This is a genomic window from Flagellimonas okinawensis (assembly GCF_029194005.1).
Classification (GTDB): Bacteria; Bacteroidota; Bacteroidia; order Flavobacteriales; family Flavobacteriaceae; genus Flagellimonas; species Flagellimonas okinawensis.
Genome location: NZ_JARFVA010000006.1, coordinates 1 through 57,025 on the forward strand (window position 1 = coordinate 1; position 57,025 = coordinate 57,025).

60 protein-coding genes and 2 pseudogenes (1 of these 62 cut by a window edge) are annotated in these 57,025 nt (G+C 38.9%); 29 read left to right on the forward strand and 33 right to left on the reverse strand.

Features of this window, described 5'->3' with window-relative positions; genetic code table 11:
- Positions 1-32 precede the first annotated feature (32 nt).
- Both istA and istB read left to right on the forward strand, forming a co-directional pair.
- Positions 33-1,577, forward strand: a complete 1,545-nt coding sequence (gene istA / locus PY091_RS14845) for an IS21 family transposase (protein WP_275650442.1) — start codon at positions 33-35, stop codon at positions 1,575-1,577.
- A gap of 24 nt (positions 1,578-1,601) precedes the next feature.
- Positions 1,602-2,339 carry an IS21-like element helper ATPase IstB gene (istB, locus tag PY091_RS14850; RefSeq protein WP_275650443.1) on the forward strand — a complete coding sequence of 246 codons (738 nt, stop codon included), beginning with the start codon at positions 1,602-1,604 and terminating at the stop codon, positions 2,337-2,339.
- A gap of 340 nt (positions 2,340-2,679) precedes the next feature.
- Here the strand turns inward: istB and PY091_RS14855 are convergent, their stop codons facing one another.
- Positions 2,680-2,901 carry a DUF2188 domain-containing protein gene (locus PY091_RS14855; protein WP_275650444.1) on the reverse strand — a complete coding sequence of 74 codons (222 nt, stop codon included), beginning with the start codon at positions 2,899-2,901 and terminating at the stop codon, positions 2,680-2,682.
- Positions 2,902-2,912: 11 nt separating this feature from the next.
- Entirely contained in the window at positions 2,913-3,302 is a 390-nt protein-coding gene (gene lexA, locus PY091_RS14860) for a transcriptional repressor LexA (RefSeq protein ID WP_275650445.1), read from the reverse strand.
- A 72-nt stretch (positions 3,303-3,374) separates the two neighbouring features.
- Between lexA and PY091_RS14865 the strand changes: the two genes are divergently transcribed.
- From PY091_RS14865 to PY091_RS14925, 13 genes are all read left to right on the forward strand, one after another.
- Positions 3,375-3,647 carry a hypothetical protein gene (locus tag PY091_RS14865; RefSeq protein WP_275650446.1) on the forward strand — a complete coding sequence of 91 codons (273 nt, stop codon included), beginning with the start codon at positions 3,375-3,377 and terminating at the stop codon, positions 3,645-3,647.
- Positions 3,647-4,675, forward strand: a complete 1,029-nt coding sequence (gene mobB, locus PY091_RS14870) for a MobB family relaxase (protein WP_008992775.1) — start codon at positions 3,647-3,649, stop codon at positions 4,673-4,675. Before PY091_RS14865 ends, mobB (PY091_RS14870) begins: the two co-directional genes overlap by 1 nt.
- Positions 4,672-6,117, forward strand: coding sequence for a type IV secretory system conjugative DNA transfer family protein (locus PY091_RS14875; RefSeq protein ID WP_028281656.1), 1,446 nt, complete (start codon positions 4,672-4,674; stop codon positions 6,115-6,117). The genes mobB (PY091_RS14870) and PY091_RS14875 overlap by 4 nt, the downstream gene beginning before the upstream one ends.
- A 74-nt stretch (positions 6,118-6,191) precedes the next feature.
- Positions 6,192-6,587: a hypothetical protein gene (locus PY091_RS14880; RefSeq protein WP_244745226.1), complete on the forward strand. Its 396-nt coding sequence runs from the start codon at positions 6,192-6,194 to the stop codon at positions 6,585-6,587.
- Positions 6,588-6,706: 119 nt separating this feature from the next.
- Entirely contained in the window at positions 6,707-11,122 is a 4,416-nt protein-coding gene (locus PY091_RS14885; protein WP_275650447.1) for a CusA/CzcA family heavy metal efflux RND transporter, read from the forward strand.
- 16 nt (positions 11,123-11,138) lie between these two features.
- Positions 11,139-12,395, forward strand: a complete 1,257-nt coding sequence (locus PY091_RS14890; protein WP_275650448.1) for an efflux RND transporter periplasmic adaptor subunit — start codon at positions 11,139-11,141, stop codon at positions 12,393-12,395.
- Positions 12,396-12,510: 115 nt separating this feature from the next.
- A complete protein-coding gene (locus PY091_RS14895; protein WP_025743384.1) occupies positions 12,511-12,849 on the forward strand; it encodes a P-II family nitrogen regulator in 339 nt (112 codons plus the stop codon).
- 15 nt (positions 12,850-12,864) lie between these two features.
- Entirely contained in the window at positions 12,865-13,287 is a 423-nt protein-coding gene (locus PY091_RS14900) for a Fur family transcriptional regulator (RefSeq protein ID WP_275650449.1), read from the forward strand.
- A gap of 44 nt (positions 13,288-13,331) precedes the next feature.
- Complete coding sequence (locus PY091_RS14905; protein WP_008992769.1) at positions 13,332-13,679, forward strand: SpoIIAA family protein; 348 nt, start codon at positions 13,332-13,334, stop codon at positions 13,677-13,679.
- Positions 13,680-13,688: 9 nt separating this feature from the next.
- Positions 13,689-16,214: a heavy metal translocating P-type ATPase gene (locus tag PY091_RS14910; RefSeq protein WP_275650450.1), complete on the forward strand. Its 2,526-nt coding sequence runs from the start codon at positions 13,689-13,691 to the stop codon at positions 16,212-16,214.
- A 37-nt stretch (positions 16,215-16,251) separates the two neighbouring features.
- Positions 16,252-16,689: a Fur family transcriptional regulator gene (locus PY091_RS14915; RefSeq protein ID WP_275650451.1), complete on the forward strand. Its 438-nt coding sequence runs from the start codon at positions 16,252-16,254 to the stop codon at positions 16,687-16,689.
- 2 nt (positions 16,690-16,691) lie between these two features.
- On the forward strand, positions 16,692-16,940 hold the full coding sequence (locus tag PY091_RS14920; RefSeq protein WP_040460583.1) for a hypothetical protein: 249 nt from the start codon (positions 16,692-16,694) through the stop codon (positions 16,938-16,940).
- Positions 16,937-17,728, forward strand: coding sequence for a cation efflux transmembrane domain-containing protein (locus PY091_RS14925; protein WP_040460578.1), 792 nt, complete (start codon positions 16,937-16,939; stop codon positions 17,726-17,728). The genes PY091_RS14920 and PY091_RS14925 overlap by 4 nt, the downstream gene beginning before the upstream one ends.
- A gap of 84 nt (positions 17,729-17,812) precedes the next feature.
- On the opposite strand, the gene PY091_RS14930 is transcribed toward PY091_RS14925, so the two are convergent.
- Both PY091_RS14930 and PY091_RS14935 read right to left on the reverse strand, forming a co-directional pair.
- A complete protein-coding gene (locus PY091_RS14930; protein WP_275650452.1) occupies positions 17,813-18,427 on the reverse strand; it encodes a helix-turn-helix transcriptional regulator in 615 nt (204 codons plus the stop codon).
- Entirely contained in the window at positions 18,427-20,385 is a 1,959-nt protein-coding gene (locus tag PY091_RS14935) for a DUF2779 domain-containing protein (protein ID WP_275650453.1), read from the reverse strand. Before PY091_RS14935 ends, PY091_RS14930 begins: the two co-directional genes overlap by 1 nt.
- Positions 20,386-20,739: 354 nt before the next feature.
- Here PY091_RS14935 and tnpA point away from each other — a divergent pair, with 354 nt between their 5' ends.
- Genes tnpA through PY091_RS14955 form a run of 4 tightly spaced genes read left to right on the forward strand, consistent with a single transcriptional unit; the run spans position 20,740 to position 23,395 of the window.
- Positions 20,740-21,009 (forward strand): IS66 family insertion sequence element accessory protein TnpA, encoded by a 270-nt coding sequence (gene tnpA, locus PY091_RS14940; RefSeq protein ID WP_275650454.1) that lies wholly within the window; start codon positions 20,740-20,742, stop codon positions 21,007-21,009.
- Positions 21,009-21,362, forward strand: coding sequence for an IS66 family insertion sequence element accessory protein TnpB (tnpB, locus tag PY091_RS14945; protein ID WP_275650455.1), 354 nt, complete (start codon positions 21,009-21,011; stop codon positions 21,360-21,362). Before tnpA ends, tnpB begins: the two co-directional genes overlap by 1 nt.
- Positions 21,363-21,404: 42 nt before the next feature.
- Positions 21,405-22,880 (forward strand): IS66 family transposase, encoded by a 1,476-nt coding sequence (tnpC, locus tag PY091_RS14950; RefSeq protein ID WP_275650456.1) that lies wholly within the window; start codon positions 21,405-21,407, stop codon positions 22,878-22,880.
- Between the two features lie 11 nt (positions 22,881-22,891).
- Positions 22,892-23,395, forward strand: coding sequence for a DUF6398 domain-containing protein (locus PY091_RS14955; RefSeq protein ID WP_275650457.1), 504 nt, complete (start codon positions 22,892-22,894; stop codon positions 23,393-23,395).
- 361 nt (positions 23,396-23,756) lie between these two features.
- Here the strand turns inward: PY091_RS14955 and PY091_RS14960 are convergent, their stop codons facing one another.
- Positions 23,757-24,062 (reverse strand): HNH endonuclease, encoded by a 306-nt coding sequence (locus tag PY091_RS14960; RefSeq protein WP_313790393.1) that lies wholly within the window; start codon positions 24,060-24,062, stop codon positions 23,757-23,759.
- Between the two features lie 138 nt (positions 24,063-24,200).
- Positions 24,201-24,536 (reverse strand): annotated as a pseudogene (locus PY091_RS14965) (hypothetical protein); the annotation flags it as partial.
- Between the two features lie 53 nt (positions 24,537-24,589).
- Between PY091_RS14965 and PY091_RS14970 the strand changes: the two are divergent.
- Positions 24,590-25,645, forward strand: coding sequence for a hypothetical protein (locus PY091_RS14970; protein ID WP_275650458.1), 1,056 nt, complete (start codon positions 24,590-24,592; stop codon positions 25,643-25,645).
- A 161-nt stretch (positions 25,646-25,806) separates the two neighbouring features.
- On the opposite strand, the gene mobB (PY091_RS14975) is transcribed toward PY091_RS14970, so the two are convergent.
- On the reverse strand, positions 25,807-26,829 hold the full coding sequence (gene mobB, locus PY091_RS14975; protein ID WP_275650459.1) for a MobB family relaxase: 1,023 nt from the start codon (positions 26,827-26,829) through the stop codon (positions 25,807-25,809).
- Positions 26,830-26,834: 5 nt separating this feature from the next.
- The gene (locus PY091_RS14980; protein WP_275650460.1) at positions 26,835-27,419 is read right to left on the reverse strand and encodes a BfmA/BtgA family mobilization protein; all 585 of its coding nucleotides are present in this window, start codon (positions 27,417-27,419) and stop codon (positions 26,835-26,837) included.
- Between the two features lie 463 nt (positions 27,420-27,882).
- On the opposite strand from PY091_RS14980, the gene PY091_RS14985 reads away from it, so the two are divergent.
- The 3 genes from PY091_RS14985 (at position 27,883) to PY091_RS14995 (ending at position 30,065) form a co-directional block, all read left to right on the forward strand.
- The gene (locus PY091_RS14985) at positions 27,883-28,272 is read left to right on the forward strand and encodes a hypothetical protein (RefSeq protein ID WP_275650461.1); all 390 of its coding nucleotides are present in this window, start codon (positions 27,883-27,885) and stop codon (positions 28,270-28,272) included.
- 217 nt (positions 28,273-28,489) lie between these two features.
- The gene (locus PY091_RS14990; protein WP_275650462.1) at positions 28,490-29,347 is read left to right on the forward strand and encodes a hypothetical protein; all 858 of its coding nucleotides are present in this window, start codon (positions 28,490-28,492) and stop codon (positions 29,345-29,347) included.
- 40 nt (positions 29,348-29,387) lie between these two features.
- A complete protein-coding gene (locus PY091_RS14995; protein ID WP_275650463.1) occupies positions 29,388-30,065 on the forward strand; it encodes an ankyrin repeat domain-containing protein in 678 nt (225 codons plus the stop codon).
- 205 nt (positions 30,066-30,270) lie between these two features.
- On the opposite strand, the gene PY091_RS15000 is transcribed toward PY091_RS14995, so the two are convergent.
- The 5 genes from PY091_RS15000 to PY091_RS15020 all read right to left on the reverse strand — a co-directional run bounded on the left by PY091_RS15000 (position 30,271) and on the right by PY091_RS15020 (position 34,115).
- Positions 30,271-30,933 (reverse strand): hypothetical protein, encoded by a 663-nt coding sequence (locus PY091_RS15000; protein WP_275650464.1) that lies wholly within the window; start codon positions 30,931-30,933, stop codon positions 30,271-30,273.
- Positions 30,934-31,054: 121 nt separating this feature from the next.
- Positions 31,055-31,657: a DUF6882 domain-containing protein gene (locus PY091_RS15005; RefSeq protein ID WP_275650465.1), complete on the reverse strand. Its 603-nt coding sequence runs from the start codon at positions 31,655-31,657 to the stop codon at positions 31,055-31,057.
- A gap of 128 nt (positions 31,658-31,785) precedes the next feature.
- Positions 31,786-32,514: a hypothetical protein gene (locus PY091_RS15010; protein WP_275650466.1), complete on the reverse strand. Its 729-nt coding sequence runs from the start codon at positions 32,512-32,514 to the stop codon at positions 31,786-31,788.
- 206 nt (positions 32,515-32,720) lie between these two features.
- Positions 32,721-33,767 carry a HEPN domain-containing protein gene (locus PY091_RS15015; RefSeq protein WP_275650467.1) on the reverse strand — a complete coding sequence of 349 codons (1,047 nt, stop codon included), beginning with the start codon at positions 33,765-33,767 and terminating at the stop codon, positions 32,721-32,723.
- 30 nt (positions 33,768-33,797) lie between these two features.
- Positions 33,798-34,115: a hypothetical protein gene (locus PY091_RS15020; protein ID WP_275650468.1), complete on the reverse strand. Its 318-nt coding sequence runs from the start codon at positions 34,113-34,115 to the stop codon at positions 33,798-33,800.
- A gap of 131 nt (positions 34,116-34,246) precedes the next feature.
- On the opposite strand from PY091_RS15020, the gene PY091_RS15025 reads away from it, so the two are divergent.
- Positions 34,247-34,630, forward strand: a complete 384-nt coding sequence (locus PY091_RS15025) for a helix-turn-helix domain-containing protein (protein WP_127138076.1) — start codon at positions 34,247-34,249, stop codon at positions 34,628-34,630.
- 66 nt (positions 34,631-34,696) lie between these two features.
- On the opposite strand, the gene PY091_RS15030 is transcribed toward PY091_RS15025, so the two are convergent.
- The 10 genes and pseudogenes from PY091_RS15030 to PY091_RS15075 form a co-directional block, all read right to left on the reverse strand.
- The gene (locus PY091_RS15030; RefSeq protein ID WP_275650469.1) at positions 34,697-35,947 is read right to left on the reverse strand and encodes a site-specific integrase; all 1,251 of its coding nucleotides are present in this window, start codon (positions 35,945-35,947) and stop codon (positions 34,697-34,699) included.
- A gap of 563 nt (positions 35,948-36,510) precedes the next feature.
- Positions 36,511-37,884 (reverse strand): annotated as a pseudogene (locus PY091_RS15035) (Fic family protein); the annotation flags it as partial.
- Between the two features lie 313 nt (positions 37,885-38,197).
- Positions 38,198-38,992, reverse strand: coding sequence for a DUF4138 domain-containing protein (locus PY091_RS15040; protein WP_207036916.1), 795 nt, complete (start codon positions 38,990-38,992; stop codon positions 38,198-38,200).
- A gap of 10 nt (positions 38,993-39,002) precedes the next feature.
- The gene (gene traM / locus PY091_RS15045) at positions 39,003-39,980 is read right to left on the reverse strand and encodes a conjugative transposon protein TraM (RefSeq protein WP_207036914.1); all 978 of its coding nucleotides are present in this window, start codon (positions 39,978-39,980) and stop codon (positions 39,003-39,005) included.
- A 12-nt stretch (positions 39,981-39,992) separates the two neighbouring features.
- Positions 39,993-40,607, reverse strand: a complete 615-nt coding sequence (locus PY091_RS15050) for a conjugal transfer protein TraK (RefSeq protein ID WP_207036911.1) — start codon at positions 40,605-40,607, stop codon at positions 39,993-39,995.
- Positions 40,608-40,647: 40 nt separating this feature from the next.
- Positions 40,648-41,490 (reverse strand): hypothetical protein, encoded by an 843-nt coding sequence (locus PY091_RS15055; RefSeq protein WP_417947768.1) that lies wholly within the window; start codon positions 41,488-41,490, stop codon positions 40,648-40,650.
- Positions 41,490-42,080, reverse strand: a complete 591-nt coding sequence (locus PY091_RS15060; RefSeq protein ID WP_207036908.1) for a TrbJ/VirB5 family protein — start codon at positions 42,078-42,080, stop codon at positions 41,490-41,492. The genes PY091_RS15055 and PY091_RS15060 overlap by 1 nt, the downstream gene beginning before the upstream one ends.
- 24 nt (positions 42,081-42,104) lie before the next feature.
- Positions 42,105-44,531, reverse strand: a complete 2,427-nt coding sequence (locus tag PY091_RS15065) for a TraG family conjugative transposon ATPase (RefSeq protein WP_207036906.1) — start codon at positions 44,529-44,531, stop codon at positions 42,105-42,107.
- On the reverse strand, positions 44,518-44,802 hold the full coding sequence (locus PY091_RS15070; RefSeq protein WP_207036904.1) for a hypothetical protein: 285 nt from the start codon (positions 44,800-44,802) through the stop codon (positions 44,518-44,520). The genes PY091_RS15065 and PY091_RS15070 overlap by 14 nt, the downstream gene beginning before the upstream one ends.
- On the reverse strand, positions 44,802-45,089 hold the full coding sequence (locus tag PY091_RS15075) for a hypothetical protein (protein ID WP_207036592.1): 288 nt from the start codon (positions 45,087-45,089) through the stop codon (positions 44,802-44,804). Before PY091_RS15075 ends, PY091_RS15070 begins: the two co-directional genes overlap by 1 nt.
- A 225-nt stretch (positions 45,090-45,314) precedes the next feature.
- On the opposite strand from PY091_RS15075, the gene PY091_RS15080 reads away from it, so the two are divergent.
- Positions 45,315-45,917, forward strand: coding sequence for an N-acetylmuramoyl-L-alanine amidase family protein (locus PY091_RS15080; protein ID WP_237688999.1), 603 nt, complete (start codon positions 45,315-45,317; stop codon positions 45,915-45,917).
- Positions 45,918-46,006: 89 nt separating this feature from the next.
- Here the strand turns inward: PY091_RS15080 and PY091_RS15085 are convergent, their stop codons facing one another.
- From PY091_RS15085 to PY091_RS15100, 4 genes are read right to left on the reverse strand one after another with little or no spacing between them, the layout of a single operon-like run.
- A complete protein-coding gene (locus tag PY091_RS15085; RefSeq protein ID WP_207036899.1) occupies positions 46,007-46,468 on the reverse strand; it encodes a Mov34/MPN/PAD-1 family protein in 462 nt (153 codons plus the stop codon).
- Positions 46,465-48,261: an E2/UBC family protein gene (locus tag PY091_RS15090; protein WP_207036890.1), complete on the reverse strand. Its 1,797-nt coding sequence runs from the start codon at positions 48,259-48,261 to the stop codon at positions 46,465-46,467. The genes PY091_RS15085 and PY091_RS15090 overlap by 4 nt, the downstream gene beginning before the upstream one ends.
- Complete coding sequence (locus tag PY091_RS15095; RefSeq protein WP_207036881.1) at positions 48,261-49,259, reverse strand: CBASS cGAMP synthase; 999 nt, start codon at positions 49,257-49,259, stop codon at positions 48,261-48,263. The genes PY091_RS15090 and PY091_RS15095 overlap by 1 nt, the downstream gene beginning before the upstream one ends.
- A 1-nt stretch (position 49,260) precedes the next feature.
- Positions 49,261-49,914 (reverse strand): Cap15 family cyclic dinucleotide receptor domain-containing protein, encoded by a 654-nt coding sequence (locus PY091_RS15100; protein ID WP_207036879.1) that lies wholly within the window; start codon positions 49,912-49,914, stop codon positions 49,261-49,263.
- A gap of 504 nt (positions 49,915-50,418) precedes the next feature.
- Between PY091_RS15100 and PY091_RS15105 the strand changes: the two genes are divergently transcribed.
- The 4 genes from PY091_RS15105 to PY091_RS15120 all read left to right on the forward strand — a co-directional run bounded on the left by PY091_RS15105 (position 50,419) and on the right by PY091_RS15120 (position 52,742).
- Positions 50,419-51,012 (forward strand): hypothetical protein, encoded by a 594-nt coding sequence (locus tag PY091_RS15105; protein WP_207036877.1) that lies wholly within the window; start codon positions 50,419-50,421, stop codon positions 51,010-51,012.
- Complete coding sequence (locus PY091_RS15110; protein WP_207036875.1) at positions 51,009-51,410, forward strand: hypothetical protein; 402 nt, start codon at positions 51,009-51,011, stop codon at positions 51,408-51,410. The genes PY091_RS15105 and PY091_RS15110 overlap by 4 nt, the downstream gene beginning before the upstream one ends.
- On the forward strand, positions 51,397-52,206 hold the full coding sequence (locus PY091_RS15115; RefSeq protein ID WP_207036873.1) for an ImmA/IrrE family metallo-endopeptidase: 810 nt from the start codon (positions 51,397-51,399) through the stop codon (positions 52,204-52,206). The genes PY091_RS15110 and PY091_RS15115 overlap by 14 nt, the downstream gene beginning before the upstream one ends.
- Positions 52,207-52,502: 296 nt before the next feature.
- On the forward strand, positions 52,503-52,742 hold the full coding sequence (locus PY091_RS15120; RefSeq protein ID WP_275650470.1) for an exodeoxyribonuclease X C-terminal domain-containing protein: 240 nt from the start codon (positions 52,503-52,505) through the stop codon (positions 52,740-52,742).
- Here PY091_RS15120 and PY091_RS15125 read toward each other — a convergent pair whose 3' ends face one another.
- The 6 genes from PY091_RS15125 to PY091_RS15150 form a co-directional block, all read right to left on the reverse strand.
- The gene (locus tag PY091_RS15125) at positions 52,743-53,405 is read right to left on the reverse strand and encodes a P-loop NTPase family protein (protein WP_207036862.1); all 663 of its coding nucleotides are present in this window, start codon (positions 53,403-53,405) and stop codon (positions 52,743-52,745) included. It lies immediately after the preceding gene.
- Complete coding sequence (locus PY091_RS15130; RefSeq protein ID WP_207036860.1) at positions 53,402-54,088, reverse strand: hypothetical protein; 687 nt, start codon at positions 54,086-54,088, stop codon at positions 53,402-53,404. Before PY091_RS15130 ends, PY091_RS15125 begins: the two co-directional genes overlap by 4 nt.
- A 110-nt stretch (positions 54,089-54,198) precedes the next feature.
- Entirely contained in the window at positions 54,199-54,477 is a 279-nt protein-coding gene (locus PY091_RS15135) for a helix-turn-helix domain-containing protein (RefSeq protein ID WP_207036857.1), read from the reverse strand.
- Positions 54,478-54,744: 267 nt separating this feature from the next.
- Positions 54,745-55,578 (reverse strand): RteC domain-containing protein, encoded by an 834-nt coding sequence (locus PY091_RS15140; RefSeq protein WP_262897087.1) that lies wholly within the window; start codon positions 55,576-55,578, stop codon positions 54,745-54,747.
- Positions 55,579-55,623: 45 nt separating this feature from the next.
- On the reverse strand, positions 55,624-56,823 hold the full coding sequence (locus tag PY091_RS15145) for a proline dehydrogenase family protein (RefSeq protein WP_207036853.1): 1,200 nt from the start codon (positions 56,821-56,823) through the stop codon (positions 55,624-55,626).
- Positions 56,824-57,025, reverse strand: the 3' end of a protein-coding gene (locus PY091_RS15150; protein WP_207036851.1) for a cytosine permease. Its footprint extends 1,025 nt past the window's final position; only the last 202 of its 1,227 coding nucleotides appear in the window; its start codon lies beyond the right edge, outside the window; the stop codon is at positions 56,824-56,826.

Consider the following 57,025-nt stretch of genomic DNA (forward strand, 5'->3'; position numbering starts at 1 on the left):
AAGTCTAAGTGCTTTTTTTGTTAAAAAGCACCATGGCGAACAAGCAGATAGACATGCGAAAAACAAAACTGATTTACAAACTGTACACCTCCGGCACTAGCAAACGGAGGATAAGCCAGCAATTGGGCATATCCCGTGTCACAATCAGGAAGTACATCGAATTCTTCAAGCGCTACCGTTTTACGGCCTACGAGGTGGAGAAGATGACCTTGGAGGAACTCCACAACCTTTTTAAGGACGGGCAAAAGCGCAAGAGCCAACGGTTGCTGACCTTAAGGCAGTACTTTCCCTATTTTGACAAAGAGCTCCGCAAGACCGGGGTGACCAGGCAATTGTTGTGGGAGGAATATTATGCCAAGCACCCCGATGGCTTCAAGCTCTCACAGTTCAAGTATTGGTACGCCGAATGGCGCAAGGAAACCTCTCCGGTAATGCACATGGAGCACAAGGCCGGCGACAAGCTCTTTATAGACTTCACGGGAAAGAAACTCCATATCGTTGACAGGGAGACCGGTGAACTGAAGGAACTGGAGGTGTTCGTGTGTATACTCGGCAGCAGCCAATACACTTATGTAGAGGCCTGTGCAAGCCAAAAACTGGAGGACTTCATCCGCTGCACCGAGAACGCACTGTGGTTCTACGGCGGCGTACCAAAGGCCCTGGTGCCCGACAACCTTAAGTCGGCGGTCACCAAGAGCAGCCGTTACGAGCCCAAGGTCAACGAGGTCTTCGCCGACTTTGCCGAACACTACGAAACGGCAGTACTGCCCACACGTACCTATAGGCCAAGGGACAAGGCCATAGTGGAGAACGCCGTGAAGATAATCTACACCAGGGTGTTCGCCCCTTTACGGAACCAGGTCTTCCATGGCATAACCGATATCAACATCGCGATAAGGGAACTGTTGGAAAAACACAACGCAATGTCGTTCAGGGGAAGGGAATATTCCAGGCGTTCGCTTTTTATGGAAATCGAGAAGGGAGAACTGATGCCCCTGCCCGAGAAACGCTATGAGGTAAAACGATATGCCCAGGCCACCGTGCACAAGAACAGCCATATCTATTTTGGGAAGGACAAGCATTATTACAGCGTACCCTACAGACATATAGGCAAACAGGTCAAGCTGGTCTATACCGACAACATCGTCGAGATCTACCATAAGCACGAAAGGTTCGCCGTACATACAAGGAGCAGGAAAAAATACGGCTATACCACCTTGGCCGACCATATGCCATCGCACCATCGTTTCGTAAGCGAGTGGAGCAGCGAAAGGTTCATCGATTGGGCGGGCAATATCGGCGGACACTGTAAAGGGTACATCATTGCCATCCTGGAGAAGAAGCAACACCCGGAACAATCCTACAAATCCTGTCTGGGGGTACTCCACCTTGCCAAAAAGTACGGAAGAGAACGTCTTGAGAATGCGTGCAAACGTGCCTCGGAATATGGTGCGTACAACTACAATATGGTCGAGCGCATCCTGAAAAAGGGATGGGACCAGATCGATGAAGGTATCGACGGGGATATGGAAATGCCCGAGCACAACAACATAAGAGGGGGGAAATACTACGAATAGGAACAATACTTAAAAACAGGACATATGAACGAAAAAACAATGCAATTGATGAAAGAAATGAGGCTCTATGGAATGCACAGGGCCTTTGCAACAACAATGGAAACCGGAGGTGCCGATACCGACTATACCAATGACGAACTCATTGCCTATCTCGTCCAGAACGAATGGGACGACCGCCATAACCGTAGGATAGAGCGATTGACCAAGTCCGCAAGGTTCAGGTATACGGCCGTCATGGAGGCCATCGACTACCGACCGTCGCGCCAACTGGACAAGAACCTGGTCCGGCGGCTCGGTTCCTGCGGGTTCATCCAAAAAAGGGAGAACATACTTATTACCGGTAGTACCGGCGTGGGCAAAAGTTACCTGGCATCGGCCATCGGCCACCAGGCCTGTACCATGGGATCAAAAACAATGTACTTCAATACCGCAAAGCTCTTTACCCTGCTCAAGACATCAAAGGCCGACGGTTCCTATCCAAAGCAGATAAGCAAACTTGAAAAACAGGACCTGCTCATCTTGGATGACTTCGGCCTTAAGCCATTGGACAACATCAATAGGCATGCACTTATGGAGATCATCGAGGACAGGCACGGCAAAAAATCCACTATAATAGCATCACAATTGCCCGTATCAAAGTGGCACGACATTATCGGGGAGAGAACACTGGCCGATGCCATCCTCGACCGTTTGGTGCATACAGCTCACAGAATAGATATAAAAGGAGAATCGATGAGAAGAAAATTAAAAAATAAAAACTAAGTTTAACCCAAGGATAGATCAAATCTGGGCAGTTCGTTTGCTATGGTCAGTTTTATCCGGCGAAGGTGGGTCAGTTTACCCGGCTTATCCACTGGTAGGACATAGAAAACCTTATATATTTCCCAAAAAGGCCTAACCAATATGCGTGGAGTGTCAAGTTTAATCGATTCCAGTTCTTATAAAAAAAATCAAAACCATCAATAAGTAATACTGTTATGAGCAATATTAATCCCCCACCAACAAATTCAGATTGAAGCGATTCTCCAATGTTATTACCGATTATGATAAGCACAAATGCCAATAAAATTTTTAGGACAAATCGCATCATCTAATCTCAGATTTATCCTTTTGGTGGAAAATTGTCATTACCAAAACTATCCTTTTGTCTAATCTGACCTTTTGTGTTATGAACTAAAAGCTCTGATTTTTGATTAATTGCAATATCTCGTGCCACCTTGATTGCTTCCTTTTGAGTTGAAGTGACTTTGGTAGCTTTTTGATTTCCAGCTCCCTTGACCGCCCAACCATCACTGTGCGGGACAACATGTTGATTCTTTTTCATATTTATAATTATTAGATTTTTATTACGTTTTCTACAATACCTTGAATCTTAAAATCATTTGTCAACACGATGGGTTGATGAGTTGGGTTACTAGACTTTGGTTTTAAGGCAATCATACTTCCCAAATGATGAAACTCCTTTATAGTAGCTTCATCGTCAATGAGAGCAACTACCCGATCTCCATTTCTTGCTGTCTGTACCTGTCTTATCAACACAAGATCTCCATCATCGATATCAGCTAAATTCATCGAATCACCAGATGCTCTTAGAATGAAATAGTTTTCATCCTTTTTGATAAGCTTAGTAGAAACAGGAATTTCTGCTTCAACATTTTCCTCAGCAAAAAGAGGATGACCACAAGCAACATTTCCCAAAACAGGAATGTTAGTAGTAAGTTCCATTGATTCCTCGTTTTCACTTTTCCTAACCAGTTCTGGGATATTGAAAAAAACCAGACCAAACCCACCAATGCAATGTTGGAACTGCTCTTTCAGGAGAATCCAAAAGAGGAAGAAGCACAAGAAGAATTATTTGAATTTGAACAACAGGAATTGATTACAGAAAATGAGGAACTGAATCATTATCGAAATCGGTACGAAGAAGTTCAACAACAATTCCATTCCGTAAAATATGATTTAGAAAAAATCATTGATAAGACCACTTATGTTAAAAGCAGTTTTGGAGGTGGCTATTTAAAACTGGATTTAAGCAAAGATGAATTTGAAAACATTAAACAAAAATTATAATGTATATCACAGTAACCAAACAGACATTAGATGGCAATTATGCACAGAGCGTTTCCGATTTTGTCGCTTATCTCGAAAAAGAAAACGATGACAAATCCATTGATGAAATGGAACATTTTTTCAATCAGTATGGCGAAGAAATATCAGGTAAGGAAGTCATTAAAGAAATTGACGGAAATACGGCTAAACTCAAAAAGACCGAACCAAAGTTTTATTCCATTACAGTCAATCCGAGTGCTTATGAATTGAAGCGATTGCAAAATCATTCCGAGGAACTGAAAAAGTACACCCGAGAATTGATGAAAGAGTACGCTAAATCTTTTAATCGGGAAATAAACGGACGAGCTGTTACTGTAGATGACATTATATACTATGCCAAAATTGAGCATCAGCGTACGTATAAGGGAACGGATAGGAAAATTCAGGAGAACCAACCTTATGCCACCAAGATACTTCAAATTAAGAACGATATCCGGAAAATTAAAAGTGGCGAATTAGAAGGCAACATCAAAAAATTACAGCAAACGATGTCCCGATTGGAAAAAGAAGCACCACATCAACAAGATGGAAAACGCATTGTTAGAGGGATGCCTAAAGAAGGCTCTCAAAGCCATATCCATATTATTGTGAGCAGAAAGGATATGTCCAATAAATACAGTTTGTCCCCTGGTAGCAAGTACAAAGCTTCGGAAACCGTTTTTAATGGCAAACCTGTAAAACGTGGTTTTGATAGGGACAAATTCTTTAAGGCTTCTGAAAAAACGTTTGACACTCTATTTCAATACAAACGAAACTATGTTGAAACTTATAAGGCACGTAAAACATTCCTGAAAAATCCAAAGTTGTATTTCTCAATTCTTTCGGGATTGCCAACCAATGAAAAGGCAACTGCCTATAAAATACTTGCCAAATCTGGTGTACCCATAATGAATATTCCAACAAACAAAGTACAGTTGGCATTAAAGATAATCAACAAGTTTAAAAAAGGGATTGACCGAGCAATACAGTCGGGTTCTATTGGGATATGAGTATGTCAATACCACATATCATCCTTTTTATTGTTGTTCCGGTATTGTTTGTCAGTACAGTTTTATATGTGTTTCTTCATCAAGAAGAGCCCAAAAACGGAGATAAGAAATATCAGGTACGCTTTAAACTTCGTCGTGGAAAATTTCAAATCGAAAATATCAAGCGAGGTGCATCGATTATTGGCTCTGCGGGAAGCGGTAAAACAGAAAGTGTTATCTATAATTTTTTACAGCATTTTAGTACCCATCAATTTTGTGGTATCATACACGATTACAAGGATTTTGAACTTACCGAAATTGCCTACCCATTATTTAAAGAAAAGGATATTAAATTCTATACCATAGCTTTTGACCAAATCCATTATTGTGTAAACCCAATTACCCCAAGATATTTGCCCAATGAGGAAAGTGTGAATGAATTATCCAAGGTACTCATTGAAAATCTTTTGGAGTTCAACGAATCCAGTACAAACAGTACCACAAAATTCTTCAGTGATGCTGTTGAAGGTTTGATGGGTGGAATGATTTGGAAACTAAAAACGTCCTATCCTCAATATTGCACCCTGCCCCATTTGATTGCTATTTTTCAATCGATGACTACCAAACAGTTGGTTACTTTTGTGAGCTCAAATATCACTTCCCGAAGTATGGCAAGTGCTTTTATCAACGGAATGGATTCTGACAAACAAACGGCAGGTGTGAAAAGCACATTGGCCAATGCCTTTAAAAAGATAGGTTCACAACAGTTGTTTATGGCTTTGTCAAAAGATGAAGTACCATTGAATATCAACAGCAAGGACAATCCTGCTGTTATCTGCATCGTGAACCATCCCAAATATGAATCAGCTTACTCGCCTATCATCGCTGCAATTATGCACACAGTCATCAAGCAAATGAGCGTGAGAGGTCAACAGTCGTCATTTTTAATGATGGAAGAAGCCCCAACCATAAAGCTGCTTAATATGCACCGCATTCCCGCAACTTTAAGAAGCTATGATATTGCCACAATTTACGTGATGCAGGATAAAATTCAGAATGATATGCTATATGGAGACAAAGCGAGTAAGGCTATTTTGAGCAATCTTTCCTATCAGTTTTTCGGCAAAGTTAATGACCCAGATACTGCAAAATATTATGAGCGTTTCTTTGAGATTGTTCGTAAGGAAACCACAAGTATAAATCGTGGACACAATCTAAATTTTGATACGAGAATTACCACAGGCGAAAAAGAAGTTTCTAAACGTAGAGCAGATGTTTTTTTCCGTTTGAAACAAGGCGAGTTTATAACTTTTGCTGATGGCAAAGATAAAAGAGTTCAATTTAAACTACAAACGATTAAAAGAGAAATACCAAATCCTCATCAACATTTTACAACCGATGAATTAAAGCTCAATTTTGAACGGATTTATAGAGAGGCAAAATCTATATTTAAGGTTAACTAAAATTAGTAAATAAAGAACAACCATAGTTTTTGCACAACCTGTGCATCGATTAATTTGTATCTTTGTCAAACTTTATGAAAATATTCTTTTCCATATCAATGTCTATTTTATTCTTTTTTCAGGGAATCAGCATTGATATGGACTTTTGTGGGCCAATTAAAGAAATTTCAAGCATTATTACCCATTATCAAGACCATAAAGTTTATGGAGACTCTTTCCTTGAATACGTAGTCGAAGATTACATTGACAATGGTGCAAAAAATGAAGGGCATCATCATAACCCTGATAAGGAGAATACACCAATCCATTCCCATCAGCAATGTTGTCACCCTTTAGTGTTAATGATTGAGAACAACAATTTGGCTTTAATTAATCAATTAAAGTTTGAAGGAAAAAAACAGGTTAACTTACATAAAGTAAACTTCTCTTCCAGATATTTGGAATCGCTTTTCCAACCCCCTAAAGTATAATTCAGTTTTTTTTAAGGATAGCTATATCCTAACGTGATGCTTCTCAAGATAGGCATTGCTATATAAATGCGTTGCACCTATTCGCATCGTAAGTTTTAAACTGAATTAATACTTTTTCTATGATTAACAAAATCATTTCATTTTCCATTAATAATAAATTTATTATTGGCTTATTTATAGTGGCACTTGTTGGTACGGGCATTTGGTCTATGGCCACTATAAACTTGGGTTCTGTACCCGATATAACAAACAACCAAGTACAGGTAATAACCGTGGCCCCAAACTTGGGGACAGAAGATATAGAACAATTTGTTACCTATCCCGTAGAATTGGCAATGGCCAATCTTCCTGACGTCATCGAGCTGCGTTCAGTATCCCGTTTTGGGCTGTCCGTGGTTACCATTGTTTTTAAGGACGAGGCAGGCACTTATCTGCCACGGCAATTGGTACAGGAGAAATTAACCGAAGTTGCCGGAGAAATCCCCGAAGGTTTTGGCACACCTTTTATGGCTCCCATAACAACAGGTCTGGGCGAAATTTTTCAATATACCTTAAAAGTAAAAGAAGGCTATGAAGACAAATATGATGCAATGGAGCTTCGCACCATCCAAGATTGGATTGTAAAACGCCAAATGGCTTTAGTGCCAGGCGTAGTCGAGGTCAATGCCTTTGGAGGTTATGTAAAACAATACGAAGTTGCCATTAATCCTGATAAACTAAAAAGTTTTGGCATTACAATGAATCAGGTATTTGAAGCTCTTAAAGTGAACAATGCCAATACCGGTGGTGCTTACATTGAAAAAAACCACCAAGCCAATTTTATCCGTGGCGAAGGGCTGGCTCGAAGTATCGCCGATTTGGAAAACACGGTTGTGACCACTCAAAATGGAAGCCCTGTCTTGGTAAGGGACGTTGCCGAAAAAGTGGGCTACGGAAACCAAGTGCGTTATGGTGCATTTACCCAAGACGGTCACGAATCTGTAGGCGGACAGATTTTGATGCTTAAAGGCGAAAGCCCTGGTACTGTGATAGAAAATGTACAAAACCGTATTGATGAAATACAAAAATCCTTGCCGGAAGGTGTTTATATAGCACCGTTTTTAAGTCGAAGTGAATTGATAGGAAGAACCACAAGTACAGTCGAGAAAAACCTTATTGAAGGTTCGCTGATTGTGATTTTTGTTTTGGTGCTATTGTTGGGAAGCTTCCGTGGTGGTTTGATTACAGCTTCGGTAATCCCATTATCACTGCTCTTCGCATTTATTTTGATGAAACAATTTGGGGTGTGGGCAAATTTAATGTCCTTGGGTGCAATCGACTTTGGAATCATCGTGGATGGTGCGGTAATCATTGTTGAAGGAATGGTTTTTCATATCCATCAACGGATGAAAAAAACCACAACTGCCATAGGTCAGCCCGAAATGGATGAAATAGCCTACGAATCGGCAAGTACGATGATGAATTCGGCATTTTTCGGACAATTGATTATCCTTATTGTATTTACACCGATTCTCTTTTTGACTGGTGTGGAAGGAAAAATGTTCCGTCCAATGGCTTTTACCTTTGGATTTGCCGTTTTAGGAGCGATTATCCTTTGTCTTACTTACGTCCCAATGATTTCGTCGATGTTCTTGAAACCAGCAAAGAACCAAAACGGTTGGTTTGCCAAGTTTGAAAATAAAATTGATAGGTTCAGTGATAAAATAATGTCTGGGCTAAATAGAGGATATGTACCGTTGCTCAATTTTGCACTTCGTTTTCGGGCTGGTGTCGTTATAGGCGCAGTTACCCTACTATTAATCGCAGGATTTATCTTCAGCAACATGGGCGGCGAATTTATCCCAAAATTTGATGAGGGCGATATTGCGTTTCAAGCGTTGATAAAACCAGGTAGCAGTCTTACCGAGTCCATCGAGGCTTCAAAAAAACTTCAAAATTTAATCAATGAATTTCCAGAAGTAAAAACAGTAATTTCAAGAATTGGGGTTGCCGAAATCCCAACCGACCCAATGCCTATGGACATTGCGGATAGTTATATCATTCTTGAAAAAGATAAGAGCAAATGGACTTCAGCAGACAGCAAAGAAGAACTTATCGAAAAAATACAGGAAAAAATTTCAGTTGTTCCAGGCGTAAATTTCGTGTTTACCCAACCTGTAGAACTTCGTTTTAATGAATTATTGACGGGTGTCCGAGAAGATGTTGCCATTAAACTATATGGGGAAGATTTGGGCGTTTTGGCAGACAAGGTACAGGAAATCGCTGCGGTCATTAGAACTGTACCCGGAGCGGCTGACCTCAATGTGGAAGCTACAAGTGGCTTACCTCAAATGACGGTGGAATACAATCGCGCAAAAATGGCACAATACGGTGTAACCGTGGATAAATTGAATGATTATGTAAGTGCCGCCTTTGCAGGAGAAGAGGCAGGTGTAATTTTTGAAGGCGAAAAACGGTTCGATGTGGTTATCCGATTGGCAAAGGAATTTAGACAAGACATCAACAACCTTAAAAATCTTTATATCGATTTGCCAAATGGAGCGCAAGTACCATTAAAGGAAGTGGCGGAAATCAGTTATAAACCCGGACCAATGCAAATTTCAAGGGACAACACGTCTCGTCGTATTTCGGTAGGTGTCAATGTCCGTGGACGCGATGTAAAATCGATGGTCGAGGAAATACAGCAAAAATTGGAAACACAAGTAAAATTGCCACCTGGTTATTTTGTAACCTATGGAGGTTCGTTCGAAAACCTACAACGTGCTTCTGACCGATTGATGATTGTAGTGCCTATTGCACTTTTCTTAATATTCATATTGCTTTATTTTGCCTTGAGTTCGTTCTCACAATCGGTAATGATTTATATGGCAGTGCCTTTGGCGGCCATTGGTGGCGTATTTGCTTTGTGGGTTCGTGGAATGCCATTTAGTATTTCCGCAGGCGTTGGTTTTATCGTGCTCTTTGGAGTTGCGGTTTTAAACGGATTGGTACTGATAAACAAATTCAATGAACTAAAAGAAAGTGGAATGACAGACTTAAAAAAACGAATATACGAAGCAACGCACGAACGCTTACGTCCAATTTTGCTGACGGCAACCGCGGCCATTATGGGCTTTATCCCTATGGCGGTTTCTACCTCTGGTGGTGCGGAAGTGCAAAGGCCTTTGGCAACAGTGGTTATCGGTGGTTTGATTACCGCAACGTTTTTGACGCTTGTGGTCCTTCCCGTATTATACTATTGGCTGGAATCCCGAAAAGAAAAGAAGGACAATGGTGGAGATGTAAGCTATATTAAAACATCACCCAGTATCGTAACCGTATTATTGATGGTTGGAGGTTTGATGGCTTCCGGGACTTCATTTGCCCAAGACACCAATCAAGATGGTACAATTCCAAAGACATTGACCGTTGATGAGGCAATTGCTATGGCTAAACAGAATTATCCATCACTTAAAGAGAGCCAAGCTTTTATTGAACGGGAAAAGGCACTAAAGGGAACGAGTTTTGACCTTGGTAGCACTCAAGTTTTCACTGGCAAAGAAGAATATGGAAATAATCTTCCTGGAGTGCAGACAACCGTTGGTGTGCAACAGGGCAACATTGATTTGCTTTCCGGGTTTTCAAAATCGAAGTTTTACAAAGAGCGTATTGCCTTGGGAGAAAAGTTTTATGTGGCCAGTGAACAACAATTGGTGCGTAATGTGATGCAGGCGTATGACCAAATTAATTATTACAAGGCACAGTTGCGTTTTGCAGACCAATTGGACAGTATTTATGCCAATTTTAGAACCGCTGCCCAACTTCGGTATGATACGGGAGAAACAGGTAAATTGGAATTTATTTCAGCCTCTTCCGAATTTCAACAGATTCAAGTATTAAGGCAACAGGCCTTTGATGATATTGAAATTGCCAAACGTGCCTTAAAACAGTATTTGGGAACGGATGAATCCATTGAAACGATTAGTGAACCATACAAAACATTGGATTTTATGGCGACATTGGATTCCACTTCGGTGGCCAATAACCCAATGTTGCAATATGCGTTGCAAAATGCCGAAGTAAGCAAGGCAAACGTAGGTGTTGAGAAATCACAATTCCTGCCGAAATTCAGCTTATCGTATGGCAGACAGGTTGTGGATGAAGTGTCAGGCTTCAACACCTATCAGGCAGGTATTAGCATTCCGTTATGGTTTTTTCCCCAGAAGTCAAGGGTAAAGGCGGCCAAGGCAGACGCAATGGTAGCAGAGAATCAATATTTGGAACAAAAGGCGGTCACGGAAAGTCGTGTGTCGCAATTGACTAAATCCCTTGAAAAAACAAAGAAGATTTTGCAATATTACGAAGAAGGCGCACTACTCTTGGCAGAAGAACAAATTACCACCGCGCAATTGGCATCTAAAGAAGGCGAAATAGATTACGTCAATTACATCACGATTCTCAACAGTGCCATCCGTATTAAACAAAACCATTTACAATACATCAATCAGTTTAACCAGCAGACCATTGATATGCAATATCAATTGGGCAATTTATAACCTTAAAAAAAGAGAAATGAAGAATATACTATTAGTAAGTACCGTATTATTTACACTTATGTTTATGAGTTGTAATGATGCCCCAAAATCTGAACTTGGCCACAACGAAGCCGAAGGCGTATCAAAAACCAATGAAGCTGGAGAAGATGCACACGGCGAGGAAGGTCACAATGAAGGAGAAGAAGAAGGTCACAGCGAGGAAGAGGGCGTTGTGGAACTCACAAAGCAACAGGCCGAAACCATTGGTTTGGAAATGAAACCTCTGGAGGAACGCAATTTAGGGAACAACATTAAGGTAACAGGAACTCTGGAACTTTTCCCACAGGACAAGGCGAACATAAGCCCTTTTGTTGGTGGAAATGTGAGTTCCATAAAGGTAATACCCGGAGATAACGTAAAGAAAGGTCAGGTGCTGGCATATATAGAACACCCGGATATCATTGCAATGCAACAGGACTATCAGGAAAAAAATGACGAACTGGTCTTTTTGAAACAGGATTTTGAACGCAAGCAGACCCTTTACGATAAAGGTGTGTCTTCGGGAAAGGAATTTCAGATGGCACAGTCAAAATTTCGTTCCACAACATCCAGTGTCAATGGTTTAAGGGCTCAATTGAGGTTGTTGGGGATTAATCCGGAAAAAGTGGCGGAAGGCCAAATATATTCCGCAGTTCCCATTACCACGCCCATAAGTGGTTACGTGGACGAAGTAATGATAAGTTTGGGAGATTATGTTGGTACACAATCCAAAATGTTCTCGATAAGTGATAATTCAAAAATTTATGTCAACTTCAAAGTCTATGAAAAGGACATAAAGCAAATCCAGAAAGGACAACAGATATATTTTTCCACGGCCTCTCACCCAGATGAACTGCTTAAGGCCACCGTTCGGTCTATAGGTAAAACCTTCAATACCGACCCAAAAGCTATAGAAGTTCTTGCCGATATAGAAAACAAGGATAAAAACCTTTTGCCAGGTATGTATGTGGAAGGGCGCATAGTGCAGGGCGAGAAAAAGGGTTTCGCCGTTCCGGAAGCCGCCATTATAAAGGAAGGCGAGCAATCCTTCATTTTCATATTGGATGAAGATGAGGAAATGGAAGTAGGCAAAATGAAATTCAAAATGATACCCGTAACGGTTGGTATTACTGATTTAGGCTTTGTTGAAGTCAATCTGCCTGCCGAAGTTTCAAAGGATGCCAAAGTTGTCATAAACGGAGCTTATAACCTGTCTTCCGAGATGGTTAAAGGCGAACTGGAACACGGACATTAATTCAATAATAATCAAAGATTTTGATTCCGAGTTTGTTTATCGTCTTAATTAGTTAGTTAAAAATTAGAAAACAGGCTCGGTTCAAAATCGATTAAAAATTTAAAAAATTCATAATATGAAGGAAATAAAAGCATTTATAAAACCGAACCGAATCCAAAGAGTCATTGAAGCACTTTCTGACAATGGATTTGAAAGTATGACCCTTTCAAATGGAGAAGGCACAGGAGCATTTAAGGCAAAAGGCGCAAGACCGTCGTTGGATTTTCGTATTACCGATAGTCCTGTAGTTAAGCTGGAATTGGTCTGTCAAAATGAGGAAGCCCAAGCTGCCATTGAAATAATTTTAAAAAATGGCAAAACGGAAGAACCTGGAGATGGTATTATCTATATAGCAAATATTGAGGATGCCTTTCAAATTAAAACTGGAGAATCCTTAAAACGGTACGACCTATAAAACACTTTGTTGTAAATGGAAAAATTAGTTCAACTTCTGGAAAGCAAAGGGATACGACCTACGGCTATGCGCTTGATGACTTATAAACGTTTGGCGGAATTAGAGGCGACCATAAGTCTTGGCGACTTGGAAAAGGATTTTAAGGTCAGTGAAAGAAGCACCCTATTTAGGACTATGAAAACATTTGAAGAAAAAGGTATTGTGCATCAAATTGAGGATGGTACGGGAATTATAAAATACGCCCTTTGCGAAGAAAATTGTGAATGCGAGGTCGGCAACGACCTTCATTTGCACTTTCATTGCAACAATTGTAATGAAACAGTCTGTTTAACAGAGCATAAAATCCCTCACATCAACTTGCCTGATGGCTATATCACGAAGGACATTAACTTGGTGGTAAAGGGTATCTGCGAAAAATGCAGTGGCAATTTGGATTAAACCTTTGGTTTTTAAATTCAATTATCATTTATAAATAATTAGCAATGATAACAATCTATAAAAAAGAAGCTACGGTATATATGGTAGCAGAAAACAAGCTGGATGCCAAGGATTATGAAAACTTGATACCGGTCTTAACAGAACACATAAATGCATATCAGGAAGTTTTCTGGTACATTGAAATGCAAAATTTTGAAGGCTGGACGGTAAGTGCCTATTGGAAGGGCATTGAATTAAACCTTCCGAATGAAAAGCATTTAAAGCGTGTTGCTTTGGTGGGTAGCGTTAAATGGCAAGAGCAATTTACCGAGGTATTGCTTCCTTTTTCAGAAGCCCATATAAAATTTTATAAGACCGAAGAAAAAGACGATGCCAAAGAGTGGATAAAATAAAAATAAAAAATGGAAAAACTACAACTAAAAATACCGGTCATCCTTCCGCAAGTTCCTAACGAAAAAGATTCTTGTGTTGAAAGGCTTATTCAAAAACTACAAGCTAAAGAGGGCATCGAAAAAGTGCACATTGCCGATGCAAACGGAGCTGATGTGCCACAGCTCTGTTTTCATTATGACCCAGATATCATTTCCATTGACCGCATTCAATCCCTCGCCGAAAGTACTGGTGCCAAGATTACCGAAAAATACGGGCATTTGCTCATTGAAGTTAAAGGAATTAGACACACAAGACAGGCTCGTTCCATAGAGAAAAGCCTTTTGGCAATCAATGGAGTTTTGGAAGCTTCCGTTTCAGGCTCTGGAATGGTACGACTTGAATTTGATAAAAAGCAAACAAATTTTGATGAAATAAGTAAACAAATTGAAAAAGAAGACCTTCAGATTCAAAGAAGTGCTTCAAACGAAAATGATTACACCAAAGCATCCAAAAAACAGGAGCGTTCAAAGAAGGAAGAGACTAAAGAGCAAACTTCCACAGAGGGACACGAGCACAAAGAAGGCGAGACCCACGAGGAAGGAGAAGAGCACGCCCACGGTGGTATTTTCGGTAAAAATACGGAGCTCATTTTTTCCATTATCTGTGGGGCACTTCTCGGAATAGGTTTCGGCCTTTCCTATGTGGAATCCATCCCAGATTGGGTCAGTCTTACTTTATACATTGGCGCTTACTTTTTCGGTGGTTTCTTTACGGCCAAGGAAGCAGTACAGACCGTTGCCAAAGGCGGTTTTGAAATTGACTTCTTAATGCTGGTTGCCGCCATTGGTGCAGCCATTCTGGGAGAATGGGCAGAAGGTGCATTGTTATTGTTCCTGTTTAGTTTGGGGCACGCCCTTGAACATTATGCAATGGAAAAGGCCCGAAAATCTATCGCAGCACTGGCAGATTTGGCACCAAAAACAGCCTTGCTGAAAAAAGATGACAAGACAGAAGAAGTCGGTATTGAAAAATTAATTATAGGCGATATCATTGTGGTCAAGCCCAACAGTAAAATATCTGCCGATGGTGTTGTGGTCAAAGGAAAAAGTAGTGTCAACCAAGCCCCTATTACCGGGGAAAGTGTACCGGTGGACAAAGTTCCCGTGGAGGATACTGCCAAGGACTATTCAGAGGATGATGAAATCAAAGACGAAAACCGCGTATTTTCTGGAACTATTAATGGCAACAACACCCTTGAAATAAAGGTAATCAAAGAAGCAAAGGACTCTACGCTGTCCCGATTGGTAAAATTGGTCAACGAGGCACAGACCCAAAAATCGCCCACCCAGTTGCTTACCGATAAATTTGAAAGATATTTTGTGCCTTCCGTACTGGTATTGGTCGTGCTACTGCTCTTCGCTTTCTTGGTCATCGATGAACCCTTTAGCGATAGTTTTTACCGTGCAATGGCAGTATTGGTAGCCGCCAGTCCCTGTGCACTCGCCATTTCAACACCAAGTGCGGTATTAAGCGGTGTGGCACGGGCAGCACGGGGCGGTGTTCTTATCAAAGGTGGGCGACCGCTTGAGGATTTAGGGGTCATTACCGCTTTGGCTTTTGATAAAACGGGCACGCTTACCGAAGGCAAGCCCAAACTTACCGAAGTAGTACCACTGGGGAATATTGAAGAAAATGAACTGTTAAAGATAGCCGTTGCCGTTGAAAACTTGAGCGACCACCCTTTGGCCAAAGCCGTCGTAAGGGATGGGAAAGAGCGTCTGAAAGGTACTGATATTACCGATGCGTCAGATTTGGAAGCGGTTCTCGGAAAAGGTATCAAAGCTTCTTTGGGCAAGGATAAAATCTATATTGGAAACCTTGACTTGTACGAAGACCTCGATGAAGCAAAACCATCCGAAGTTATATCGAATAAAGTAAAAGAACTTGAAGGTGGTGGAAATACCACAATGCTCATAAGAAGGAACAAAGAATATATAGGTATCATCGCCCTGATGGATACCCCACGGGAAGCGGCCAAGGAAACCCTTAAAAAATTAAAGGAAATCGGTATTAAGCGGATGATAATGCTAACTGGCGATAATCAAAAGGTTGCCGATGCCGTTGCTAAAGAAATTGGGTTGACCGATGCCTGGGGAAGCCTGTTGCCAGAGGAAAAGGTAGATGCCATTAAAAAATTAAAAGAACAGGAATCCAAAGTCGCAATGGTAGGCGACGGTGTGAACGATGCCCCTGCAATGGCAAACAGCACCGTAGGTATCGCAATGGGTGCAGCGGGCAGTGATGTGGCATTGGAAACAGCTGACATTGCCCTAATGGCCGATAAACTGGAAACCCTGCCCTTTGCCATAGGTTTGAGCAGGAAGGCAAAGACCATTATCAAGCAAAACCTTTGGGTCAGCCTCGGTATTGTGGCATTGCTTATCCCCTCAACCATTTTTGGGCTTGCCAATATCGGTATTGCGGTCGTCATCCACGAAGGCTCAACATTACTTGTGGTATTCAATGCCTTAAGGCTTTTGGCTTATAAAAAATAAATTTAATAAAAAGGGTTGCTTTTGAATCAAGGTTAAAATGACCAAAACGGAAAAAATATTATCAAATCACGGTATTCGCCCTACCCAAATGAGGTCGAAGATATACAAGTTCCTAAAAAGGAAACAAAGTGCCGTGTCCTTTTCCGATTTGAAAAAGGCCTTTGTTCAAAAGAGCGAAACCAATAAAACAGCAAACAGAACGACCTTTTATCGCAATCTCAAGATTTTTGAGGATAAAGGGTTGATTCATCAGATTAATGATGGGGTCGGAGTGGCAAAATATGCGATTTCTGATGAAAATGCCAAAGCTAAATATGGTATAGATTTACATATGCACTTTCATTGTGTGGTTTGTACGAAAACCATCTGTTTACCGAATAAAATATCGGAAGAGAGCTTGCCAAACGATTATGAAATAAACAATGTGAACCTTGTATTGAAAGGAGTATGTGAAAAATGCAGGAAAAAACAATAAGGATGAAAAAGCTTCAGCAATTGACCAAGGAAATTAACGAATTAACTTTGAGAATTGAACAGGACTATCCTGAACTATACCAATATCTCGATGAAAACCCTATTACCATTCCTGATTGCGAAACACCCGAGATTTCGGTCAACTCGTTCGTGGACTATTTGGATAACCTGAAGTCACTCTTGGAAAGGTATATAGAGTCGCATAAACAAATGAAGCACTTGAGGACAATTAATTCAGTAGTATATAAATGAACAAGAGCACTTTTAAAATCAGTAAAATGGACTGCCCTTCAGAAGAGCAGATGATTCGGATGAAGTTGGAGTCTTATGCCGAAGTAAAATATTTGGACTTTGATATTCCCAACAGAAAATTGGAAGTATATCACGTGGACGATATCAAGGCGATACAAATGTCTATAGCGAGCTTAAAACTTGGGGATTCCTTTGAGGGAACCACAGAAGCCGAACCACCCGTAATGGAAGACCAATCCAAACAAAAAAGAATCCTTTGGTGGGTCTTGGGCATCAACTTTGGCTTTTTCGTTATCGAAATGACCACTGGTTGGATATCTGGCTCAATGGGACTTATAGCAGATTCGTTGGATATGCTGGCAGATTCCATCGTATATGCGCTAAGCCTATTCGCGGTAGGCGGTGCCATTTCCAGAAAAAAGAAGGTCGCAAAATTCAGCGGATACTTTCAGATGGCATTGGCAACACTTGGGTTTGTAGAGGTTTTGCGAAGGTTTTTCAGCGATACCGAAACACCTTTGTTCCAATGGATGATTATCGTTTCGATTTTCGCATTGGTAGGTAATTTGATATCGCTCTGGCTTATCAACAAAACCAAGAGCAAAGAAGCCCATATGCAGGCAAGTGCCATTTTTACGTCCAATGATATCATTGTTAACGGTGGTGTTATAGCAGCAGGGATACTGGTTTATTTTCTGAATAGTAAATGGCCCGATTTAGTAATTGGCGGCATCGTTTTCACGTTTGTGATGCGTGGTGCAATAAGAATTTTAAAATTGTCGAAGTAGCTTAGATTGCAGAAGATGAATTGGAAATAGTATAAAAGAATGTCTCAAAATAGAAGAAATAGAAGAAAGAAAAAAAATCGGAAATCATCGAATACCGATCAAGTACCACATCAATTTATCTTCTTTCAGAAGTAACGGTTTCACTTTATGCATTTTGGGCTTATTCCCAAACCTCCCGTATTCAACTTCGATGATTTTTTTGGCTGAAATGGCCTTTAACAGATCTATTATAAATTCTATTCCTGCGATAGGGGGATGTATTTCTGGTTCAAGTAAGTTTTTTAATCGAAACAGTTCTTTTCTTTCATGAGATATGTTCGAGCTGTCGATTACTTTTTTCATCGCCTGTGATATATCTTTAAAAATAGGGTAATCCCTATATTGATTGATTGTTTTCACATAAAATAATAGTGCGTCAATTTCACCATCCTTCAATTCTAGTGTAGCAAAAATCTCTTTCGGAATACCTGTACTAAACCATTTTTTCACTTTTTCGTCCTTTTCAATCCCAAGACTTCTTCCAAAAATTGTATGATCATCTCTCAAATCTTCAAGGTCTTTTTGAATGGTTCTATAAGCAACCTCAATTCCACTATTTAAACAGGCCTCATGAATATATTTAGAAGAAAAACTACCCTCTCGGCTTAAAATTTTCAGAATAATTCTGTATCTCTTCAGTGCTTTCTGATTATCTGGCATTATTTGATGATTTCTCTAAAATGTTCATAAAGCATTACCATGGCTAAAGTATCCAATTCACAATACTTTAATAGAGCAGATGTTATTTCATCAACTTCGGCCTTGGTCATATCAGTATATTGCAGTTTCCCATAGGCTGTCAAAGCTGCACCGCCATCGTTGATTTCCTCTATCTCTGAGATTGATTTTTCAATTTCTTCTTCAGTCCAATTATCGAATACAGGTGGTAAACCTTTGTAGGGGTTGATTATTTTTTCTTGGTTCTTCCGCAACCAAATAAATTCATCAGGAAAATTTTTGGAGGTTAATGAAATTTGCTGAATAGGTTTTGAATACTTTTCTTGTAAAAAGCCACTATTATTCAGGGCTGCTGGCAACAAATCTTTTAAAGAATTTGAACCTTTTGTTAATGGGTTGAAATAGAAGTTTTTTGCCACAACCCAAAGATCTACCATATCCCTATCTCCGCTCCATTTTTTAGCACTATTTCCAGTGGAATGCGAAATACTCTCAATAAATTCAATCAAAGGAATTTTGTCCTTTTCATCTGACTCCAATAATTGAGAATGGATAGCATTTAAAATGGTGTTTTCGTGATTATGGAATCTAAAAATGGTTCCATAATCGTTTTCTAGTGCTTTTTTTAATTCCCGTATAAAATCAAAATTTGGAAAGTATGCTGCTTGATTACAAATGAATTCGGTGGCATGCTCAATTTTCCCATCTTCATAGTATTTATGATGAGAAAATTGGAAAGCAATCTGTTCATAGGGTTTCCTTCCTTTAGAAAAAGGTAAAGCTGCTGTACATGTCTCAAAGTCTATGAAATGTAATGGAAATATCCATTTATCCACTTCCTCTTTAAGTCCGTGTTTGTCTACATAAATAGTTGAATCATCACTAATTGCTTTTTCAATTTGGATCCAAGCCCTTTCACTATCGGATAATTTTCCCACCCCTTCCTTTAACCCTATCGATTCCTGACTTAATTTTTCCCCAAAAATCAATTCGCTTTGAAATAATTTGATGGATTTGGTCCAGTGGATACCCCGAATATCGAATAAGTTAAGTTTGCTAAAGTCGCCTTCCTTCCAATTATGTTGTTTTACAAAACATTCCTTAAAACCCGACAATAGGCCACTGTCCACATCCGCCTTAAACTCACACTTGTTACAAGTCATGTATGAAGTTGGAAAATTCCTATATTCATCCTTAAGATATGCTTGTTTATAATCTTCAATACTATCTTGAAAACTCAAACCATCATTATAGATAAATTTCCCGCTTTCAATCCCTGATACTATATCTGTAACCTCAAGTTTATCAAGAATAGGTGATCCTAACTCATCTTTCGATTTTACAAGAACTTTTACACCAGTTCTATTGTCCGTTAGTTTTGTAAGTCTGAAAAATTGGTTTAGACCATCAATTGATGCTTTTTTGGACTTATCTGCCATCATAATGTAACATTTAATTTCCCATACTGGGAAACACAGTTGCATTACATGTTTTTGAAAAGCTACATCAAATAGATAAGGTTTCCAATCACTAATTAATCTACCTGTTTTTCCAATGAAAATATTTTCATCTTCTGGATTAAAAGACTTGGATTTGACTTCTACCAATTGTATGGAATTTCCTCTCTTGACTAAAATATCTGTTCTAATGAAAAGACCATCATGAAGAAATGCGGCTTCATATATCGTTACATTTTCCTTTTTAAGCAATTCTTTTGTATGCTCCCAATGTTTCTTATAATCCCAATCCTCGCCCTCTAAAAGATGGCCACTAGGATAATAAAGTCTTGCAAGTTCTTCAACTTGAAATCCTCCCTTGGCAAGTGCCTCTAAAAAAGGATTATCATCTTTCTGATTGGCATATTCTTTTTTACCTACATAAAATAATTTATTGGGACATTCTAGACCTAACTTAAATTTAGATTTTGTCAATACTCTCATTGAGATGTGTATCTTTAAAATTATGACTGAACTTTTGAGGGGAATTTCAAGGTACAAAAAATTAACAATCAGTTGATTACAGAAATCCGTAATACTGCTTAATTTATAAATCTTCAATCAACAATACTTTCTGATCATCATCATCTGCTATATTATTCTTTCTTGAGATACACATTGCATGTAGATATATAGTGTGGAAGAACAAGAAGGCCTTTACCTAGTAACGCCATTTAAAGTTGACTTCTAAACTAACACAAAAATTTTACTTTCATGACTTAAGCGTATCCGTCCGTCCAAGTGCATCTTTTCTAAACCCTCTGTGGGTTATAATTTAGCTTTCTAAATATAATCAAAATGACCCGATCTTCAATTGCCACAGAAATGCGTGAGCTGGTCAATAGCTATTATGAATCAGGACAGAGCCAATCGGTTTTTGCCCGTGCCCATGGAATCAGCAAAGGAAAACTCTGCTATTGGCTCCAGAAGTTTCCCAGGGAGGGGGTTGCCAAACCAACAAAAAGTAATTTTGTTCCTTTATCGGCGACCCATTCTTCCCGGCCAACATCCTCCCGGAGTATGTACATCCGGTTGGGCAACGGTGTAGAAATCGAAATTCCCCTGTAATGTTCGCTTTAAGTTCCTCCCTGAATTACCAATTATATCTTCCCGGTACCGATATGCGGAAGAGCTTTGACGGATTATGTGGTCTGGCCCTTGGAGAATTGGGACATAGTCCCCTGGATGGTTCGGTCTATATCTTTATCAATAAAGCCCGCAATAAGGTCAAGTTGCTGCATTGGCAGTCCGGAGGCTTTGTTTTGTATTACAAGCGCTTGGAGGGAGGCACCTTTGAGTTGCCAAAATACGATGCATCCGTGGGTGTGCTCCAGTTGGATTACACCCAACTGGTGATGCTCATCGACGGGGTGGCCATCACCAATATTGCCCGAAGAAAACGCTATGAAAAAGCCTGCTGAATACTGGTGTATTTTTAACAAGGGTAGTATTTTAGCTATCCGATGACCTATCAGGAGCTACAGAGAGAAAACCGGCAACTTAGAGCGTCCAATGGAGCCTTCAAGGAGAAGATCTCCGCTTTGGAGGTACAACTCGGGCAACTCTACAAACTGATCCAGGGCTTTAAATCGGAACGTTTTATTCCTGAGATCTTGGAGGAGCAACTATCGCTTTTTTCCGAAAACGCAGATAAGACCGGGCAAGTGGCCATTCCTAAAGAGACCATCACCTATACCCGGGAAAAACAAAAACACCCTGGGCGCGGTAGTTTGCCGGAACACCTTCCGGTACGGGAAGTAATTCTTGAACCGGAAGAAGATGTAAGCACCCTGAAAAAGATTGGCCAGGAAGTCAGTGAAACTCTGGAATACACCCCGGCCAGTCTGGTCAAAAGACGGACCATTCGTCCTAAATACGCCAGAAAAGACCAGCAAGGGGTGGTCATCGCGCCACTTCCCACACGTCCTATCGAAAAATCCATTGCCGAGGCCTGTTTATTGGCCTATATCCTGGTAAGCAAGTATATTGACCACTTGCCGTTCTATCGTCAGATCCAGCGTTTTAAACGGGAGTTTGGCTGGGAACCCGCTTCCAGTACCTTGAGTGACTGGATGTCGGGTTGTTGCCGATTACTGGAACCCCTCTACAATACCTTAAAGCGGAAAATCCTCGAAGACGGGTACATCCAGGCCGACGAAAGTCCGATCAAGGTATTGGACAGTGATAAAAAAGGCAGTACACATCAAGGGTATCAATGGGTCTATCATGACCCCTTGCGAAAACTGGTGCTCTTTGATTACCGCAAAGGACGCGGGCAACATGGCCCCAAGGAACTCCTTGACGGGTACAAGGGTTACGTCCAATGTGATGGATATAGTGTGTATGATAAAATCGGCGTAGATCCGGACATTGCCATGGCGGGCTGCCTTGTGCATGCCAGGCGAAAATTTGTGGATGCCCGGGACCAGGATAAAGCAAGGGCAGAAAAAGCATTGGCTTTATTTAGTGAAATTTATAGCCGGGAACGGGCGATCAAAGAAACAGCGGCCGGGGATGCCGAAATGCGCAAAGAACTAAGGCTGCAAAAGGTGCTGCCGCTACTTCAAGAGGTCAAGACCTGGATACAGGAAGAGCAATTTAAGGTGTTGCCCAAAAGTGCCATGGGAAAAGCAATGACGTATTTTTTAAATCAATACCCCAAGTTCGAGGTGATCTTTGAGGATGGCAGAATCGAACTTGACAACAACCTTATCGAGAATGCCATTCGTCCGCTGGCCCTTGGCCGAAAAAACTTCTTGTTCGCAGGCTCCCACAAGGCTGCACAAGATGCGGCCATGTTATATTCCTTTTTCGGTAGTTGTAAAATGCAAGGCATTGACCCTCAAGAGTGGTTAGAGGACACACTCCAAAAAATACCTGATCACAACATCCAAAAACTAGAGGAATTATTGCCAGGGTACCGTGCAGACAAACCATAAAAGATAAAACAATGACCAAAGACCAAGTTAAAGAAAGACAAAAACACCTTCTGGAACTTACCGGGGCCTTTTGCGCCCAGAAACTTGATGGGGAATATTTTGAACTCTGCGAAAAGCTCATCAAAAAAATGGGCAGAAAAAGGGAAGTCCCATTTAAAAGGGGAAAACTGGAAATATGGGCTGCTGCGGTAATACAGTCCATAGGTTCCATCAACTTCCTGTTCGATAAATCCTTTGAACCCTATATCCCTTCCAAGGAAATCCACGATTATTTTGGTACAAAGCCTACAACAGTATCCAATAAAGCCAGGGTCATAAAAGAAATGTTCGATATGTGGCATTTCAGCCCAGAGTTCTCTACTTCCAGAATGGAAAAAGACAACCCTTTTAACAATATGGTCATGGTTGATGATCTTATCCTCCCTATTGACTCCCTCCCTGAAGATATGCAACAAATGGTACGTCAGGCAAGGGCTGAAGGCAAAGACATTAGCTTTACCACAAAACAGGGATGATTAATCTCCCCAGAAAAATGGGCTAAACCCAGATATGAGGTGTAGTTGCTCGGACGGATACACTTAAGCCAAATATTGGATGGTTCAAATTTTCAGTTTTTAGTGGTCTCAACCATCCGAACCACCCAATAAAAGGAAGTATCGAACACTCGAAAAAAAATGATTTTATTGAATATTAAAAGGCAAATCCTGAATAGGTAAAGGGAAAAGGATATTTGTATTAAAAGGCTTTACTATACTAAACATTATTTAGAGAATAGTGTAAAGAAAAATTAGATTCCTATCCTTTATAAGATAAATAACCCTAAATTAAAATCGGACTAACGTGGTAGCTCTAAAAGATTAGAATTTTGCAAGCAAATTAGTAATACTTGATTCTCCAATCAAGTTGTTGCCTATCTACAAAGTCTGGCAATACTACTTTTGAGGGAAGGTGCTCATAGTTCTCCTTTCTATTAGCCTCACTTGTGAGTTTTATTTCTCCAGAAGGAAGTATTTTAAGATGATTTGAATCAAATAGAGTATGTATGTCCGCCCTCATACATATTCCATTAAATATATTATCATCCCCTTTATGTTTGATTGGTTTGATATGGGCCGCTTCAAGAACATTTTCTAGTCTTACACCAGTAACTAAACATGTTGATTGGTATGCCTCCATAATCATTTTTCTGAATTGATTTTGATAGGGCCTTTCAAGTACTTCTCTTACTACTTTTTTCCTTTCGATATTGGCAGGTATTTGAGAACTGCGAATAATCCTTTCTATCCTGTCCAATTCGGTTTCATTCGTTTCAATTGCAAACAACTCGTCTATTTCACTAAGCGAAATATTAGATAAGAAGTATTCATCTTTTAAGTTCGAACCTCTTGAAATACTATTACAAAATCCATAATTAGTCAAATACAGCAAGAATTCCCTAGCCATTCTTTTATCATTAGATTCAGGTGCGCAGTCCGGCCATTCGCTCAAGTCTAATTCACCATTCCTGAACAAGTAAATAGCTTCGATATACTCATCCATTTGACCATTATCTCCAGCTAAAGGAATAATAATCCTAATTAATTCTTCTGGTGTAATATATGCTTCAAAAGAGCCTAGCCTTTCTTCTAAAGAGCTTAGAATTTCTAGTATAATTTCAAAAGGTTTAAATGAAAGTCCGACCTTATCCTGAAAACAATATCACCGATTATGTGAAAGATGTTTACCTAAAACTCGAATCGAATACACAAGAATCCGAGGAGGGATTATTAAAACTCATCAATAATCCCAAAATTCCCACTTACTTAAAAGAAGATATTGTTGCGCATTCAACCACCAAAGTTGACTCATTTTCAAAATTGGATGAACCATCTGAATTGATGAATTTTCTTTTGGACACTTCTAATATCCAAGCTAATTGGGCAATTGTAATAGATGTTTTTGAAAAGAATGAAGCAACGTTCCCCGAACCATTGAATCAGTTTTTAAATTATGAGGAGAATTGTGATCAATTAAGCAGAGAAACCTTGATAGGCAAAACGGACGGATACAAGGAGTTCAGAATTGCCTTTTTACTAAACGATAAAATTGAAGATACTTTATATCAGAATTACCTAAATGCATTTCCCTACACTTATAAGGATTTAAACTTTGAATCTTTATCAAAAAGAAAAGTTCAATCATTGGTTGAACAGCAAAAAATCGCTTTTACCCCTACCAATTATAACAAGCTAAAATCAAAATTTCCCGATCTTCACCTACATCTTTCATTAAATAACATGACTGATTTTTTTGAAAATTATGCTGCCATTGCGAATGTCATTTTAGAGGAAGATTTGATTGGATTCCTGGAGAATCAAAAACTTAGTGATTCAAACAAAATCAAATTACTAGAACGATATGATATTGACAATCATATAATTGAACCTGTGTCACTTACACTAATCGGCAACCTTTTATTAAAGCATCCAGTTTTAAAATTATCAACTGAAAATCTCAAAAGTGTCTTATTAAAATCAAATTTGTCGCAAGTGCAAAGGATAGAGTTGTACTTGAGGCAGCCAACTTTATTTGACAATGAATTCATCAGTAACTTCCTCAATATTTTAGGAGGTGAGTTCCCAAAATTGAATAAAAAAGGCCCTATGCCAAGTTTCGAAAACCGGCCTGTTTTAATTTCATTTTTCCAGTATTTGAAGAAAATCGGTAAAATCTCAAAAGTCAAATCAAATGGCGAGGGCATAATGGTCACCACTTTTAGAAACTGATATGTAAGTTACCCTTAAAACCGAACTGTTTGAATGTAGAACAATAATAAACCCAAATCTTACCCCCAACTTTTGCGCATGGATCCTGTCGGGTTTTTGTAGCGTTCCGGTAGATAAGCGTAAAGCAAAAACACGATAGGGCGCAACCTACTTTTTGGACTTCAGTAGCCCATATCCTCACCAGTGCCCCTAGCTTTATTGATACCCCTTCCAAGTGCCTTGATGATCTTGGCCGCCATTTGTACTTTATTGGTCGGAATACTTGGAGCTTTGACCCCCATTGTCTTTAGTAGTTTAAAGGCCATGTCCTTTTCCTTGGTGGGCAGTCCCATCACCTTGGCAAAGAACTTCCCCGGTTCCTTGGAATGGGCCTTTCTCCCAACATAGGATTCCACATAGTTTCTCTTGAACCCTGTTGTCCTGTCAAAGGTCTTTTCGGCAGCTTGGTAAAAACTGTCCCTATCAAAACCTCTCTTGACCGTCTTTCCGTTAAGCTCCACTTCGGATGCCCTGTGCTTGGCCATCGGGGAAAGGGTGTATGTGTTCGTTACGTCCCTTCTGCTCACTATGATATGGATATGGGTCTGTGGCCCTTCTTTTTGCATTCCGGCTGCCACCAATTGTCCGTTCTGTTTGTGTGGGGCCAATCTTTCTTGCTCCTTGATCCTATTTTCAAGTTCTTTGACATTCCCGATGGATTCTCCCCGTTCCACTTTTCGTATCTCGTTCCTGAGCCTTGCTATTTCCCCTCGGTATGGAGCATTTTCCTGAACCTGCCTGTCAAATCCCCTATAGGTGCGTTCATGCTCTATCTTGGCATAGTATTTCAAGTTCTCGGCCTTGACCTCTTGGTTACGATGGAAACTCTTGGCATAGTCCTCCATCAACTTCCTTGTGTATTCCCTCAGCAGATTTGGGTCATTGCCTATGGCCTTCAGTTCCCTTTGGTTGGGACTGACCACTATGGAATAGAATTTTGGGTCTTTCTGCCTTAATTTGGCCGTATTGGCATCTATTTCATCGATGACCGTTTGAGGGCTTACGCTGTCTTTTTCTTGGTCAAAGAATTCCTGCCTAAGTTCGGGCGACCTATCCTCGTTTTCCTTTTCCAGATAGTCCACATAGTTCCCTACACTGGAGTTATAGGTACTGCCCATTTTCTGTGCTGAGATGGTAAGGTACATGGGCGTTATCTTAATTGATGTTTCAAGCTTTCAAAATCCCCGATACCCATATTGATTTTCAGATATGGCTTACCCATCATCGGCTCCACCTTTTCCACATTGTCGATGATTTCAGTACAACGCTTTTTATATACTTTGAATTCTTGCAACATTCTATCATGCTCTGTTTTCGGAACGGTGTTTCTTGGCTCCAAAAAATCCATCCGCTCTTCCTGTATCTTGACAGGTTCACGTTTAGGTTTCCTCTCATCCTTTACATAGGCCTCGTAAAGAATGAGCATCATTTCATAGGTGGGCCGGATACTTGTCTTTTCCATGTTCTTGATAATGGCGATGAGCCTATCAAATTTTTTCATCATTTGACGCTCCAGTTTTTTGATACTTTCAAGGATGACCTTTGTTCCCTCTCCAAAAGGATCAAGGTTGTTCTCCTTGAAGTATTGTATCATTCCATCCAATACCTCACTATGGGACTTTTTGAACTTTTTGGAATAACTTCTAAAGCGTGTGGCCGTTTCTTTCTTTACGGTGATATTGGAATAACCGCCTGTCCCTTTCTTTGTTCTATCATTTGTTTTTTGTTTTTCCATAGGTGCGATTTTGTTTTTTAGTGAATTTGCGTCAATTTTTTCGTCAAAAATCTCCAGTGTTTATAGGGCTTCCCAAGGGGTTTACTGTAGATTTGGGAAAAGTCTACTGTAGTCCCTGATTTTGTACAGTATTCCAAAATCTTCTCAATTAACTGGTTTTCAACTTGTTGAAGACCCGAAAACAACCGTGATGGCGCAATTTGCGCATCACCCTCTTGCTATTCCTTCGTCCCGCAAGCGGGACCGAATAAATACAGCATGATTGAAAATCAGCTGCCCCATAAATATCCTCTGGTTTGTACGGATTTTTGGAAAGTCAAATCAAAAAGGAAAACCCGTACTATTGAATATTATACTTCAATGATATAAAGATAAGATTTTTAATACCTAAAAATGGTTTACCGAGAAATAACGCATAAATGTCCTCTATCAGCGTTCATATTATATCCTAAATAACTTTTTGATGGACAAACCTTCAACTTTCATTTATACAGGACTTTTTATTATCGTTCTTGGATTGGGTGACGACAAGGGTCGTTTAATCCCAAACGAATATGTTTGGATTTTAGGTGGCTTGGGATTGATTTATGGGATATTCCTTCAATTAAAACAGGAGGGTAAAATTTTTCCTGCCAACACTGAATGGAAATTTGACATAAGAAAACTACCTTCCAAAGCCTATATTATCATCGGAGTTGGGTTATTAAAAATGAATCGCTACATAGATGTTGTCGACCAATATCTGGAATTAAATATTATTGCTACCATTGTTGGTGCTTTGATAATGCTATACGGGTTGAGCATCTTCTTTCGAGAGAAACGCATAAAAAAAGAAAGTGGGAATATTGAATAACCCAATCTGAAAAATTATGAATAAAATACTTTACCGGGTATTAGCTTCTATTTTTGGTCTCTTTTCGTTAGGTGCAATGTCAGAAACCTATCGAATAATGACTTCTACTGACCCCGATATTGCAACAGAAAGAATCTATCTAGCAATAATGTCTTTCACATTTATGATTGGTTTGTTGCTTGCAACAAGATACTATTGGAACAAATCAAAAAAATAAATGGGATACGAATTAAACATCCAGCGGGAATCTGACCAATCCAAATTGACCAAGGAAGAATGGATGGCTTATATTACATCTGATGATGAATTTGAGAAGATTGAAAAATTCTCGGCAGAAATCAAGCAAGGAAAACTCCTAACCATTCCAACTCCGAATGCCGGATTATGGAAAATGGGGAAAAGAGAGGTCCCTTTTACATTTGATGAAAAGTATGGTTGGATCAGCGTAAAGAATCCTGATGAATTGATCATTAAAAAAATGGTATCAATTGCAAAAGCCCTTGATGCAATTGTCCTCGGAGAAGAAGGAGAGCAATATGATGAAGATAATTTAGAGGGAAAGCAAAAAAAAGTCCGAAATCGTAGAAAATGGTGGGGATTCTGGAAAAGGAAATCACGACCGAAAAGACTAAAAGTGGATTTAGAAAATGACCTAAATTTAGGTGACTGCTTTTCTTCTCAAAATAGGGATTTTGATATTGGACTCATATTGTATGAAATATACCAAGGAATTGGCGGTAAATATTATTCATTCGCTCCAATTTTGCTGGATAATTCAAAAGACTCGATTGATAGATTCAAATACGGCCACATCAAATTTCACCCAAATTTAGGTTCGGGAAAACTTGGAATACCTGGCATTGGTATAATGAGTCAAGAAAAATTAGAAGAACTTTTGGCTACCTATCATAAGACTGGCAAATTAATTTTTAAAAGACCAATACCAAGATCAACAAGCAATTCATATTTACTGGATTTCAAAGAATCCTCAGTAGCTAAGTTTGTGGAAGAACTTGAATGGAATTTTACAGAAGATCAGAGAAAAAAGATACCTGTTCAAAAACTTATTAAATAATAATGATATAATTGATTATATCTAATTCATTTTAAACTCCATGTTCAAATTTTTAAAGAAAAATAAAAATGCTAACGCAGTGGAAGAGATGAATCTCATTGATATACCTTTTAAAACTACCAAGAAAAACATACACACTTTCTTTAAATCAATTCGAAACCATCAAAATGATATGGTAAAGGCAATTGTGATCAACAATAAAGATTTTGTACTCCTAACAAGACCGGACCTACCAAAAAAGGATAATGATCAAACAGGGCTTCAAGTTTCATTCAAAGTTGAAAATTTTGAAATTGCTGAATTTCTTATACAACAAGGTGCTGATTTGAATCATATCGCCGAAACGATTGATGAATGGAACATGCCCGTACTGCATGAATGTATAAGGGCTGTCATTTTTCAAAGCCTTACATTGAAAAAGAACACTGACAGTTTCGAGAAAGCCTTCGGGCTTTTGAAATTAATGTTGGAAAGAGGTGCTGACCCAAATGGAATTGACTCCTATGGCAACAGTTGCCTTATGAGAGCTTTTCTGGATTCTCGACAAATGATCGACCATCCAAATTTCAACGAAAATTCTGGCGTTGTTGAACAATTAAAAAGAGTTTTTGATTTATTAATAGAAAAAGGTGCGGACAAAGAGTATTCAAATGAGAAAAGAGAAAAGGTAGTCGAAAGAATTAAGGCTTTTGAATATGAAAAGTATAACTGGTTATAAAAAATTGACCAAGTAACTGCAACAACAAAAAGTCGGTGTAAGCACCCCCTAGATCAGCCACTATTTAGGTTTTACAAAATAGTACTTTTCTGTATAATTGGTTCCAAGCTTTAAATTAAGGATTTTGTCCGTTTGGTTGAAGGCGATTTAATTAAAATTGGTAATGCCAAGGTGAACAATTCAGGATTTTATTTATTGTTAAAAGTTATAATCTCACTCCGTGAATGGGACAAAAGTTCCAATTTCCTTTCATACTGGCTCCATCCTTGGGACATACTTTAGGCGGTAATAATGCCACCAAAGGCAATGAGTAGTCAAAATTTATATTAGAATGCTTAATCGTAAACTTGCCATTTTTTCTTTCATCGAGTATGTTCTTTCCGTCTCGATCTTTAACTGAGAAAAAGTAAAAATGTAATCCTGCTCCCATTTGTCCAATAATTTGAGAAAATAACGGTTTTAAGGAGCTGGAAAATGATTTGGCTTCATCAGAAATATTCGATTCTGGAATTGGTTTGAAAATGGAGCCGTTTTGTGTTTGAATTGATATGGTTTTTCGAAGTTCTGTTTCAGTGGTGAAATTCATGGTCCCATTGGCATTTACATCCAAATCCAATGCGCCAACCACAACATAGTCTTTAAATGCGAATTCTATTTGAGAAAGTGCTTCCTTTGATACTTGAGGACTATCATCCAGCACAACCTTCCAATAAGATGTAGGAATCCAAAAGGCCAGGGACATATTATTTTCTTGCTTTTGCCATTTTTGAATTTCCCTAATAAACTCTGTTAAATCAATTTTGCCATTAGATTGTCCAAAGGATTTAAAACTCAATAAAACAAAGAGGGAAATGTATATTTTTTTCATATCATAAAGTTCGACCAATCAGTGATAATCACTGGCAATATTCAAGTGTAACGGAAGGTACTGGTAAATATTCTCCATATAGGGTTAAATATTTCAATTAGCATTTGTCCACAATAGTATTTTATTTTGTCCGTAAATCTATAATTTCTTTAAAAATCATAAAAGAGAATGATTTTTCAGTTGGAACTCGATACGCTCCTTTTGCATTCATTATGTAGGCACTAATCGCAGTCATTTCCCAACCATCATATTCATCTGCATACCACTTTCTTTTTGTCAAAGGTTCGAGTTTATTTTGAATTCCATATTCTTTTACTTTTAGAATGTCAGTTTTGATTCCATCTTCAAGATGTGGATTTGCCCAAGACCATAGCCAAGTTTTACTTATTTTAGAAATTGAACCAACTTCCTCATATTTAATTTTAATTTTTACTGTATCACCATCAGAAAAAGTTAAGTAGCCAGTCTCTTGGTCGTAATACCATTTTTCGTATTTACCAAGTCCATATTTTTCTTCCATCAACTTTTGTTGATTTGTCAAATACTCATATGAGTCCTTGCTTAATTTTTCGAATGGGTCAGTAATTTTTGGTTGGCTCAAATTTTGTTCATCTATTTGGATTTTGGTTTTTTCTTTTTTGTTATTGTCAGAATTTTTATTGAAGCAAGAAAATAATTCCATTGTTAGAATTCCAATTATGATTAAGGTTAGCGATTTTCTCATATTGAAGGTAACGGTTTGGTTATCAACAGGAAAACTTTAAAAGTTACTTTCCTACCAGCCGAGCCGAAAGTTAGCTCATATTTTTATTTTTTCGTTTTAGCACTGTCCGCCCGCTAGCTTTTGATTTTTTAGTTGCCACATTTTATTTTTTCAATTCCGTATCGTTTGTAATTTTCGCTAAAGTCTATGTCTTCTGGAGCTAAAACCCCATGTGTTCCATCCCAAAGCGAGTCGGTATATGCAATTCCCAATTCAGATTTATAAGCTGTTGGTCGTTCTATTTTACCTGCTATTTTACAATTCAAAACATCTCCAATTTGGTCAATATATTTTTCAATTTCCATCAATTCAGACTTTTCAATCAAATTTGTCTTAATGTGTATTGTTACTGCTTGGTCAATGTATGGATTGTCGCTTTTTGTCAAATTCTGATTTTCAACTGTTATGAAGATTAGTGGGTTTGCTCCATTTTTATGGCAATAGCTTCTTGTCGGAAAAGCAATTTCTGTATCAAAAAAAGTCCAACCCTTTTCGTTGACATATTTAGTAGTCCATTTTTCATTGTTTTTCTCATTCCAAATCATTCTCCCAAATCTTAAAGCTCCTTTATTGTAGGAAACAAATTGATCGTCTTTGGCATAGGTTATAGGTATACTCTGTTCTGATTTTATAAATGGAGTCTCTGGAGATAGGCCAATAATTGGCTGCAAAAGAGGAATGCATTTTTTCCAGTTTTCCCAGTCCCAAATTGGTTTCTTAACGGAAAGTCCAAATAAATAATAACTGTAATACTTTTCAGCGTTTTTGTCCTTAATCTTTCCTTTTACTTTATTTATTATGTCTCTTACGAAGTCCATTTTTAAGGTTCAGGCTAACTCGATTATAAGGATGTAAAATACATCTATAAACTCCTAAAATGGAATAAAATCGATGAATTTGATCAATTCTTACTGGAAAGCTTTACTTGCCGTCCATTTTTTCAACCAATATCCTCATATCTTCTCCTACTTTCTTTTCCAAGACCCTTGCATAAATTTGGGTGGTAGTTAGTTTGGATATAACATTAAGGACTTGTCTCCTTTAACGGTAACAATTCTATTGCCAATTGCAGTACCTCAACTATATTGTAATCGAAGCCGTTTACATGAAGGGGCGGCTCCACGTCCTCCTGTAGACAGGTAACGCCCAACAACAGCAGTGACCTTGCTTTGCACAGCATCTCGAAGCTGTTGTCGAATTCAAGCCTGCGCACATAGGGCTCCGCTGTTGTACGATGTGTATTGGGCGTTTCCAAATCTAGTTCTTCCTTATGATTGAAAATGCCATTATCGATATTACGTTTGAATATGGAAAGCTCCCGATGGAACAGGGTCTTTATGTCCTTGGTGAACAATGACAATTTTTGGGACAGCTGTTCCAGTTCATTTTTGGTAATTGTGTAGCTATGAGTATAGCGGGCAGATGAATAGGCATCCTCCAATAGGTCGAGCAATTTACTGTCCATATCGGATTCCATTTGGAACGTGCCACCGAGCTTGTCCAACATTTTCAATACATAGCCTTGATGGTTCTTGATGCTATGGCATATCTTTATCCTCCCGCAGATGAAACGTTCCAATATCCTATAGCCCTGTTCAAAGGTCTGGTGCAGCATAAAGGCACTCTGGGGAAGGTTTCCCAATTCCCTAAAATAACTGGCTCCCTTCCTAAAGGATTTCATTCGGGCCATGTTCCGTTTGAATTCCCTTTTGGCCGTTTCGTGAAGCTTGGTCGGCTCCATGTCAGGAAGGATTATTGGGGAGTTGCCCCCTTCATTTTTGTACACAATGCTGTCCCTATTGCAGTTGTTCAAAAAGTACAAGTTGCCCTCTTGGGCTTCCTTTCGTGCATAATTGGTTGCAAAGACACTGTAGCCAACATCGGGGTAAGGTATCATTATGGCATCTATAACGGGCCGAACCTGTTCGGGAAAGTCCCTTTGGGACGGTCTTGCCAGAATGTCCAGCCGATGTTTAAACACATGCCCATCCCCACCCCTGTTCAGGTGGATGCAGTCAATTTCCAGCTCATGGGTTATTTTGTCGATGATGAGTCGGTCTGTTGTTTTCATAGGTATATTATTTAGTCATGGCGAGGGTGGTCAATACAGGTCTATCAAGTCATCTATCTTTGTTATAGGGACTGACTCCCTGACCCTTTCCCTAAAGGATGACCGCTCCCATATAGTGCCATTTTTGCCATTTAATACCAATTCAAAATCGTCCAGTCTGGATCGTAACATGGTGACCATTCCATCAGGAATGTCCATTTCGTGGATGTCATTTTTTTTGTTGTCCATCCTGAGCAATAGATATTTGGCGTTTACACTGTTCCTTGAAAAGATTGCCCATTCAAAATATCTTACAATCGCAATAGGCTCTTGTCCATTAAGCAATTCTTTAATCCGTTCGGTTTCCATTTTTCTCCGATGATATGGGATAAAGGAAGCAATGGAATATCATGTACCGAAACAGAATGTCATGTATAGCACCATGGGAGGGTTGTATTTTACGGATGCACAGTATTATTAAAAAATCCTATATTTACGTAATGGAAACAGCTACCAAAAACAACCACATAGGAAGGAAGATAGGCCGCATCAGGGAACTGAGGGGTATGAAACAAGAGGCCCTTGCCATGGAGTTGGGCATCAGCCAACAGGCCATTTCAAACATTGAACAATCAGAGACCATCGAGGATACAAAATTGGAGGAAATTGCCAAGGCCTTGGGAGTAACGCCTGAAGCCATTGAAAACTTTTCGGAAGAAGCTGTTTTCAACATCATAAACAACACTTTTAAAGATAACAGTTCAAACAACAACAATTACCTGTGTACCATAAATCCCTTGGAAAAAATCATTGAACTTTATGAACGTCTAGTCCAAGCTGAAAAGGATAAAGTCGCTTATTTGGAGCAACAGTTGAAAAAATAAAGAATTCAAATCTAAATATTGAATTTTATAGTAAAAAGGAGCAAATACCATTGCTCCTTCTTTGTTTCATGTAACTGCACTTTTTTTGGTTGCCTTTTCCTTGAACCTGATCAAAAGATTGCCAATGTCCTCACTTATCTTGGATTCAACGACCCTGGCATAAATCTGTGTGGTGGACAGTTTGGTATGCCCGAGAAGTTTCGAGACTGTTTCGATGGGTACACCATTTGACAGCATCACTGTTGTGGCAAAGGTATGTCTTGCTACATGAAAGGTCAGGTTTTTATCGATGTCGCAAGAGTCCGCTATCTCCTTTAAATAGGCATTGGTCTTTTGATTGGAACTAATGGGCAACAAGCCTTCTTTGTTTTCCATTTCCGGACATTGCATATACTTTTCCAAAATTTCCCGTGCCTTTGGGAGCAATGGGACTTTAACTGGCTTGTCCGTTTTTTCACGCTTGGTACTTATCCAATGGTTTCCGTCGATCCCCTTTACAATATTGTCACTGTTCAGCTCCTTCACATCCACATAGGAAAGGCCTGTATAGCATGAGAATACAAAACAGTCCCTTATCCTCTCCAAACGTTCGTTGCCCATTTCAGCGCTTTCCAATTGCTCCAGTTCCTCTTCGTCCAGAAACTGCCTATCATATTTGTTATATTTCAACTGGAACTGGTTGAACGGGTTCTTGTCCATCCATTCCAATTTGACGGCAAGGTTGAGCATCTTCTTGAACCTTTCCAGATGTTTCATTACCCCATTGTTGCCCAATAAGAGCCTTTTCTTTGAATCTCTGTAATTGCGCAAAAAATGTTCAAAATCCGTGACAAAGGCATAGTTCAACTGTTTGAGACGGACATCATTGACCTTTCTTTTCTTGGCTAAAAACCTGTGCAGGTACTTTTCCGTTGTATAATAGTTCTTCATAGTCCCTTTTTTCAGGACAATTGACATATTCTCATTATGGTACTTGATAAGTTCCCTTAAGGTCTTGCTGTTGTCATCCTCGCCTAGATAACGGGACTTGATAGCATCAGATGAAACGACCCTGTTCTCTTCCAAAAGTTCCTTATGGCAGTCCAATAGTTCTCCATAAACGCTGTCCAGATAGGCGTTCAATGCTCTGATCCTCTGTGAACCTCCCCTGCCCCGGTTCCGTGAATTGTCCCACTCCTTGGAGGGAATATTTCTCTTTAGGCTGATCTCGGCCCGTTGGCCGTCCACAGTTATGCGGACATAGATGGATAATTGGTTTGGGACGCTCCTTGATTTTCTGGTAAAGAAAATTACGGTGAAAGTGTGTTTTGATTTCATTTTCCATGACTTTGGTTAAACAATTAATTGTAAAGACGAAAGTCAAATCGTACTCTAAAGTCCTTTCAAGTTAGTACATTCCGGATTAATCGTTGTACACCGAATTGCACACCTTTTATTTGGTTTTAAATGAAATCAAATGAATGCATAAAAAACAAAAAACACTGAAAATCAAATGATTAACAGTGTTTTGTTGTGACCTATTTCTAGGTTCGTCGGGGTGGCAGGATTTAAACTCCAAAACCAATCCGTTCTATACCAGTATTTTAAGTCTTAATTTTCGTAAATAGGACATCAATTAAGACATCAACGAGAGCGTTTTACGCTTTCTATAGTACAAATTTAGCCAAATGATTTCAAATAATATCATATGGCTATTTTTTGTTCGGCAGTTCCGCTGCGTTCTTACCTTTCATTCTACCACCGACCAAATCTCCCAAGAATTTTGTAAATGGCGCTATATTCTGCCTTACACTGGCCTCTTCCAATGCTTGCATATATTCATCGCGCTTTTCCACGGGAATTACGGTCCACGGATAGCCTCCGGAGGCTAGCATGGCGTTCATAAGAAATCTGCCCATACGACCGTTACCATCCATATACGGGTGGATAAAAACAAAGACAAAGTGGCCCAGTACGGCACGTACGGAAGCCTCAGGCTCTTCCTCCAGCAATTCAAATAGGATGGGCATGGCATCGCGCATGGCATCCACATTTAGGGGAACGTGTTTGGAATTACCGATGTACACCTGGTTATTGCGGTAACCGGAAAGGTCGGAAGCCTTCAACAGGCCTGCCACCACACTTGGGTCGAACAACTGCCTGTACCATGCGGCATGGTCTTTATCGATTTGTGTTCCCGAATTTGCTCCTTCCAATATGGCTTTGATGCTCTGCTTTACGGATTGGAAAGCCTGATAATACCCTCGGGCTGCCATGGCATCCCTTTGTTTCCTATCCCCTTCATTTTCCTCGGTGTCCCATTCCCCTGAACTCACTTTTTGAATCAACTCAGGCGTCACCCGATAACGTTCAATGGACAGTGAATGATAGGCATCCGTTATGTATATATCGTCCACGTCCTTCATATAAGATTCGTGGTCGGTCTGTATGCCGAGGGCTTTCGGGAAATTGGCCATTACTGCTTCACGCATCTGCTGCCATATAAGGCGTATGCGATTAGCATAGGGAGAACGTTCCCTTGCCGACAATTTTAATTCCAACCTGGTATCAAAGGGGTCTTCCTCCCGGATGTCATAATCAGCCTGTTTGAAGGTTTCCATAATCTGGTCGGCTATTCTGTCACGTTGAATGTTACGAAAAGCCCCGGCCAATCGGCCAGCCAAGGTGGTATGGCCATTTTCCAGTAGTATGGGCAGCAATTCCGAAGCATCCCGAATCAGGGACAATGTGGTACGGGCATCGATGGCATTACTTGTATATACTGTTGCTCCTGCATAAATCAGGGAGGCCTGTAAATTATACATGCGGATGCCTTCTTCTACTAATGTCTGTTCTGAAGGAGGGATATCGGTTTTCAGATTGAACAGGGAGGTGTTATGTGGCAATGGCGTAGGTTTGTTGTTGCCCTTGGGCGACCGTATAAGCAATTGCTGCGGTACCGATCGGTTTCCGGCATGAAATAACAAAGATTGGTCTGCCGAAAGCGACCAATCGTCTCCATATTTTCGGTTAAGAAACCGTGCTATAAATTCCCAATATGAGCTATACCAGGCTGTGGTCTCACCATCTTTCCCGTTGGGGTCTGTGGCAATATACCATCCTTTAGTGACTTCCTTTAAAAAGCCGTTCTTGACAAGTAGTTGACGGTGCTTTACATTCGGGATATCATCAGTATGAATTCCTACTATACCTTGGTCTTGTATTCCTTTCAGAAAGGTAAGGGCCTCTGCGAATCTTTCCCTTGGAGTTGCCATGTCGTTGAATTTACTTTTTTAATCTTTGCTTTCGGGCTAAAATTAGCTTTTTCTATCGTGCTAATATTAGCAAAAACAAATGTACTAAAATTAGTAAACATAATCGTGTAAAAATTAGTAAATGTGCTTTACTGTATTTTGGAAACACAAAACATAATGGCTCAATTTTGTCAATACATCCCTTCCACGTTTCTTCTTGGAAATGCTCTTTTATATTTTACGCTTGATACTTACCATGATTTGAACAATCTTATTTTGTAACATATTCAGGAAATATTTGTTACAAAAAGAGTAAGTGTTGAAATAAGAAAGATTATAACCTAGTCTCCAAAATCACTTTCCTGCTCCCGTTCAGTTCCTTCAGCTCAAGCATCATCTTTTCGTTATCTCCCAAGACGAATTTTGGAAGCACGTACACGAAACGCTGGCTTTGCCCATTGGTAATGGAATATGGTATTTTATGTTTGTAAATAGCCTTTTGCAGTAATCGTTGATAAGAGGCTTTGCGTTTGTTGTTACCATTGGTACGGTACACATTGAGATAGTCGATTTCAAAATCGATTCCGGATTTGTTCCTGACCTCTATGACCAGATACACTTCTGAAACGTCATTGGCCATTTTCTGCAACTGTAACCGGATTCCTTTTTTGCGTTTTACGGCAATGGTTTCAGAACCGGATCTGAGCAAATATTCACTTGCCCTTTCAAAATAAGCGGTTCTGTCCTTATTGGAAGTGGTGTTTTCAGCTTTGGATATTTCCATTACGGGACTTTCATTGCCGATGCTTTCATCTTTATAGATGAAGTAGTTCAGCTTGGGGAGTTTGTCGGAATACTTCAAAATATAGGAATATACCTTTCCGTCACTGGTAACGGCCAAAAGATTGCTTTCGGTTCCTGGTTTAGCCTGTAACAGCCCGAAATACTGTTCCTTTTCACGATTGTAGGTAAACACAAAATGTGAAGCTCCCGTAATACCTTGTCGAATAGGATTAGGAAAGAACAAAGCAACGTTCTTTTGGTCATTGGCATAAATGGTGTCCAATGATTTTTGTGCCTGTATGGACATTGTAAAGGTCAATAGCAGTAATGTAAGATATGTTTTCATAATAGTAAGATTAATAGTTACCCATCATGGGTTTTCCTTGAAACTTGGTTTTGGATATTTTTAAAATGAGCCTGTAGTTATCGGTTATAGTAACCTTTACGTTTTTATGGTTTCTCTGGAAAATCTTTTTAAACCCGCTTACCTGTGGCACACCAGCAATGTTGATATCGTCCATCATATCGCCAACAATTTCATTGGTAACTTCAGCTCTGAAACTGTTCTCCACATAAATTCCCTCGCTACCGTCCTGATAGTCATGAGCCCTTAATTTTACGGGTTGATGGTCGATGTTCTCAATATCGATAATGGCTCGATTGGGCTTAAAGCTGACAAATCCATAAATGGGCGTATTCCTCGAATAACGCTGCCCGTAAATGGTGGCATCCTTTAGGAGCCGCATCTGTAGGCGATAATTGTTCTTGACTGTCTGCGTGCCATCCACACGGACGTATATGAACGTGTCCGTATTTTTTGCGTTCAAATCGTCATTCTCAATGGGATGGGAAGCAAAAAAGAGCTGGTGCTCCAAAGCACGTTCCTTGACCTCGACTTCGGTTTCCTGTTCATTAATGACATCGATAGTGTCCCTTTTCTCCTCAATAGTCGGTTTCGATGGCCTGTACCTCGGATTGATATTTTGATAGGATTGTTCCGAATATTTTATCTGCCCTTGTTGGTAGATACTGTCCACCAATCGCATCTTTTCCTTGTCCAACAAATCCGGGTCATAAATGCCCGTGGAATCCAACAGCCGTTCATCATAAATACTTGGTGCGTTGGTTTCCCTAACTTCTTTTAAATCGTTCAGGGCATCCAATTTGGAATCGTACTGCTTTTGGTCGTCCTCCAGTTCCGGCACGGGAACCTGGTTGTTTTCCAAAGTCGGTTCTTCATCCTCTCCCAATACCAGCATGGCATAGCTACCTATAAAAAGTAGGATGCATACCAGTACAATGGAAAAGATGATTTTGTTTTTTTCTACTTTCATATTATCTGAATTTTATTGTTCATCATTGATTTTTCGTAAGCTGCTTTCAAAAAAATTGGTAATCAACAATCCGTGAGTATTGTTCGGAAAGTTCCTATCCACCTTGATAAGGTTCCCCGTTGTGATAAGCTCGTAGGTATCGGTTACGGAACCCCGATTGATTTCAAAAACGGTCCTGGTCTCAAACTTGTGGGGTTCGTTTTCGATATCCACTTTGGATTCGATACTCAACACTTTTTGCACCAATGAATACTGTAACAAACGGTTATAGACCCCATCGGCCTTTTTCTGGTGGTACAGGGCATCCACCGAGCTATTGCCCAACCACAGCGCCTTTTCCAGATTTCTTTCGTAATTGCTCGCATCAATGTTGTAGAAGTAGGTGTGGAACAGCTCCAGATGCGCCAATGCCTCCACGTTTAAATTTTCATTTTGTAAAACTAATTTCAAGGGAATCACGCTACCGTCCGAATTGACCACAAATGCACTGCCCACGGTCTCCTTGTGCAGTTTGATGACCATGAGTACAGAAACAATACAGGTAAGCACAGCTCCAATAACGACCGTCAAAACAATAAAGCGGTTCAGCTTTAGGATGTCGTATATATTTTTATAAGGTGTTTTCATATAGTAATTAATTTTCATTTGCCTAATGTGCCTTAGGCACTTATCCACCAGTGAAGAGTTTAAGGGTGAACGAGATGGCCCTACGGTACAGTTTAAACTTCAGGAATACGATAAACCCGATGGAGCCCAATTGCAGCAACGGGGCAAAAAAGCTGCTCCCCCAATCCGTTCCGAACAGGTTGCTCCAAAAATTGGTGTTGATTTCGGTGTAAAGGTTGTTCACGAATACATTCACCAAAAAGAAGGCTGGTACCAACATATAGACCCCGGAATAGAGCTTAAAGAAATTGTACGCTAGCGACCTGAACTTTTCAAATACGGCCAGACTGATGACCAACGGAAAAAACGCCTGCATGATGCCCAACAAGAAAAACCGCTCCGCCAAGAACAAGGGATAGATGAACAAATCCAACAACCATAGGAATACCCCAATGATAAAGGCCAGCATTTTCATCCCGAACAAAGGGGTGACCAGAGCCTCGTAAAGCATGGCCATCGCTTTTTTGGCGGCTTCCAGGGCACCCACATCCTGTTCGATGTCTATATCCTGCATCTGCAACGGGAGGAGTGCCGGAGCCGTGTCCCGGTATTGGGTCTCGATGGCCACCAAAATGGCATCAAAAACGCCCAATACCTGTGTAGAAAAAATGACTAAAATGACCACTGCAAAGTTCTTCGCCAATTCCGCAGGTGTCAATCCCCAAGTATAGCCCTCATTGTTCGCTACGCCCTCGTTGTATTTTTTCAGGATATTGACCAAGAAGAACAGTACCGCAAGGGCCTTCATACCCCCAATGGTATATTGCGAAAAGGCACTATTTTTTATGGTTTGAAAAATAGTGTCCACATATTCCAGTCCTATGCCCAAAAAAATACCCGACATCAATAATTGGTTTCGCGGTTATTGATTTTATGTTGTATTTCCCGAAAAGCGATAATCTCCCGATAACGTTTGGTCTTGGCCTCGATTTCCGCTACCATTTCCTTGGATTCCAGTTCCTTTTCCTTGAGGACTGCCGCACGTTCGGCATCGGTCATTTTCATATTGTCACTGGACAGGATCTGGTCAATATATTCCATGGCCGCAATGGAATTTTCCAAAATGGCATCAAAGGAATCCGATATACGGGTAACTTCATCGGGCTTGATAAACGGGGAATTCAGGATGTCCCTTAAATCGCCCTGCATCACTTGGTACAGGCGTTGGTTGTTCTCGGCAAGTTCCTTGACCGCCTTCAACTGTTTGATGACATTGTTGACCTTATCGATGTTCTCCTTTTGCTGTTTGAGAAACTTGACGGTCTGCATCAGGTTGCTGGTCTGTTTAGCAGATTCGACCAACGATTTCATAAAGGAAATAAAGTTGGTGTTGTCATACACAGGCATCCCCTGGGCCGTAGCACGGGTGCCAGTGGCACTCACAAGTATGAGCAATGTTGCGGATAAGATTGTTTTTTTGATTTTGTTCTTCATTTGTTTGTGTTTTAAAAGTGAATATTATTGTGATTCTTGCAAGAAGCGACCAATGGACGTTTCCATATCGTTTGTTTCGTTATAAATGGCCATTATGGACTCGTTTTCCTGTCCATCGGTGAGGTAAGCTGCAAAGACCTCGGGCGGTACTTCCAATCGGAAAATGTTGCTTTCCTTGCCAATTTTGATGAACATTTCGGTGTACTTTCTGTCCCCGGTCAAATTGTTCCGGATGGATTTGAGTTGGTTCAGGTCGTGACTGGAGAGGTTCAACCTCTTCTTTAATTCTTCATATCCCTTTTCATTGCGGAGGCTGTAAATGACCTGTGTATTTTCAAGGATGCTTGCCGATGTGGAATTGTTGGGCAGTTGGTTAATCGACTGGAGGATGATGCCAATGGCGCCGTTCTGTTTACGGATGGCCTGATAGTAGAATTCTACGCTTTCCAACACGTTGCCGAATTTCAATTGTTTCGCAAACTCATCAAAAAGGATAATGCCTTTTTCGGCCTTGTTTCTCCAAATGGTGCGTTGGATGGCCGACTTGATGAGCTTCAGCATCACCGAAAGGATTTCCTTGTTATCCTTCACTTCGTCCAGTTCAAAGACAATCAGCCGTTTGTCCTCGATTTTATAGGTCTGGTCTTCGTTGACATTGAACAGGAAACTGTACAGCCCGCCATCGACATACTCTGAAAGGATGTGAAGAAAATCATAGATATTGAAATGCTGTCCCTGGATATGCAGCTCTTCCAAAAGGCTGTCCTTCTTTGCATCGATGAATCGGTACAGATTTTCCAAAGAATGGGTACTGTTGCTATTTTGTAAATAGTAATGTCTCAATACTTTTTTAACAGCCACTTCCTCGGCTTTGGTCGTTGCCTTTCCTGATGCTAGAAGCTCCAAAATAAAAATGGCCAAATCCTCCAATCGCTCCGGTGTCAAATCATCGGTATTGGAGATGTAAAAAGGGTTGATGCCCAGGTTTTTCCCTTGCTCGTATCGAAGTATGATATGTTTATCAGGATAGAGTTTGGCGAACTTGGCATAAGAACCTCCCAAGTCAATCACCACTAATCGAACGCCACTTTCAAAATATTGACGTAAGATGTTGTTCGCTAAAAAGGATTTGCCCTCGCCCGTTGGGGCAAAAATGGCAAAGTTCCTAGCCTTGATGCGTTTCTTCTTTTCATCCCATACATCCTTTAGCACGGGAATATTATGTTGCCTGTCATTAAAGATGATACCCGTGGCATCGGACTGATAGCTGGTATTGTTAATGTACAGGCAAAGGGCGTGCTTTAAATCGGTGACGTATAAATCCTCATTTGAAAAATTTGAGGTATGGCAGCAATAGGAGTTCAGAAAATAGTTTTTGCGTTCCTCGCCTTTTGGGTAGTATGGCACGATGTCCAGTTCCTTAAACTCGGTCTTGATTTTAGAAGCGATTCTCTCTAACAATGCTTCATCTCTGTCCCAAAAGATGATATTTATGTGTCCACGAATAATCCGTGAACTATCGTCCTCATTGATTTTGCCAACGATGTCTTCAATCTTTTTTAAGATGACTTTGTTCTGTGTGCCGAAATTGGAACTCTTTTTAAGTTCCTCGATTTTCTTGTCGAGCAGTTTTCGCCATTTATGCTTGTCGTCCAGATAGATGATTTGGTTGACAATGTGGTTCTCATTGAGGTCCAGCCCCAATCCATCGATAAATCCCTGATGGAACACAAAATCGTCCGAAGTAAATTTATCATTGGTTTTACTGCTCTGTACCACATCGCCAAAGCACAGCTCGCTGTTGACGGCCAATACATCAAAATGGTTTTCTCCGATTTCAATGTTGGATTTCCCACCACGACGGGCAGGCTTCAATTGAATATCGGTATCGAAACCCTCATTGAACCCGTTAAAGTAAGCGTTGGTAAGCTCTAATATTTCGTACTCTTTTAATGGGGTAAGGGACACCCTTCGGCTATTGTTGACAAAGGAAACGGCATCGTTTACCGAAGCGATGAACTCCTGCACGGTATGGTCCATTTGTCTGTGGATGCCCTTTTCGCCCTTACGGAACGGGTTGGTAAACTTGGCAGTGTTCAATGCCTTGTTATATGGAAGAACAAAGAACAGGTAGCAATGATGTTGTAGATAGCTACGCCCCTTAAAATAGTCATGGGTCGCCTTTTGAAGAAAGGTATCATTGGGCAACCCGTTCGCCGAATAATGGTTTTTTTGGTAAATGTCCTGTTTGTGGATGATCGTAGCCACAGGCAACGATTTAAACGCCTGAAACCACGAACCGTGTATGTCCTCAAAATCCTTTTCCGAAAGGGAATAGATTTCAGGGTTGTCCACTTGGTAGCCCAAGACCACATTGCCATTGTTGGCAAAGTTGATATGGCCTTGGATGTCCAAAATGGGATGGTATGCCGATAGGTTAATTTTCTTCATAATTCAAGCGACTGCCTTTTTTATTGCTGATTGTTTGTGGGAATACTTTTTTGATGTGCATCAAAGCAGGGTTTTTGGTAAGGTGGGTCAGCACTGCATATAATGTCCCGTTCCATAGGAATACGGAAATGATGACCGAAAAACTGAACGAAAAGATGATGAACAATAAAGAGCCGATAACGGATGTCATCATCAGGGCGAATAGGGATATGGGCAATCCCATAATTACCGCTCGCTTACGAATGTTTTTATAGACCTCGAACCGCTTCATTAAACCACGATTCCGATTAGGTAGGTGAAGATGCCCACTACGGCTCCGGCAATCAGTACAAAGACCAGTACTCGGGTAATCCCTTTTTTCAAATCGGCATTTTCACCAAAGAAATGTCCCGCATTGAACAGGAACCCGATTAGGAAGATGACCCCGAGGATTATTGGGAAAATGGCACGGATGGTATCGGAAACATCGTTGACGGAATCTTCGATGCCCCCGATTTGGGCAAAGGTTGTACTTGAAATGAACAGCGAAAGAATAGTTACATACAATGATTTTTTCATAATGAAATCGATTTAAAATTTGCTTGATTTTGATATTCGAAAAATACTGTATATTGTAATTCAAATAATTGATAATCAATTATTTGTGAATAAAATAAATTTTGAGTCCGTTTGTTTTTGTTTGATGCGAATTGGCATCAAATCGTATGGAAATCTGAAAAGCCTATGTTGATAACTCTAAAATTTTGGAAGTGGTCGGGCTTCAAAAACGTCAGTTTTTGGGTTTTGCTACTAAAATTCTGCTTTGTTTTCGGTCAGCAAAAAACGATTGTCATCGACCCCGGACACGGTGGAATCGATTCCGGTGCAATAGGTATAAATGATGTATTGGAAAAAGATGTGGTTTTGTATGTTGCCAAGGAAATTATAGGACTTAACAAAACCCTTTTTGATGATAGGTTTGCTATCTATTTGAGCCGATATACCGATACCTTGGTTCCCCTAAAAGATAGGGGTCGATTGGTCAGGGCACTCAAAGCGGATGTTTTTTTATCCTTACACTGCAATGCCTCTTCCAAAACTTCTCAAGGAATGGAAGTTTATGTCCATACTTCCAAAGAGGAAGAAAATCATATCAAGGCATCCATTGCCATAGGGCTTTCCATTTTAAAGGAAAGTACAGGAAAGCTTGGTTTTAAGCAACGGGGCGTGAAGATTGCCAATTTTCAGGTACTCAGGGAGACTGTTGTGTATTGCCCAACGGTACTTGTTGAAATGGGGTTTATGACCCATGCCGATGAAGCGGATTATTATTTGAATCCAAAAAATATCAGGGCTATGGCGTTGGCGATTTTAATGGGGTTGTATAACTATTTTAATGCTGGATGATGAAGGAGTTTTTTGTTGAGATTATAGAGTGTTTAAAGGAGGTAATGGTATGTTTTTTTAAAATGCTTACATCAATGTTTAATTGAATGTCATTGTGAATTTTGCTTTAATTGGATTAATTTTTTTCCATTAAAATGTCCAATGTAGAAACCTTTTCGACCAACAATTACCATCAAAAGAAAATCCTCATTAATCAAGTTTTTTTTGAATTGATTTTTTATCATTTTTATATCTGTACTTGACGGAGTAGGATAGTCTTCGGGATGGGTATGCCATTCGCCAATATAAATGGTTTTACCAAGACTGTTTAAAAATTCATAATTAATGAATAATTGTGCTGATTTTTTATCTCTATGAAAGCTATATCTATAGCTCTTATCAAATAATGTGGGTGTAGTGGCCTTTGTAACAAGAATTTTATTGTTTTCCAAGCGTTTTCCTAAGAGTATGCCCCCCTTCTCATGTTTATTGCCAGTTTGTTTAAAATGACTGAATACATTCAGAACTCCTTCATCAAAAATCACATTAATATTTACATCGGAATATGTCATAAAGTGTTATTGATTAGGGAATATTTCTCGTATGAATCTTTTGCTAAGGTCACATTTAGTTTTTTTGCTATATCTATATCGCCAATCCAAGAATAGAACAGGCTCTGATTATTGCTATTTTCGATGACTTCAACTATTTTGAGATAAGCAGCGGATAAAAAAAGGGACAAATGAGCAGATGAATATGGAGAATAAGTAGCCTGACAACCACTTTCTTTAAGCATGAATAAATCTCTTTTTTTCTCATACTCTTCGGGTGAAATTATAGAAAATCTGTATTTGTAGATATCAGAAAATAAGTCATCCAACTTGGGGAGATTTTCTGGATGGAGGTAGAGTAATTGAGCACCAATCAAGTAGGGTTCGACCCAAAGAATAAAAACAGGTTTTTTTAACTCGCCCTTTTGTAACTCTGTTATAAACCATTTTTCAAGATTCAGTTTTCCCAAACATAGAAACATATAATCCTGTGCATTGACTTTTCGTTTATTTTGGTTATAAAAATCAAATATTGACGATTCACTAAATTGAATCTTCTGACTTGGAAGTTTATGTTTTAAGTAGGTTTTTAATGCAAGTGCTTTGTTTTGATTTAAGTAGTGAAACCCTAGTAAATGGCGTTTAATGTTTTCTGAACTTAGTTTGTCATTATCAATAAGGGCAAATTCAGGGTTATTAAGATTATTAAGAAGACCCACTAGATTTGAGCCAACACTCCCAATACCAGCTACAAGAAACTTATAGTTCTTTGGTGTTTGGACTTCAGATGCAGTTCTTCTAATTAATCTTTGTTCACTAAGGCTGTCAGAAGAGAAACGTTTAACATTCTTTTTATGACCAGGTAAACCTTTATTGAACGTAATATTATAAGGTGTTAGTTTGCTCTGACGGAATCCTTTTATTTTAAAGTCTATGTCGGGATAGCTCCATCCAAAATATTTTTTTTCATCATTGATAGTCTTTCCAAAGACTAAAATTCTAACTGGACTTTTATTAAAGTAATCTTTAAAGTTTTTTTGATTCTCTTCCTTAATAAATTCAAGACTTTCAAAGCAACTAATGGTAAAAGGCGGTCTAGTAAGTCGTGTTTCATCCTTAACAAAAAACACCTCATATTCTTTTGTAGAGTAATCTTGACTTTCAAAATACTGTTGGTAAGGTTGAATTAAATCTTCTTCTTTATTGTAAAGGATGCCAGCTAATGTTTTGTCTTTTTTTGATGACTTAATACTATAAGTGAGTAAGTGTAGAGAATTATAGTTTTTTGGTTCTTTACCTATAACGGAATAAATAGATTCACTTAGTAATTTATCTTTATGATTTCCCGATGTATTCCAATAAGCCACGAATTCATCTTCAAAATCTTCAAAATTTTCACCTTTCAAACCTTCAATCAAAGTTTTTTTTGCTTTACTAAGTTGGTCTATTAGAATTCCCGTAGGGTTTGATTGGTCTACAATTACAAATTCATCGTATACACATACATCGTTTCTCAAAAATGAAGAATGAGGTATGTATCCTAATTTCTCAAAATCATTTTTATCGTAATATATTTTTGCAGGCTCTAATGGAAATAATGAACTTAAAGCAATATACATGGTAAGTTCATCAATAATCCATACTGATTTTACATTGTCATATAATCCGGTTTTTACCTCCCAGACTTCACAATAATCACCGGACTCTAGAAAGTTAGCATCTTTCGGATTGTCAAGTACAGTGATTTCGTCATCGCTGATGCTTGCTAACTTTGTATATGCATCTTTTCGTATTTGCTCAAAACAATCTGACATTAAGCACTTGTAGCATTAACATTAATCACCGCTGGTGCAGCATATGATTTTGATTCACTTTTAGATGAATCTTCTACATTAGCGCAAGCAAACCTGTCCCCAAGATATTTTTGCCATTTTTTACATCCTTCTTTTGGATTGCTATGAGCTATAGCAGCATTACCAGCATCTATAAGCTTAGATAATCTGTCCATAAAATGAGTTTCACTATACTTTTGAAGCAAGTCCTCTCCTTTCTTTGTTGTAGGCCGCTCACATTTAAAATCATCTTCTAATTCTGATTGAATTGCTTCCAAAGTATCTCTGAAAGAAATATCATCACGGTCATTTGATACATAGTGATTTGTAGCAAGAATGGCAAATATCAAGCCACTTGGCATTTTTGTGCTAAAGGATTTGTTTTGCTTGTCTCCCCAGGCTTTTAAATAACGAACTAACCTCTTCAATTGGTCATTTGCCCGGCCATTAAACCATTTATAAAATTCCCTCGGGTCACTATCCGTAAAGCCTTCGGATTTATGCGCAAGCTGCGGAATAGTTTTTTCGCCGCCTGATTCTTTTTCTTTAAAGTATATGGGTAAGTCAATATTGTGGCCATCAGAATACAAAACACGAATACAAGTATTTTTTTTGATAGCTCCTTTTGAAGTGTGATCCTTAACGGCATCATAAATCCAATTGTGATAGGTTGTCACTGATTTTCTATTGTCTATTTCATCAATAAAATAAACGCCATCATCCAAATCATAAGGGTATAAAGTTTTCTCGTTACCATCATCATCGGTCTCGTATGTTGGAAGAGGATTGACAATTATATGCATCATAAAAGACCCTTGAGCAGAATATTTAGGTCTGGTCTCATTCTCCTTATTGTTCTTGAAATAGTCTGTTATTTTTTTTCTTAAAGCATCTCTATTTTTCCTAAGCTCATCCTTTTTAGAAGAATCTAATGAAATAGTCGTATTAAATTCAATGAATTGTTCGTGATTATTTGCCATCTTATATATGTTTTAATTCTTTTGTTTGAAAATCTACGCTAATGGTTCCTCCATTACCTTTTGAAAGACTGTTCTTGGAAAAATAGCCTCCTTCCAGTCTTTTTATCTCACCTTCCTTTTTAAGGGTCAGTGTGTTAAACCCATCTTTTATTGGGATTGAACTGTCACTACTTCCTTTATTCTGATAATAAAAAAGTAATTGATATAGACCGTTATCTTTTCGGATTAAATCTTCAACAATACTTTCAGATTTAGTTTGTGTACTTGATATCTTATTTCCATTTTCGTCTTCATCCCAGAAGTAACAATTAACCTTTATATCTGAAGTGGTCTGATAAATTATAAGTTTGCAATGCTTGTGTCCTAACACACCTTGATAATTGTATTTTACCATTCCTTTATAAGTACCTCTAATCAATGGTACTTTTATAAGTAGCTGCCATAAAAATGGTACTTTATGTAAATGTTTGTTTATTAGCCAAAAAACGAGAGCAAGTAATGCAGTTGCAGGATAGAACCTATAATATTCGAAGTTATAAGCTTTCAATAAATTGATTATTTCTCTTATCAATGCTTCAGAACCTATATAAAGAAGTATTACGAGTAATATCAGCTTAGATTCATTGTAATATTTAAAGTTAAAATCTGATTTCATATATCTTTATTGTAAAGTGTTCAGTATCAAAAAGCAATCCATTTTTAGAAAAAATTAACAATCATATTTTTATTGCTAATATTAAGACACAATGTCATTTAATCAAGGCGACACCTTTTAAGAAGTCGCCATGATTAAGCTTCTAGTTAGATTGCTCCAACAATGCAGCTATTCCACTAATAACAACAAGAGTTGCTATACCAAAGATGATGGTTTTGGCCACATCTCCATGCACATTGACACAATTGCCTTTATGGCATACTCTTAGCACTCCTTTAGAGAAATTAATACTATTCATAAACTGAACTTTAAGGTTAAACAATCTCCATTCAGAGCTGTGGAGTTCCGCTCATTTTTTCACGCCATTTTCTTAAAGACTTTTGTTGCATCATATTCTTTATATTGGGCCTTCAATCTTAGTATGCTTGTTTCGTTAACTTTTTTGCCACTCGATGGCAAATTTTTTAAATCTGCAAGCATATTATTACTAGAACATCAATTGATATGGATAAATCGAGCAAAGAGGTGGCCGATGTATTTAATAGTTATACCATTGACCAATTAAACGACCTCGTTTTAAGAATGAGAGCCTTTGCCAAGCAAAGACTTGGCGATTATGGCGATAATCATGAGGGGCAACAAAAGTTAGATTTTGTTTTCAATGTTTTCCAAAAAGCACTTACCGATATAAGGAAGTGGGATAAGGACAAATGTAATTTTGAGAACTTTCTTTTTGGGGTTCTAAAAAGCGAAATAAGTGCGTATCACGAAAAAGCAAAAAGACGAAAGCCACCGGGAGAAGAGGATGAAAACGACGAATCCTATATTCTCGATATACCAGTATACTCGGAGGAAGTTGGCTTCGACGACCTATCATTTGATGAAATTGACAACAAAAAACTAAAAGAAAACTATGTTACGTTACTTAAAGACTCGGGAGCATCTGATTTGGAGATGCTAATATTTGAATGTTGGTGTGAAAACATCTACAAACCGAACGAGATTTCGGCTTTTTTGGAAGTAGATATCACAGAGGTTTATAATGCCGTTAAAAGGCTTGAGAGAAGAAAAGGCAAACTTAACAGTCAAGTAAAATGAGCAACTTAAAAAACAAAATAGATAAGGGAATTACAGAATTTTATTTGAATTCCGATATTGAATTGATAAAAAAGTCCTTAGAGGAAGATGGTGTAGATGTAACTAAGGAAAGTACGGAAATATCCAATTTTTTGAAGCGATTGAAGTTTACCCAAAACGCAGTGGCAACTCAGGAAAATGACCAAGCATTGATTGCGAGGATAGTTGAAAAATTTCAAGATGCAATCAATAAGAATATAGAGAAGCCTATTGCCACCCTTATAAGTTTAGTAGAAACAAAACAAATGTCTGTACAATTTAGAAACTTGGACAAGTTAACCCCGGATGAAATAAAGGAAATTATCAAAGGGAAAAATCTGGTTGACCTGATGGATGAATTAGACAATGAAGAATCATAGATATAATAAAGGCTCTTTAGAAGCAAAAAACCTACTTGAGCAATATGGCTTTGAAAGTCTTTTGGACTTTCCCCTAGAATTGTTTGCAAGTGGTCTTGGAGCAACCGTTATCGAAAAGCCTTTGGTAAATTCTGATGGACGAATCATATTTGGGAAAAAACACACTATAATTGAAATAAACCAGGATATCGAATTTGATCAAAAAAAACGGTTCACATTAGCACACGAAATTGGACATTTTGTGCTTCATAAAGGTATTGATATTCATAACGATACTGAAGCAACTACATCGTGGTTCAATAATAAGGAAAAACAGGCAAAAAATGGTCGTGTTGAATATGAGGCTAACCAATTCGCTTCCGAATTGCTGATGCCAAGTACACTCTTTTATGAAAAACAAAAGGGTAAAAAATTTTCCCCTCAATTACTAAGGGATTTGGCTATTTTTTTCAAGACGAGTATTACATCAATAGCCTTTAAGTATTTTGAATTGGGAGACCACCCAATTTGTCTTTTTCACTCGCATAACAAAACTGTAAGTTACTGGAAATGGCCCGAAGGTTATCCTCATTTCATTGTTGATAGAACTAAACTAGAACCACCGGAGGATTCAGTGGCGATGGAGTTTTTTGAAAAAGGAAAAATATATGCTAAGCATCAATCTAAACAGCAGATTTGGAAATCTACTTGGTTTGATTTGAAAAACTGGGAAGATGATAATGATTTTAACTTTTTTGAGTATTGTATTATTTCAAGCGCCCATAATTCTGTATTGAGTGTTGTATGGGAAGAATAATTTTATAGCCAATTAAACTGTTTATTTTCTATAAATCTTATGGTAAAAAGACCTTAAAAATTCGTAAATTAAAGCTAAATCCAGATCAAGGAACCTCTACTGTAAATCGCAATGAAAGCACTGGCCATTTTCTTTTTAAACGTGTTCCAAAATATTCTGGGTTTGACCATTGGTGGGCTTGCCAGAAATAAAGCCACGCGAAATTCTTATAGATCTTTATCCAATGTCGATAAGGTAAAATACCTTGAAAAGAGAAGGCAGCAACAAGGCTATCAAAAGGGATGGCTTTATCATAGATGCAGGGAAGAAGGGTTGATGGATGCGTACAAAAATTATTTGGGTTTTATTCTCCAAGTGAAACTGATGCTACTAAATTCCGCTTCGGTAAGTACAAAGGGCAATATGTGGAGGATATTTGGGAAAGTGATAGGGAATACATCAATTGGCTTTCTGACCAGGAATGGCTAGCTGAATATATAGACGAAAATGATATGATCCACGAATTACTTCACATGGAAGAAGAGCACAAAAATTGACTATCCTCTTTTGTCAACAGACTTGGCATCAAAACTTATCAAGTTGAACATTTGCCGCATCCTTGAACGTACCCGATTCCCATACCTTTCTTCCAGTTCTTGGGCATTAAGGTTGGTGGTGGCGTGGGTCTGGATGTTATGGTTCAAGAACAGCTCATAACGGGATAATAGTATTTCGCCCAAAACATTGCAGTCTTTCCCGAAATGTCGTCCGGTAGGTTCTACACCCAAGTCGTCAAAGCAGTAGAACTTTTTTTCTCCATAATCCTCAATGATTTTATAGCCGATATTGTTAAAGGCAAAGGCAATATTCCGGGTGGGGATGACCTCATAAGGTTTGCGGTGGGGTACAATATGTCGCAATAGTTTCATCAGACTGGTCTTACCGCAACCCACGGGGCCGGAAAGCAAAATACCCTTATGGATATCGATACCAAGATTTTTGCAATTCGTTTCGTCCTTGATATAATAATTGCACAGCTTAAAGAGTATGTTTCGGTCTTCCTCATAAATCCTGAATTTCTTGCCAAGGAGCAATTTCCCTTTGGCATTGAGATAAACAAGCATTTTATCAAAATCGTAAATGATTTCATTGTTCAGGAATGTTCCCAAGGTATATTGAACACTACCCTCTATGATGATATGTGGTTTAAGGGAACTCATAGAGGCTCACTATAATTTTTGTTGGAACTTGTTTTGAGGTTGTCCGTATTTTGGCTAACCGTTATCACCGTTTTTTCCGTTTTGAGCACGTCGGCTTTTAACATCCAGTTACGGGCGGTGGCCTGCCAATCAATGATTTTTGTTTTGCCGCCTACTTTCCAGCCGATGCCCTGGTAATGGTTGTAGAATTTTTTGGCCTCCAGTTCCGGCCAATTTTCTTTTTGAAAAAAATCGATGACCTCGTTTTCACTTTTGGGCTGGTCAAGTTTATTCCCGTTTGTATTGTTTATTACTGTTTGTATATGTTTGTTTATAGATACCACCGCTTGTCCAAAGCTTGTCCCAATATTGGTAGGGTTTGGGTACAGAGCTTGTCCATCACTTGTCCCAAAATTGAACATCTTGATTTTGCTGCCATGAAAGGGATTGTGGGAAGGCTCGTATACCAGGTATTTCCAATGGTGCAGCTCTTTGATGCAGCGGTGGTAGGTGGTTTTTGAACCGATTTTTGAAAACTGCATCACTTCTTCCCGGTTGATATGGAAATTATCGGGGAAGTGGTAATTGTTCCACAACTGAAACAAGGCCACGTACAGACTGATATGTGTGGGGTTTAAACGGCCGTCTTTCGAGAATTGCAGAAATACGGCGTTCAGGTGTTTTATGTAATTTACGTCTTGCATAATATTTTTAGGGAAATAAAGCCAACCCGCCAGCTGGCACCTTCGTTAAAACAGTCCACTGGACTGTTTCTTTGCACTCGGCCCTATAATTAATCTGTTCCAAAGAGGCGTTAAAATTTGTTATGGATTTTGTTCTTTTCCATCACGCTGATAATCTCCTCGTAGTCATAATAGAGTACGCCACCCACTTTGGTGTAGGGCAATGTGCCATTGATTCTTAGGTTCTGTAAGGTGCCGGAAGAGATTCCCAAAAGCTCTTTTACCTCTGGGGATTTAAGCCATCTTTTATAGGAATGACCAGAGTGGTTGCCCAATAGTTCTTTAATGTTGTCCAAGAGTTCGAGTTTGAACTCCTGAAGGTCTTCGGTGGTAATGATTGTTTCTGCCATTTGTAAAACGATTTTAGAAAAGCAAAGCCGCCAAGTTGTTTTGATTTTTAAATGACGACTTTGCGTTGATTTGACTTTCGTTCTACAAAATTGATGGAGTTTAATGGGAATTTATCAGAGTCTAAACCCAGTTGGGGAAGATTTTAACACATATAAGTTTTGGTGTGCTTTGGTATGATTTGGTGCTCAATTCAAACGCTCAAACGCTTAAAGTGTCAATAAAATTATAGGAAGTTTAAAAAACCGAGTGCAATCCAAACTCGGTTTTCAGGAATTGGACAAATCGTCCTCGTCTTTCATTTTCTGAAGGAGCTTTTGCCCGGTTTCTTCAAAAAACTTTATAGGTGAACCTTTACGTGCCTTCAAATCTTGGTAAGTACGGGTGGGATTTCCTTTTTTGACATTCAAAAATTCACAGAAGGCATCAATTGCATTGTTAATTCCAACATTCCCATTGTTGAAATATCCCATCTCCTGGCAACCGTACAGCATTTCCACTAAAGCGGCATAGCTCCCAGTCCATTTGAGTTTGCTGTTTCCGGTTTTGTTATTGGTGTTGGTCAATTCTTCCTTTTTTTGCTTTAGGTAATTGGCATACATGGCGAGTCCTTTTATCCGTGCCCAGATTTCATCATGGGAGGTGTTGAATATCGAATCCTTATAGTAAGGATAACTTTTAACAACGGGGTTGTTGTTTAAATTTTTACGTGTGAAATAATGTTCATCAAAATGGTCATATCCTTGTTCCATGTAGAGTAAAAACTCCGTATGCCTACCAAAGAACTGGTTGACCTTTTTGGTTTGTTTGTCAAGAAATGAGAGCTGTCTCTTGACATTGGATTTGGGTATGCGAAGTTCGCAGGAACGGATTTCTGTATAATAGATAAGATATTTCATAGGTATACACTTGATACCTTTGAAAAAACTTATTTCATTCTTGATTGAATCAAAACCAAAATTTGTTACTTGCTCCTTGAACAGGTCCAAAGCCCAAGATGAAATTTGAATACAGGCATTTGCCTTTTTCAATTCGGTTTGAGTTGTACCTTCTATCCCTGCTATTTTTTCATTGAATTCGTTAATAATATTGACATAAAACATATTCTCATAGTAATTTTATTATTGTTTAAGGGAGAAATATGTTGGTTAATTGTTTTTGAAATTAGCTGTATTATTTTTAAGGTTTTTTCTTCTTTCTTTTTCTTTCTTAATTATTTGAAGTTCTCTTGAAGTTTGGCCAACAACAGAGGTGTTTTCTTCAGCTCTTCTAATTAAATAGGGCATGACGTCTTTCACAGGCCCAAATGGGAGATATTTTGCCACATTATAACCGGTATTTGATAAATTATAACTTATATGATCGCTCATGCCATACAATTGACCATACCAAACCCTTTTATCGTTATTATCAAGGCCATTTTCCTTTAATAGTTCCATCAGTAAGTATGAACTATTTTCGTTATGTGTGCCTAAGAAAAATTCTATATCGCCTAAGTTGTTCATCATATATTTTAGGCAATCATTAAAAAGTTTGTCAGTAGCACTTTTATTTATACATATCGGATCCTTGTACCCATATTTTAAAGCTCGCTCTCGTTCCTTTTCCATATAAGCTCCCCGAACTAATTTTATTCCAATCTTAAACTTTTGATGCCTTGCCTTTTCCAATAGTTCTTTTAAATAATCAAGCCTATCCCAACGGTAGGCCTGTAGGGTATTAAAAACAATCACACGATCTTTGTTGTATCTTTTCATCATTTCCTCAACAAGAGTATCGGCAGCATCTTGCATCCAACTTTCTTCAGCATCAATTAAAACAGGGATATTATAGGAATGGGCCTTATCACAAACTTCTATATATCTTTTTCTAATTTCTCCCCATTCTATCTTTTCCCTATCACTTAATGAAGTTCCTGCACTGAGTTTTTTGTAGATTTCGAATCTTCCGAAACCTGTTGGTTTAAAAACGACGAATGGAATAGCTTCATTATCTTTTGCATACTCCAAGGTGCTCAATGTTTTCTGTACAGCATAGTCAAACTGTACTTCTTCTTCTTTACCCTCGGCGGAATAATCTAAAACCGAATAAACTTTTTTCGCATACATTTTTTTAATAATGGGAAGGCAGTCACTCTCATTTATGCCGCCACAGAAATGGTCAAAAACTGTAGTTCTAATTAATTTTTCAACTGGCATGTTTGTTTTTAAGGCAAACTTTGTAATGGCAGTACCAATTTTAACCAAGGGTTCTTTTTTTATCAATGAGAATAAAAAATATGACCTTGAAATTTCCTCGTCTGATTTTAATTCCAAGGCTATTTCTGTATTTTCAAATATTCTTTCCATTTATGCTTTATAGGATAATGTTCTCTTTTTAAACAATAAGCTCAGAATGGAATAGAAAAAGCCAGAAACAACTATACCTAGAATATTTTTTACATCAGATTCAAATAAGAAAACGATACTAACCCCTGCGAGCCAAGAGATAATTCCAATCCAGCCAAAAGACATATTGGTTTTGTTCTCGGTTGTTTTTCCAAAGTAATAA

Excerpts from the sequence above, each read along its gene's own strand:
- istA (WP_275650442.1), top strand. The coding sequence starts at position 33 with ATGGCGAACAAGCAGATAGACATGCGAAAAACAAAACTGATTTACAAA.
- istB (WP_275650443.1), top strand. The coding sequence starts at position 1,602 with ATGAACGAAAAAACAATGCAATTGATGAAAGAAATGAGGCTCTATGGA.
- PY091_RS14855 (WP_275650444.1), bottom strand. The coding sequence starts at position 2,901 with ATGAAAAAGAATCAACATGTTGTCCCGCACAGTGATGGTTGGGCGGTC.
- lexA (WP_275650445.1), bottom strand. The coding sequence starts at position 3,302 with ATGGAACTTACTACTAACATTCCTGTTTTGGGAAATGTTGCTTGTGGT.
- PY091_RS14865 (WP_275650446.1), top strand. The coding sequence starts at position 3,375 with ATGTTGGAACTGCTCTTTCAGGAGAATCCAAAAGAGGAAGAAGCACAA.
- mobB (WP_008992775.1), top strand. The coding sequence starts at position 3,647 with ATGTATATCACAGTAACCAAACAGACATTAGATGGCAATTATGCACAG.
- PY091_RS14875 (WP_028281656.1), top strand. The coding sequence starts at position 4,672 with ATGAGTATGTCAATACCACATATCATCCTTTTTATTGTTGTTCCGGTA.
- PY091_RS14880 (WP_244745226.1), top strand. The coding sequence starts at position 6,192 with ATGAAAATATTCTTTTCCATATCAATGTCTATTTTATTCTTTTTTCAG.
- PY091_RS14885 (WP_275650447.1), top strand. The coding sequence starts at position 6,707 with ATGATTAACAAAATCATTTCATTTTCCATTAATAATAAATTTATTATT.
- PY091_RS14890 (WP_275650448.1), top strand. The coding sequence starts at position 11,139 with ATGAAGAATATACTATTAGTAAGTACCGTATTATTTACACTTATGTTT.
- PY091_RS14895 (WP_025743384.1), top strand. The coding sequence starts at position 12,511 with ATGAAGGAAATAAAAGCATTTATAAAACCGAACCGAATCCAAAGAGTC.
- PY091_RS14900 (WP_275650449.1), top strand. The coding sequence starts at position 12,865 with ATGGAAAAATTAGTTCAACTTCTGGAAAGCAAAGGGATACGACCTACG.
- PY091_RS14905 (WP_008992769.1), top strand. The coding sequence starts at position 13,332 with ATGATAACAATCTATAAAAAAGAAGCTACGGTATATATGGTAGCAGAA.
- PY091_RS14910 (WP_275650450.1), top strand. The coding sequence starts at position 13,689 with ATGGAAAAACTACAACTAAAAATACCGGTCATCCTTCCGCAAGTTCCT.
- PY091_RS14915 (WP_275650451.1), top strand. The coding sequence starts at position 16,252 with ATGACCAAAACGGAAAAAATATTATCAAATCACGGTATTCGCCCTACC.
- PY091_RS14920 (WP_040460583.1), top strand. The coding sequence starts at position 16,692 with ATGAAAAAGCTTCAGCAATTGACCAAGGAAATTAACGAATTAACTTTG.
- PY091_RS14925 (WP_040460578.1), top strand. The coding sequence starts at position 16,937 with ATGAACAAGAGCACTTTTAAAATCAGTAAAATGGACTGCCCTTCAGAA.
- PY091_RS14930 (WP_275650452.1), bottom strand. The coding sequence starts at position 18,427 with ATGCCAGATAATCAGAAAGCACTGAAGAGATACAGAATTATTCTGAAA.
- PY091_RS14935 (WP_275650453.1), bottom strand. The coding sequence starts at position 20,385 with ATGAGAGTATTGACAAAATCTAAATTTAAGTTAGGTCTAGAATGTCCC.
- tnpA (WP_275650454.1), top strand. The coding sequence starts at position 20,740 with ATGACCCGATCTTCAATTGCCACAGAAATGCGTGAGCTGGTCAATAGC.
- tnpB (WP_275650455.1), top strand. The coding sequence starts at position 21,009 with ATGTTCGCTTTAAGTTCCTCCCTGAATTACCAATTATATCTTCCCGGT.
- tnpC (WP_275650456.1), top strand. The coding sequence starts at position 21,405 with ATGACCTATCAGGAGCTACAGAGAGAAAACCGGCAACTTAGAGCGTCC.
- PY091_RS14955 (WP_275650457.1), top strand. The coding sequence starts at position 22,892 with ATGACCAAAGACCAAGTTAAAGAAAGACAAAAACACCTTCTGGAACTT.
- PY091_RS14960 (WP_313790393.1), bottom strand. The coding sequence starts at position 24,062 with ATGATTATGGAGGCATACCAATCAACATGTTTAGTTACTGGTGTAAGA.
- mobB (WP_275650459.1), bottom strand. The coding sequence starts at position 26,829 with ATGTACCTTACCATCTCAGCACAGAAAATGGGCAGTACCTATAACTCC.
- PY091_RS14980 (WP_275650460.1), bottom strand. The coding sequence starts at position 27,419 with ATGGAAAAACAAAAAACAAATGATAGAACAAAGAAAGGGACAGGCGGT.
- PY091_RS14985 (WP_275650461.1), top strand. The coding sequence starts at position 27,883 with ATGGACAAACCTTCAACTTTCATTTATACAGGACTTTTTATTATCGTT.
- PY091_RS14990 (WP_275650462.1), top strand. The coding sequence starts at position 28,490 with ATGGGATACGAATTAAACATCCAGCGGGAATCTGACCAATCCAAATTG.
- PY091_RS14995 (WP_275650463.1), top strand. The coding sequence starts at position 29,388 with ATGTTCAAATTTTTAAAGAAAAATAAAAATGCTAACGCAGTGGAAGAG.
- PY091_RS15000 (WP_275650464.1), bottom strand. The coding sequence starts at position 30,933 with ATGAAAAAAATATACATTTCCCTCTTTGTTTTATTGAGTTTTAAATCC.
- PY091_RS15005 (WP_275650465.1), bottom strand. The coding sequence starts at position 31,657 with ATGAGAAAATCGCTAACCTTAATCATAATTGGAATTCTAACAATGGAA.
- PY091_RS15010 (WP_275650466.1), bottom strand. The coding sequence starts at position 32,514 with ATGGACTTCGTAAGAGACATAATAAATAAAGTAAAAGGAAAGATTAAG.
- PY091_RS15015 (WP_275650467.1), bottom strand. The coding sequence starts at position 33,767 with ATGAAAACAACAGACCGACTCATCATCGACAAAATAACCCATGAGCTG.
- PY091_RS15020 (WP_275650468.1), bottom strand. The coding sequence starts at position 34,115 with ATGGAAACCGAACGGATTAAAGAATTGCTTAATGGACAAGAGCCTATT.
- PY091_RS15025 (WP_127138076.1), top strand. The coding sequence starts at position 34,247 with ATGGAAACAGCTACCAAAAACAACCACATAGGAAGGAAGATAGGCCGC.
- PY091_RS15030 (WP_275650469.1), bottom strand. The coding sequence starts at position 35,947 with ATGAAATCAAAACACACTTTCACCGTAATTTTCTTTACCAGAAAATCA.
- PY091_RS15040 (WP_207036916.1), bottom strand. The coding sequence starts at position 38,992 with ATGAAAACATATCTTACATTACTGCTATTGACCTTTACAATGTCCATA.
- traM (WP_207036914.1), bottom strand. The coding sequence starts at position 39,980 with ATGAAAGTAGAAAAAAACAAAATCATCTTTTCCATTGTACTGGTATGC.
- PY091_RS15050 (WP_207036911.1), bottom strand. The coding sequence starts at position 40,607 with ATGAAAACACCTTATAAAAATATATACGACATCCTAAAGCTGAACCGC.
- PY091_RS15055 (WP_417947768.1), bottom strand. The coding sequence starts at position 41,490 with ATGTCGGGTATTTTTTTGGGCATAGGACTGGAATATGTGGACACTATT.
- PY091_RS15060 (WP_207036908.1), bottom strand. The coding sequence starts at position 42,080 with ATGAAGAACAAAATCAAAAAAACAATCTTATCCGCAACATTGCTCATA.
- PY091_RS15065 (WP_207036906.1), bottom strand. The coding sequence starts at position 44,531 with ATGAAGAAAATTAACCTATCGGCATACCATCCCATTTTGGACATCCAA.
- PY091_RS15070 (WP_207036904.1), bottom strand. The coding sequence starts at position 44,802 with ATGAAGCGGTTCGAGGTCTATAAAAACATTCGTAAGCGAGCGGTAATT.
- PY091_RS15075 (WP_207036592.1), bottom strand. The coding sequence starts at position 45,089 with ATGAAAAAATCATTGTATGTAACTATTCTTTCGCTGTTCATTTCAAGT.
- PY091_RS15085 (WP_207036899.1), bottom strand. The coding sequence starts at position 46,468 with ATGACATATTCCGATGTAAATATTAATGTGATTTTTGATGAAGGAGTT.
- PY091_RS15090 (WP_207036890.1), bottom strand. The coding sequence starts at position 48,261 with ATGTCAGATTGTTTTGAGCAAATACGAAAAGATGCATATACAAAGTTA.
- PY091_RS15095 (WP_207036881.1), bottom strand. The coding sequence starts at position 49,259 with ATGGCAAATAATCACGAACAATTCATTGAATTTAATACGACTATTTCA.
- PY091_RS15100 (WP_207036879.1), bottom strand. The coding sequence starts at position 49,914 with ATGAAATCAGATTTTAACTTTAAATATTACAATGAATCTAAGCTGATA.
- PY091_RS15105 (WP_207036877.1), top strand. The coding sequence starts at position 50,419 with ATGGATAAATCGAGCAAAGAGGTGGCCGATGTATTTAATAGTTATACC.
- PY091_RS15110 (WP_207036875.1), top strand. The coding sequence starts at position 51,009 with ATGAGCAACTTAAAAAACAAAATAGATAAGGGAATTACAGAATTTTAT.
- PY091_RS15115 (WP_207036873.1), top strand. The coding sequence starts at position 51,397 with ATGAAGAATCATAGATATAATAAAGGCTCTTTAGAAGCAAAAAACCTA.
- PY091_RS15120 (WP_275650470.1), top strand. The coding sequence starts at position 52,503 with ATGCAGGGAAGAAGGGTTGATGGATGCGTACAAAAATTATTTGGGTTT.
- PY091_RS15125 (WP_207036862.1), bottom strand. The coding sequence starts at position 53,405 with ATGAGTTCCCTTAAACCACATATCATCATAGAGGGTAGTGTTCAATAT.
- PY091_RS15130 (WP_207036860.1), bottom strand. The coding sequence starts at position 54,088 with ATGCAAGACGTAAATTACATAAAACACCTGAACGCCGTATTTCTGCAA.
- PY091_RS15135 (WP_207036857.1), bottom strand. The coding sequence starts at position 54,477 with ATGGCAGAAACAATCATTACCACCGAAGACCTTCAGGAGTTCAAACTC.
- PY091_RS15140 (WP_262897087.1), bottom strand. The coding sequence starts at position 55,578 with ATGTTTTATGTCAATATTATTAACGAATTCAATGAAAAAATAGCAGGG.
- PY091_RS15145 (WP_207036853.1), bottom strand. The coding sequence starts at position 56,823 with ATGGAAAGAATATTTGAAAATACAGAAATAGCCTTGGAATTAAAATCA.